39 protein-coding genes and 3 pseudogenes (1 of these 42 running past the window's edge) are annotated in these 57,671 nt (G+C 45.2%); 35 read left to right on the forward strand and 7 right to left on the reverse strand.

Annotated elements, in window-relative coordinates; translation table 11 throughout:
* The 15 genes and pseudogenes from C400_RS26145 to crcB (C400_RS0108945) form a co-directional block, all read left to right on the forward strand.
* The coding region (locus C400_RS26145) for an SDR family NAD(P)-dependent oxidoreductase (protein ID WP_128574130.1) at window positions 1–1,016 on the forward strand (1,016 nt) is incomplete at its 5' end.
* A complete protein-coding gene (locus C400_RS27575; protein ID WP_017426711.1) occupies window positions 1,004–1,165 on the forward strand; it encodes a hypothetical protein in 162 nt (53 codons plus the stop codon). The genes C400_RS26145 and C400_RS27575, both read left to right, overlap by 13 nt.
* Before the next feature lie 14 nt (window positions 1,166–1,179).
* Window positions 1,180–8,190 (forward strand): beta-ketoacyl synthase N-terminal-like domain-containing protein, encoded by a 7,011-nt coding sequence (locus C400_RS26150; protein ID WP_017426712.1) that lies wholly within the window; start codon window positions 1,180–1,182, stop codon window positions 8,188–8,190.
* Window positions 8,183–8,446 (forward strand): annotated as a pseudogene (locus tag C400_RS28690) (hypothetical protein); the annotation flags it as partial. The gene C400_RS26150 and the pseudogene C400_RS28690, both read left to right, overlap by 8 nt.
* Before the next feature lie 3 nt (window positions 8,447–8,449).
* Window positions 8,450–10,345: a phosphopantetheine-binding protein gene (locus C400_RS0108890; RefSeq protein WP_332829173.1), complete on the forward strand. Its 1,896-nt coding sequence runs from the start codon at window positions 8,450–8,452 to the stop codon at window positions 10,343–10,345.
* Window positions 10,308–13,148 (forward strand): SDR family NAD(P)-dependent oxidoreductase, encoded by a 2,841-nt coding sequence (locus C400_RS0108895; protein WP_232795332.1) that lies wholly within the window; start codon window positions 10,308–10,310, stop codon window positions 13,146–13,148. Before C400_RS0108890 ends, C400_RS0108895 begins: the two co-directional genes overlap by 38 nt.
* A 591-nt stretch (window positions 13,149–13,739) precedes the next feature.
* A complete protein-coding gene (gene hisS, locus C400_RS0108905; RefSeq protein WP_013372628.1) occupies window positions 13,740–14,984 on the forward strand; it encodes a histidine--tRNA ligase in 1,245 nt (414 codons plus the stop codon).
* Between the two features lie 85 nt (window positions 14,985–15,069).
* Window positions 15,070–16,849: pseudogene (gene aspS, locus C400_RS0108910) on the forward strand (aspartate--tRNA ligase).
* A gap of 158 nt (window positions 16,850–17,007) precedes the next feature.
* A pseudogene (locus tag C400_RS0108915) lies at window positions 17,008–17,758 on the forward strand (tRNA threonylcarbamoyladenosine dehydratase).
* Between the two features lie 172 nt (window positions 17,759–17,930).
* Complete coding sequence (locus tag C400_RS0108920; RefSeq protein WP_017426714.1) at window positions 17,931–19,229, forward strand: NCS2 family permease; 1,299 nt, start codon at window positions 17,931–17,933, stop codon at window positions 19,227–19,229.
* A 97-nt stretch (window positions 19,230–19,326) separates the two neighbouring features.
* The gene (locus C400_RS0108925) at window positions 19,327–21,144 is read left to right on the forward strand and encodes an ABC transporter ATP-binding protein (RefSeq protein WP_017426715.1); all 1,818 of its coding nucleotides are present in this window, start codon (window positions 19,327–19,329) and stop codon (window positions 21,142–21,144) included.
* Window positions 21,145–21,382: 238 nt separating this feature from the next.
* Window positions 21,383–23,524, forward strand: a complete 2,142-nt coding sequence (locus tag C400_RS0108930; RefSeq protein WP_017426716.1) for a HelD family protein — start codon at window positions 21,383–21,385, stop codon at window positions 23,522–23,524.
* A 279-nt stretch (window positions 23,525–23,803) separates the two neighbouring features.
* The gene (locus C400_RS0108935; RefSeq protein WP_017426717.1) at window positions 23,804–25,114 is read left to right on the forward strand and encodes a replication-associated recombination protein A; all 1,311 of its coding nucleotides are present in this window, start codon (window positions 23,804–23,806) and stop codon (window positions 25,112–25,114) included.
* 87 nt (window positions 25,115–25,201) lie between these two features.
* A complete protein-coding gene (gene crcB / locus C400_RS0108940) occupies window positions 25,202–25,603 on the forward strand; it encodes a fluoride efflux transporter CrcB (protein WP_017426718.1) in 402 nt (133 codons plus the stop codon).
* Window positions 25,600–25,965 carry a fluoride efflux transporter CrcB gene (gene crcB / locus C400_RS0108945; RefSeq protein ID WP_016819117.1) on the forward strand — a complete coding sequence of 122 codons (366 nt, stop codon included), beginning with the start codon at window positions 25,600–25,602 and terminating at the stop codon, window positions 25,963–25,965. The genes crcB (C400_RS0108940) and crcB (C400_RS0108945) overlap by 4 nt, the downstream gene beginning before the upstream one ends.
* A gap of 106 nt (window positions 25,966–26,071) precedes the next feature.
* Here crcB (C400_RS0108945) and C400_RS0108950 read toward each other — a convergent pair whose 3' ends face one another.
* Entirely contained in the window at window positions 26,072–26,902 is an 831-nt protein-coding gene (locus tag C400_RS0108950; RefSeq protein ID WP_016819116.1) for a PPK2 family polyphosphate kinase, read from the reverse strand.
* Window positions 26,903–27,320: 418 nt separating this feature from the next.
* On the opposite strand from C400_RS0108950, the gene C400_RS26155 reads away from it, so the two are divergent.
* Both C400_RS26155 and C400_RS0108960 read left to right on the forward strand, forming a co-directional pair.
* Window positions 27,321–28,469: a WXG100 family type VII secretion target gene (locus C400_RS26155; RefSeq protein ID WP_025365609.1), complete on the forward strand. Its 1,149-nt coding sequence runs from the start codon at window positions 27,321–27,323 to the stop codon at window positions 28,467–28,469.
* Window positions 28,466–29,122 (forward strand): DUF5984 family protein, encoded by a 657-nt coding sequence (locus C400_RS0108960; protein ID WP_017426720.1) that lies wholly within the window; start codon window positions 28,466–28,468, stop codon window positions 29,120–29,122. The genes C400_RS26155 and C400_RS0108960 overlap by 4 nt, the downstream gene beginning before the upstream one ends.
* Window positions 29,123–29,392: 270 nt before the next feature.
* On the opposite strand, the gene mnmA is transcribed toward C400_RS0108960, so the two are convergent.
* Entirely contained in the window at window positions 29,393–30,514 is a 1,122-nt protein-coding gene (mnmA, locus tag C400_RS0108965; RefSeq protein ID WP_025365607.1) for a tRNA 2-thiouridine(34) synthase MnmA, read from the reverse strand.
* A gap of 304 nt (window positions 30,515–30,818) precedes the next feature.
* Here mnmA and cymR point away from each other — a divergent pair, with 304 nt between their 5' ends.
* The 4 genes from cymR to C400_RS0108985 all read left to right on the forward strand — a co-directional run bounded on the left by cymR (window position 30,819) and on the right by C400_RS0108985 (window position 33,659).
* Entirely contained in the window at window positions 30,819–31,238 is a 420-nt protein-coding gene (gene cymR / locus C400_RS0108970; RefSeq protein WP_013372613.1) for a cysteine metabolism transcriptional regulator CymR, read from the forward strand.
* 389 nt (window positions 31,239–31,627) lie between these two features.
* Entirely contained in the window at window positions 31,628–32,779 is a 1,152-nt protein-coding gene (locus tag C400_RS0108975; RefSeq protein WP_017426722.1) for a cysteine desulfurase family protein, read from the forward strand.
* A gap of 135 nt (window positions 32,780–32,914) precedes the next feature.
* Window positions 32,915–33,436 carry a PRC-barrel domain-containing protein gene (locus C400_RS0108980; protein ID WP_017426723.1) on the forward strand — a complete coding sequence of 174 codons (522 nt, stop codon included), beginning with the start codon at window positions 32,915–32,917 and terminating at the stop codon, window positions 33,434–33,436.
* Window positions 33,437–33,446: 10 nt separating this feature from the next.
* A complete protein-coding gene (locus C400_RS0108985; RefSeq protein ID WP_013311529.1) occupies window positions 33,447–33,659 on the forward strand; it encodes a hypothetical protein in 213 nt (70 codons plus the stop codon).
* A 177-nt stretch (window positions 33,660–33,836) separates the two neighbouring features.
* On the opposite strand, the gene C400_RS0108990 is transcribed toward C400_RS0108985, so the two are convergent.
* Window positions 33,837–35,810 carry a methyl-accepting chemotaxis protein gene (locus C400_RS0108990; RefSeq protein WP_017426724.1) on the reverse strand — a complete coding sequence of 658 codons (1,974 nt, stop codon included), beginning with the start codon at window positions 35,808–35,810 and terminating at the stop codon, window positions 33,837–33,839.
* 211 nt (window positions 35,811–36,021) lie between these two features.
* On the opposite strand from C400_RS0108990, the gene C400_RS0108995 reads away from it, so the two are divergent.
* The 11 genes from C400_RS0108995 to C400_RS0109045 all read left to right on the forward strand — a co-directional run bounded on the left by C400_RS0108995 (window position 36,022) and on the right by C400_RS0109045 (window position 49,450).
* Window positions 36,022–37,089 (forward strand): AI-2E family transporter, encoded by a 1,068-nt coding sequence (locus C400_RS0108995; protein WP_016819086.1) that lies wholly within the window; start codon window positions 36,022–36,024, stop codon window positions 37,087–37,089.
* A gap of 350 nt (window positions 37,090–37,439) precedes the next feature.
* The gene (gene alaS / locus C400_RS0109000; RefSeq protein ID WP_017426725.1) at window positions 37,440–40,073 is read left to right on the forward strand and encodes an alanine--tRNA ligase; all 2,634 of its coding nucleotides are present in this window, start codon (window positions 37,440–37,442) and stop codon (window positions 40,071–40,073) included.
* A 136-nt stretch (window positions 40,074–40,209) separates the two neighbouring features.
* Window positions 40,210–40,470, forward strand: coding sequence for an IreB family regulatory phosphoprotein (locus C400_RS0109005; protein WP_007431624.1), 261 nt, complete (start codon window positions 40,210–40,212; stop codon window positions 40,468–40,470).
* 9 nt (window positions 40,471–40,479) lie between these two features.
* Window positions 40,480–40,896 carry a Holliday junction resolvase RuvX gene (ruvX, locus tag C400_RS0109010; RefSeq protein ID WP_016819084.1) on the forward strand — a complete coding sequence of 139 codons (417 nt, stop codon included), beginning with the start codon at window positions 40,480–40,482 and terminating at the stop codon, window positions 40,894–40,896.
* A gap of 13 nt (window positions 40,897–40,909) precedes the next feature.
* A complete protein-coding gene (locus C400_RS0109015) occupies window positions 40,910–41,212 on the forward strand; it encodes a DUF1292 domain-containing protein (RefSeq protein ID WP_013372606.1) in 303 nt (100 codons plus the stop codon).
* Window positions 41,209–41,514 carry a DUF1292 domain-containing protein gene (locus C400_RS0109020; RefSeq protein ID WP_017426726.1) on the forward strand — a complete coding sequence of 102 codons (306 nt, stop codon included), beginning with the start codon at window positions 41,209–41,211 and terminating at the stop codon, window positions 41,512–41,514. Before C400_RS0109015 ends, C400_RS0109020 begins: the two co-directional genes overlap by 4 nt.
* Before the next feature lie 94 nt (window positions 41,515–41,608).
* Entirely contained in the window at window positions 41,609–42,637 is a 1,029-nt protein-coding gene (gene mltG, locus C400_RS0109025) for an endolytic transglycosylase MltG (RefSeq protein WP_026065403.1), read from the forward strand.
* Window positions 42,638–42,648: 11 nt separating this feature from the next.
* On the forward strand, window positions 42,649–43,578 hold the full coding sequence (locus C400_RS0109030) for a peptidase U32 family protein (RefSeq protein WP_016819081.1): 930 nt from the start codon (window positions 42,649–42,651) through the stop codon (window positions 43,576–43,578).
* 32 nt (window positions 43,579–43,610) lie between these two features.
* Complete coding sequence (locus C400_RS0109035) at window positions 43,611–44,942, forward strand: peptidase U32 family protein (protein WP_013372602.1); 1,332 nt, start codon at window positions 43,611–43,613, stop codon at window positions 44,940–44,942.
* A 224-nt stretch (window positions 44,943–45,166) separates the two neighbouring features.
* Entirely contained in the window at window positions 45,167–47,416 is a 2,250-nt protein-coding gene (locus C400_RS0109040; protein WP_017426728.1) for a methyl-accepting chemotaxis protein, read from the forward strand.
* Between the two features lie 258 nt (window positions 47,417–47,674).
* Window positions 47,675–49,450: a peptidoglycan D,D-transpeptidase FtsI family protein gene (locus C400_RS0109045; RefSeq protein ID WP_017426729.1), complete on the forward strand. Its 1,776-nt coding sequence runs from the start codon at window positions 47,675–47,677 to the stop codon at window positions 49,448–49,450.
* Here the strand turns inward: C400_RS0109045 and C400_RS0109050 are convergent.
* Window positions 49,438–50,592 (reverse strand): AI-2E family transporter, encoded by a 1,155-nt coding sequence (locus C400_RS0109050; protein WP_016819077.1) that lies wholly within the window; start codon window positions 50,590–50,592, stop codon window positions 49,438–49,440. The genes C400_RS0109045 and C400_RS0109050 overlap by 13 nt on opposite strands.
* A gap of 178 nt (window positions 50,593–50,770) precedes the next feature.
* Here C400_RS0109050 and C400_RS0109055 point away from each other — a divergent pair, with 178 nt between their 5' ends.
* The gene (locus tag C400_RS0109055) at window positions 50,771–52,219 is read left to right on the forward strand and encodes a polysaccharide deacetylase family protein (protein WP_017426730.1); all 1,449 of its coding nucleotides are present in this window, start codon (window positions 50,771–50,773) and stop codon (window positions 52,217–52,219) included.
* Between the two features lie 84 nt (window positions 52,220–52,303).
* Here the strand turns inward: C400_RS0109055 and ilvD are convergent, their stop codons facing one another.
* The 3 genes from ilvD to C400_RS0109070 all read right to left on the reverse strand — a co-directional run bounded on the left by ilvD (window position 52,304) and on the right by C400_RS0109070 (window position 55,793).
* Window positions 52,304–53,992, reverse strand: a complete 1,689-nt coding sequence (ilvD, locus tag C400_RS0109060) for a dihydroxy-acid dehydratase (protein ID WP_016819075.1) — start codon at window positions 53,990–53,992, stop codon at window positions 52,304–52,306.
* A gap of 343 nt (window positions 53,993–54,335) precedes the next feature.
* Window positions 54,336–54,584, reverse strand: a complete 249-nt coding sequence (locus tag C400_RS0109065; protein ID WP_013372595.1) for a KGG domain-containing protein — start codon at window positions 54,582–54,584, stop codon at window positions 54,336–54,338.
* Between the two features lie 174 nt (window positions 54,585–54,758).
* Window positions 54,759–55,793, reverse strand: coding sequence for an acyltransferase family protein (locus C400_RS0109070; protein ID WP_017426731.1), 1,035 nt, complete (start codon window positions 55,791–55,793; stop codon window positions 54,759–54,761).
* Between the two features lie 314 nt (window positions 55,794–56,107).
* Between C400_RS0109070 and C400_RS0109075 the strand changes: the two genes are divergently transcribed.
* Together C400_RS0109075 and C400_RS0109080 are read left to right on the forward strand one after the other, a co-directional pair.
* On the forward strand, window positions 56,108–56,914 hold the full coding sequence (locus C400_RS0109075; RefSeq protein WP_017426732.1) for an alpha/beta fold hydrolase: 807 nt from the start codon (window positions 56,108–56,110) through the stop codon (window positions 56,912–56,914).
* Window positions 56,915–56,928: 14 nt separating this feature from the next.
* Window positions 56,929–57,671 carry the 5' portion of an HAD family hydrolase gene (locus C400_RS0109080; RefSeq protein ID WP_017426733.1) on the forward strand. Its footprint extends 28 nt past the window's final position, so the window shows 743 of its 771 coding nt (coding positions 1–743); its start codon is at window positions 56,929–56,931; its stop codon lies off the right edge, out of view.

Consider the following 57,671-nt stretch of genomic DNA (forward strand, 5'->3'; position numbering starts at 1 on the left):
TCTGGATCGGCCCGGAAGCGGAAATCTCAGCCATGGGAGAGAAGCGGATAATTGAGGGTCAAGAAGAGGGGGTAATCCAGTTATTCCGACTCGTCAAAAGTATGCTGCATCTGGGGTATGGACAGCGGACGCTGGAATGGACGGTCATTACGGTTCAAGCCCAACCAGTGAATAAGTACGACGAGGTGGATCCGACCCACGCGAGTGTACACGGATTTATCGGTTCGATGGCAAAAGAATATAGCCACTGGGGGGTACGGTTAGCGGATATGGAAGCGGGAGTGGAGTGGCCATGGTCTGAGCTGCTGTCCCTGCCGCCCAATGCAGAAGGAGACGGGCTTGTGTACCGGGAAGGAGAATGGTACCGCCAGGAACTTGTCCCTGTGACGATGGAAATGGGTTATCCGACGCGCTACCGTCATGGGGGTGTGTATGTAGTCATAGGGGGAGCGGGCGGATTGGGAACCGTCTGGAGTGAATATATGATCCGTACGTATCAGGCACAGATCGTTTGGATCGGGCGGCGAGCAGAGGATGAAGCCATACGAGGCAAGCGGGAACGGTTAGCGGAGATAGGAGCCGAGCCGATGTATATCGCAGCGGATGCGATGGACGAGACTGCCTTGGGAGAAGCGTGCCGAACAGTGCGTCAGGCGTATGGAGATATCCATGGTGTGGTACACTCGGCGATCGTACTGTCAGACCGGAGTTTGGGACAGATGGAGGAGGAGGAATTTTGTAAATCGCTGCAGGCCAAGGTAGATGTGAGTGTGCATCTGGCGAGAGCATTTCAAGGAGAAGCATTGGATTTTGTATTGTTCTTCTCTTCCTTTAACGCATTCACCAAGGCAGCGGGACAAAGCAACTATGTGTCAGGCTGTACCTTTAAGGATGCATTCGCGCACCAGCTATCTGTAGAGTGGTCGTGTGAGGTGAAGGTGGTGAACGTGGGGGTATTGGGGCCAGGTCGGGGTGGGTATCGGGGGAACGATACCGCAAGCAGATGGAGCGGCTAGGGATCCAATCCATACGGACGGAAGAGGGGATGCAAATATTGGAGCAACTGGTAGCGGGACAACTGCACCAACTGGGGATCATGCGAACGACAGATCCGTTGGAAATCAAGAAAGTGAGCTGGGAGAAGCAAATTGTATGCACTCATTAACAAGGAGGACAACCATGAAGAATGGTGAGCAATTTGACATATACCGAGAACAAATAAAAGCCGTAGATAGACTTTTAATTCAGATATTACAGGCTCAGCTGCATGCTGTGGGGCTGCTGAACGCAAATCCAGAAGATGATCGTTTGTGGGTAAGATACGGATTAAAGGATTTATATAGGTTATGGATTAAAGAAAGTTTGGATATCTTTACTCGTAATCCAGCCGTTGTCTCTACCGTATCCGATATTCAAGAAGTTTGGGAGAAATGGGAACAAAGCAAACAGCATTGGACTAAAGATGCTAATTTGAGAGCCCAAGTTCTACTGGTTGAAGCTACGTTAAAAGCACTGCCAGAGATCTTAACCGGAAAAGTTCCAGCAACTGACATTATGTTTCCCAAAGGTTCCATGCACCTTGTCGAAGGTATTTACAAGAATAACAAGGTTGCTGACTATTTTAATGAAGTGCTCTCGGATCAGGTAACTGCTTTCTTGCAACACAGACTAAAGCAAGATAGAGGAACAAAAATACGTATACTGGAAATTGGTGCAGGAACAGGAGGAACAACATCAATAGTTCTCGATAAACTAAAGCCATTCCAACAATATATTGAGGAATATTGTTATACAGACATATCTAAAGCTTTTCTAAAGCATGGGGAAGGAGTTTATGGAGAACAGAATCCTTTTCTGAAATTCGAGGTTTTAAATATTGAAGAAGCTGTAACCGAGCAAGGGATTGAGATAGGTAAATATGACATTGTCATTGCGGCTAACGTATTACATGCTACCCGGAATATCCGACGAACCCTGCGCAATGCTAAGAGCTTGATCTCTAATAACGGTCTGATTCTCTTAAATGAAATTTCAGACAAATCCATCTTTACTCATCTGACCTTCGGTTTATTGGACGGATGGTGGATGTATGAAGATTCTGCGGTACGTATTCAGGGATGTCCAGGCTTATACCCAGCTCAGTGGAAAAAGTTATTGGAAATTGAAGGGTATCACCATGTTAGCTTTTCGCCAGCGGAAGAAACCCAACTTGGACAGCAGATTATTAGTGCGCAAAGTGATGGCATAATCCAGGTCACACGAGGTATGAAGCAGGACAGGAGAAGAACGTTGATTTCAAGTCAAAGTCGACCATCATCTGGTGCCTCAATACAGACCAATCTTAAATCGAATGGAATGGATATCGAAGCATATGTGAAAGAATGCATTGTCCATACATTATCAGAATCCTTAAAGGTAATGACCCACCTAATTGACCATGATGATTCGTTCTCCGATTTCGGTGTTGATTCTATTACGGGAACTCAATTGGTTCAGAGCATTAATCGCATATTGCACATCGAACTTGAAAGCACTGATCTGTTTGATTACAGCTCGGTTAATCTGCTTGCGGCATACATCTTGTCACAGTATAAGGAAGTGTTTTCACCAGCAGTCCCTTCTCGGATATCGCCTTCATCAGGCCAGAATGTACAACACTTTGTAAAAGAAACCTTGCTTCAACATTTGTCCATTACTCTTAAAGTTGAAGTTAATATGATAGATCCTGAAGAGTCCTTTTCTGATTATGGTATTGACTCTATTACGGGAGCCCAATTTATTCAAGTAATTAACGATAAGCTTGGCATTGAATTGGAAACTACTGATTTATTTGATTATAGTTCCATTCGCCAATTGTCTTCCTATATTTTGTCACAGCATCAGGATGTAGTTGTGCGGACTTGGACCAACCGTTTTCAATCTGACGCTTTGTCTCTAAAAGGAATATCCGCTAACAAAAAGACAACAAAAGCAACTGACAATGCCCGTCCACTTTCCAGCGCTGACTCTATTTTAAATAAAAAGATTTCTGAAGGAATTCCAATACAAGATAAAAAAGATGATATCGCCATAATCGGTATGAGCGGGCGCTTTGCCCAGTCGGCATCGGTTGAGGAATTGTGGGATCACTTAGTTCATGGAAACGACTTGATTCAGAAGGTATCCCGGTGGAATTTATCTGATTATTACGATCAAGGTAAAGGGTATTGTGACTATGGCAGTTTTATAGAAGATATTGACCGATTTGATCCCAGATTTTTTAACATTACAGGACTGGAAGCTGCCTACATGGACCCGCAGCAACGTATTTTTCTCGAAGAATCTTGGAAATCCTTGGAGGATGCCGGATATGCGGGTTTGGGGGTACAGGGTAAAGACTGTGGCGTTTATGTAGGTTGTGGACCTTCCGATTATACAGAATGGATCGATGATAACCCTCCAGCCCAAGCCTTTTGGGGAAACGCCAGCTCTATTCTCCCTGCCAGAATCTCTTACTACTTAGATTTGCATGGACCAGCGATTGCAGTAGATACGGCTTGTTCCAGTTCACTGGTAGCGATTCATATGGCCTGTCAGGGGCTCTGGACGAGAGAAATAGATATGGCCTTGGCCGGCGGCATATTTGTTCAGACAACCCCCAATTTTTATGTGCATTCCAATCGTGCCAATATGTTATCCCCAACTGGACGGTGCCATGCTTTTGATGATAAAGCAGATGGATTTGTGCCAGGAGAAGGAGCGGGTGTAGTTGTTCTAAAGCGTTTAGAGGAGGCTATTGCCGATGGTGACCACATATACGGTGTCATTAAAGGTACTGCGGTCAATCAGGATGGTTTTACTAATGGGATTACAGCACCAAGCGCGAAATCTCAGGAACGTTTGGAACAAACTGTATTTGACCGTTTTGGGATCCATCCAGAAAATATACAAATGGTTGAAGCGCATGGGACAGGCACACAGTTAGGTGATCCTATAGAGTATAAGGCCTTGAGCCGGGCATTTTCCAGATACACCAATAAGAAGAGCTATTGTGCATTAGGTACCATTAAATCGAATCTTGGTCATACCCAATATGCTTCTGGTGTAGCTGGAGTGCTGAAAATATTACTTTCTTTGCAGCATCGGCAAATGGTTCCTTCCCTCCATTATCAACGTGGAAACATGAATATTAAAATGGACAATAGTCCTTTCTATTTGAATACAAGTTTCAAGGAGTGGACTGTTCCTTGGAATACAAAACGTTGCGCAGCCATAAGCTCTTTTGGATTTAGCGGTACTAATGCTCATATGGTGATTGAAGAAGCCCCTGAAACAAATCGTCATTATACACCTGCTTCCAGTTATTTAGTCGTTCTCTCTGCACGGACAGAAGAACAATTACAGCAGCAAGCCCAGCAGTTAAGTGGTTATTGCCAGAAGAAGGAAGAGCTGGATTTAGGTAATATGAGTTACACCTTGTTACTCGGTCGTAAGCACCTTGATCATCGGCTGGCATGCATTGTAAGTCATACGAATGAGCTTGCCAATATACTGGATAACTGGCTGGAAACGGGAAGAACTGCGAATATGTATATTTCCTCTCTGAATGGATCTGAGTACAGGGATGATCTAAAGATAAAACAGCATGGAAATGAATGTATTAAGAAATGCATAAATGAAAATGATAAAACTCTTTTCGTTAGAAATTTGTCTACTGTAGCTGATTTGTATGTGCAGGGATATGGGTTGAATTACCACCAATTATTTGCGAATGGAGGATATTCCAGAGTTTCATTGCCTACCTATCCTTTTGGTAAGGAAAAATTTTGGATACCCCAAAAGCAGGCTACCTCAGATGTATCCACCGTTGCTCCAAACTCGTGGAAAACTAGCGTAGATGATCATCACAGATCAAAAACTCGAAAATTATCATATACAACCAAGCAATGGGGAGCAAGTCCGCTTGTCGGAAAGAGTGATATCGTTGGTACAGTTGCAATCTTGTCCACTCATGATACAGGACAGCTTGCGGCCTGTCTGGCTTCTTATTTTTCAGATGTGCGAATATTAGGTAGAGATGAAATTAAAGATGACCTGCTAATGCAGGATCACATGTGGGATAAGTATACGGGCTGTATAGATCTGATTGGGTGTGGTTATGCTCAGGAGCCAGAAGTTGAATACATTTCCTGGTTGCAAAAGCTTATTGAGTATGGGAATAGAAACAATTTGATGTTACTTTGTGTCACAAAAGACTTGGAGTCTTATCGGAATGAAAAAATCAACTTATCAGGAGCTTTAAATGTTGGTTTGTATCGTATGCTGCAAAGCGAGTATAGCTACATCCGTTCACGTCATATGGATGGACAATCTGGAATGGCTGATAGATTGTTTGCAGATCAAATTGCATGTGAATTTATGGACAACAATGAGGATACAGAAGTTTCTTACCGCGATGGACAGAGATATTTTGCATTTTTGAATGAAGTTAATGTACAGCACGATCCTGTCCATGAACGAAAATTCCCCGAAGATCATGTTTTATGGGTAACAGGGGGGACGAAAGGTCTAGGCCTACTCTGTGCGCGTCACTTTGTACAGCATTATGGTGTGAAGAAGCTGATGTTATCGGGTAGGGAACAACTGCCTCCGAAGGAGCAATGGAATTCACTTGAGGATGTTGATAGTGCAACTGCTGCAAAGATACGAGCAATACAAAGTATCGAACGCCTTGGAGTAGAAGTATTTGTCCTGTCGGTTGAGTTATCAGACTCGGAAGCCATGCGAATTACTGTGGAAACCGTCAAGCGTTTTATGGGTCCTATTGGTGGTGTCATTCATTGTGCAGGTCTGGCTGATTTAGAAAATCTGGCGTTTATAAGAAAATCTCCACAGGTGATTAGAAAGGTATTGGATCCCAAAGTGCTGGGTCTAAATGTCATGTATCAAAGTTTCAGAAACGAGCCTCTGCGCTTCTTTGTGCTATTTTCTTCAGTATCTGCCATTATTCCAGCACTTGGCGCAGGAATCAGCGACTATGCAATGGCTAATGCATATATGGATTATTTTGCTGAGTCGGTTACAGGACCGTGTTCGATAATGAGTATCCAGTGGCCTAGTTGGAGGGAAGTGGGAATGGGAGAGGTCACTAGCAAACCATATAAACAAGCGGGTTTGCTAAGTATGTCCAACGAAGAAGGACTGAATATGTTGGACAGCCTTCTGGCAGATTCCCGTTATCGAGTCATTCTTCCTGCATGGGTAAATCCGGCTATATGGGATCCTACTCAGTTAATGAGCCGTAGACTTTCGGTAACAGAGTTCGTGAAAGAGGAGAAAGGACCAGTACAGGCTCCTGTACAAAATCTAGGAAGTGGATATCTGGATAAAATTCACCTTACTGAAAAGACACAATCATGGTTGGTTTCACTTTTTGCCAGAGAGTTGAGAATTGACAAAGCTGAATTCAAACCAGATACTCCATTTCAAGAATATGGAATGGACTCGATTTTGCTAGCTCAGCTCGTTACTAGAGTGGACTATGAATTAAAAGAAGTCTCACTTGATCCGTCCATAATTTTGGAGTATCCAACTATGAAAAGTTTGACAGCCTATCTTATTGAGAACCACCCAGATATACTTGAATCTTTTTTTAACATAGAAAGCCAAGTACAGGAAGCAACAAATATGGAATGTGAGCAGAATTCTATGTTTCCCTTATTAAAAGAAAATGTAGCGTTCTTAGATGAAGGAGGAAATGATTGGGATAAAAACGATAAAATAGCTGTAATAGGAATTGATTGTCAATTTCCAGATGCCCATAATAAATATGAATTTTGGCTTAATCTAAAGAATGGTATCGATAGTATACGTGAGGCTCCCATCTCACGGGTGGGACATATTAAACAAACGGTCGCCGGAAAGGCAATTGAAAGTGTAGGCGGATTTATGGATCACATTGAGGATTTTGATCCAGATTATTTTAACATCCATCCATCTCTCGCCATACAAATTGATCCGTTACAGCGTAAAATTCTAGAATGTGGCGCAGGTGCGATTGCAGACGCTGGGTATACAAAAGAAGCTTTATGGAATAAGCAAGTTGGTGTATTTGTGGGCGCGAGAACCAATAAATATTATCAAAAGTTGAGAGGAAATGATAAAGATACCATTATCGGTGTCGGTCAAAATTTTATTGCTGCCCATTTGGCCCATGTCTATAATCTGAAAGGCCCTAATATGATAGTAGATACAGCTTGTTCCAGTTCATTAACTGCAGTACATGTAGCGGCTAAAAGCGTATTGAACGGTGAGAGTGAGATTGCGCTAGCTGGAGGGGTAGACATTATCTTGGATGGAACCATATACCAACTTCTCGGAGCTGCTAATATCATATCCCCTGAAGGGCGTTGTAAGGCATTTAGTGCCGATGCTAATGGTATTGGTGTGGGCGAAGGGTGTGGAGTAGTCATTCTAAAACGCTTGCAACAAGCCATCAAGGATAACAATAAGATCTATGGAGTCATTGATGGATCAGCGCTCAATAACGATGGTAACACCATGGGTATCACTACTCCAAACCCTGAGGCTCAGAAGGAACTTATTGAAAAGGCGATTGCAGATGCCCATATTCATCCTGAGACTATTAGCTATGTGGAAGCCCATGGAACGGGTACTCTTATCGGTGATCCTATTGAACTAAGAGCATTGACAACTGTGTTCTCAAAGTTTACAGGGAACAAACAGTTTTGCGGAATTGGTAGTGTTAAAAGTAATATCGGACACCTGATTAGCGCAGCAGGTATAGCAAGTTTTATCAAGGTTCTACTGTCCATGAGCAGTGGGGAACTGCCCGCAACACTGCATTGCAACAATCCCAATCCTCGGTTTAATTTCGATGACTCTCCGTTTTATATTGTAAAGCGCCATTCGAAGTGGACAGATATAGCAGGAGTTTTACGTGCAGGTATCAGTTCGTTTGGGCTTGGAGGGAATAATGCTCATATCATCGTAAGTAATGAGGGTGTTCCACGTGCACTTCAGGCTGTATTGAGATCAGATGATGAAGGGATTCGCTTTAACCGCCGACGTTATTGGCCAGAGCCAGACATACCGAAATCTATAAAATCAGTCACGCGGAAAGCGGAAGTATGGAAGCATAATTTTTTTGAACCCATTGAGATTTATAGGGGGGGAAACTGCAATGAGTAAAGGAGCAACTCCCAAGACCTATGCACAGCGGCTAACATATAACAATTTAATTGTACGGGATCATCAAGTGCACGAAGTACGCACGTTGCCCGGGGTGGCTTTACTGGATATGATCTATAGATTGGCAGATTGCTATTTAGGAACTCAGGCTATCGAATTACATCATGTTCTGTTCATGCAGCCTATCATCACATCCGAGTATTTTGACCAACAGATTCTAGTTACTTTCACTCCGAAAGAACGATATTGGGAAGTGAAGGTGACCAGTACAAAAGTAAAGAATGAGGAAGCTGTAGACACATCTGAGGTTATAAATATGAATTGTTTGATGTATACAACAGAGGGTATCTCCATAAACCCTTGGCCCGATATTGCGGCCTTCACGGATGAAGCCACAGAACAATGGGACATGGAGGAGATGTATGAATTGGCCCGCCGATGTGAAATTCAGCATTTCACCTTTATGAAAACATTGGGGAACGTCTACCAACGGGGGAATCAGGAAGTAATGAAGCTCCATCTAAGTGAGCTAGCGAAAAATGATGCCGATTATTTTTATGCGCATGCCGCATTGTTGGATGGGGCATCGATGGCAGGTATGTCTTTTTCCAAAAGTGGAACGCAACATTGGGTGAACCAGGATGGTTCGCCCTATATGCCTATTTCAATTGAGCGATTTTGCATTTATCAAAGGCTTCCAAGCCCCATCTATACGTATACAGAGGAACGAGAAGTTGCAGGCGGTCTACTGATCAATCCAGATATCATAACCCGAGATATCACTGTATATAGTGAGACAGGAGAAGTGGCTGTTGAATTCCTCAATTTTTCAGTTAAACGTATACGAGACATACAACTGATTCAAAAACTGATGGAACCTGCAGTTTCTGTGGCTGAGGAGAAGCATAAAGGGCAATCTGATCAACAAAAAAAACTTGTTTCGAAAGATAAATATGTGGGAGTAGAAGAAAGCGAAATCTCTTCTTTAACTACTAAAATCGCGATTGAGAAATTCTTACGGCAAGAAATTGCCAAGGTACTCAAGGTAGATGCAGATACAATAGAAGTGTGTGAAGGATTTTACGAATTAGGATTAGATTCTATTGAACTGCTCCGATTGGTTAAAATATTGGAGGAAAGAGTGGATACGATAATGTATCCCACTTTGCTATTTGAGTTTTCCACAATCGACAGCCTGACCGGATATTTACTCGAAAATCATGCTCAAGCGTTCAATGAAAATAGGGAGGACGGGGACAAATCTGATACGCCCACAGTTCAGGATGAACGTTCTCTTAAAACCTCTATTGAACGTTATTTACAAGAGGAAATTTCGAGGGTTGTTCAGGTACCTGCCAGTGAGATTGGATTACAACAAGGCTTTTATGAGCTCGGACTGGATTCCATTGATTTGTTAAAGCTGGTGAAGGTTTTAGAGGAGAAAGTAAGCCAGGCATTATACCCTACACTTTTGTTCGAGTACTCTAATATTGCAGCATTAACTGAGTTTTTATTTGAACATAGTAGGACTGAGTTCATAGATAAGAAGGAGAAGATTACAGATCTTGGAATGAAAGTTGATGTTAATCTACAGGCTGGCTTACCTCAAACGTTGCTCTTTGAACGTGTCTGGAGCCGCGAATCAATACCTGCAGCCCAATTACAGCATCCTGAATATCTTCATATCACATTGATATATAACGGAAGTGAAAATCTGTTAACTCGGCTTGAGCGGCAATCTAATAAAAAATGGAAAATATTACCTTTAAATTCAATTGAAACACTACCCACCGATCAATTTGAGGATTGTTTTGAACAAGTTTTTCATCTTATTCAGACGCATATTAAGAAATCGGAAAGTTCTGAATTTCTGATTCAGATTGTTGCTGATGTGGATAAAGACCATAAAGCGGTATATGCTCTAGAGGGTTTGATGAAAACAGCTTCCTTAGAAAATCACAAAGTTCATGGTCAAATTATTATGATTAGAAGTATGGCTACAAGGAAAACAGCGGAAATTAGAGATATTTTAATACAGGAAGCCCGTCATCTAGAAGCTGGTACCCGGAGAGTTTTGTATCCAGCCGATTCTAATGAACGTTTTGTCAATAAACTATATGAAAAAAAAATTGCAGGAAGTGGCTTCTCCCTTTAAAGAGCAAGGTGTATATGTAATTACTGGTGGTCTTGGTGGATTAGGATTTCATGTTGCTAATCATTTAGCCAGATGTAAGGCCAAGATAGCATTGATTGGAAGATCAGGATTAACCGAGCCACAGAATAATCAGATAAGCTTATTAGTTCAATTAGGAGCAGAAGTACGATATTATCAGGCTGATGTTGGTGATTTGGGTGCTGTAGAAAAGATAATGTCAAATATTCGTGATCATTGGGGTTTTATAACGGGAGTGGTTCACGCTGCTGGTGTCGTAAAAGATCAGTTTATTATCAAAAAACAAATGCATGAAGCACAGAAGGTTTTTCGACCAAAAGTTAGTGGTATTTGGAATTTGGATCAGGCAACAAAGCACGATGTGCTGGAATGTTTCGTCATTTTTTCATCTGTTTCAGCCATTACTGGAAATTTGGGACAAGCTGATTATGCGAGTGCAAATGGATGGATGGATGCATTTGCATGGGAACGGCAAAGTCGAGTAGAACAGGGAAAGCGTTTCGGACAGACGATAACGGTGAATTGGCCACTGTGGTCCGAAGGTGGTATGCGGATCAGTGAAGATATGCAGGATCTGTTGTACAAATCCGGAGGAAGCCAAGCGTTGCCTACTTCCGATGGACTTCGTATACTGGATACTGTATTGGCAAGTGGAAACACTCATACAGTGGTACTCTATGGCGATGTCCAAGATATTAAAGAGCAGATGGAATCTATTATAACGATAGATCCAGGTATTACTGTTGGATCAACGGAAATGAACGCGGATTGGGAAGATGGAACTGGAACTGGATCAGTTGTTAAGAAAAAGTGGAGTCAGGATGACGACATCGCTATAGTGGGGTTATCTGGGAAATATCCAATGGCAGATAACATAGAACAATTATATTTTAATTTAAAAGAGGGGAGGGATTGTATCTCCGATATTCCTGCTGAGCGTTGGCGGAATAACAGATTGTCTTATGATGTTACAGAGATCTATAATTACGGTGGTTTCCTGGGTCGAATTGATGAGTTTGACCCGTTATTTTTCAATATTTCAGCTGCGCAAGCAGAAATGATGGATCCCCAGGCAAGAATGTTTTTGCAGACAGCTTGGGAAGCTTGTGAAGACGCAGGGTTCTCGCTTGATAAAAGTCATCATCAATATCCTTCCACCAGTGATCAGAGTGTGGGGGTATTTGCAGGGGTGTTTTGGAATAATTATGAACTGTTTAGTGCGGAGATGACGCAGCGTGGAACGCCGTTGGCATTTGGGATTGCCGCTTCATCGATAGCTAACATGGTTTCGTATTGTCTGAATTTTCATGGGCCGTCTATAGCTGTAGATTCGATGTGTTCTTCTTCTCTAACTGCTATTCACCTAGCGTGTGAGAGCATTAGACAGGGGGAATGTGACTTTGCTGTTGCGGGTGGTGTTAATCTGGTTACTCATCCGCACAAATATCTTTTTTTGAAGCAAGCTCAATTTCTTTCGACTGACGGCAGATGCCGAAGCTTCGGTGAGGGTGGAGACGGATACGTTCCTGGCGAAGGAGTTGGAGCAATTCTTTTAACTAGTCTTTCAAAGGCAGAAAAAGAGGGTTATCCCATTTATGGAATTATTAAAGGTTCTGCAGTGAACCATGTTGGGAAAACTTCGGGGGCTACGGTGCCGGACCCTGTAGCCCAATCGGAAGTTATTTCAAACGCTATTAAGAAATCAGGGGTTGATCCTCGAACTATAGGTTATGTGGAAGCTCATGGCACAGGGACTTCATTGGGAGATCCGATAGAAATACGTGGCCTTGAGATGGCTTTTAGAAAGTGCGGGCTTAACAAACAACAGTGTGCAATAGGGTCTATTAAATCGAATATCGGACATTTAGAAGCTGCTTCGGGCATTGCAGGATTAACTAAGATTTTGCTTCAATTTAAATATAAGGAGCTATTTCCTTCACTGCATGCCAAGGAAATCAACCCCTATATTGATTTTAAAAATTCATTTTTTCAAATTCAGCAACAATATGAACCATGGGTAGCGCCAGAAACCGAAATGAACGGAAAACATTCTTCTTTACCTAGGCGTGCTGGAATAAGCTCGTTCGGCGCAAGTGGAAGCAATGCTCATCTTATTCTTGAAGAATATGTACCATCGGAAACGAAGGAAACAAGCTTTCTTTCAGGCATGGAAACGTCTATTATTATTCCACTTTCAGCAAGGAAAGAGGAAAACCTTAAGCAGATCGTGTATAATCTGTTTCAATTTCTCAAAATTCACAGCTCATCGGAGCAGGGAGCAAGCTATGAAGGACTTAGGGATCTGGCCTACACACTACAAGTTGGGCGGGAATCCATGCCTGTGAGACTTTCATTTGTTGTTTCTTCTGTGGATGAGTTGTTTCATAAGATGGAGCAATTTATTCAGGGAGAAGAGACAATGCCAGAGAGAGCATGGACTCATGACTCAGACAAGTTAGATTTTATTTTGGAGACATACATCGGTTCAGGTAACATGGAAGGTATAGCCCAGTTGTGGACAGGAGGCTTACATGTTGATTGGAACAGGTTATATGGGGAGGATAAGCCGCATCGTCTTCATCTGCCGTCATATCCTTTCACCAAGGAACGTTACTGGGTTCCACATGAGACGCTTGATCCAGCAATTGAAGGACCTTTGTTCAATTTTGCTACAACTGCAGTTACACCATTACATCCTGTATTAAGAACTCGTTCTCTGACTGTAAAACGTGAAAATATACTGGAAAACTGCTGGAATTTCACAGATCAGATAGGAATATATTAGCTAATAAAATATAACAAAAGAAGCAGCCTAGACTTTGAAGCCAGGCTGCTTTTTTTGTGTTTCTTAGGAGTCTACCCATCTGGTGAACATTGGAGTTTTTTTGTTTCCTATTCTCATAGTATTGCAAAGTTACAGAGAAGCTTTAGAATGTCTTGACTTTGTCGAAGCAGTTCATTAAAATCATAAAATAATGAAAAATGATTTGATGACGGGACCAAGTACTCCGAACCCACAAGCGCAGAGAGGAATTTCCAGGCTGTAAAAATTCCCTTGATGAGCGGACGAATGACCTCCCCGAGAACAGGCGGCGAACAATGAGGAATCTCTGCTGAGTCATGCATGGCATATGCCAAACAGCGGACCATCCTGCATAATAGCCGTACTGCGCGTTACGGGCGTTATACGTATGAGCGGAGTCAGTGTAATGCTGACGGACACTGAGTCATTTATATGCTAGTGGTCTGGGTAAACTCCGGAATGTGGGTGGTACCACGGGTGATTTGTAAACGACAATCCCTCGTCCCTGTTAATGATAACAGGGCGAGGGATTTTTTGTTTTTATAAGAAATACAATGACGGGGGGATACGTAAATGGCCTTTCAAAAACCGACGGGAACACAGGACTTGCTGCCAGGCAGTGTAGAAAAATGGCAAGTGGTCGAGGAAAAAGCTCGTGAGATTAGCCGCCGCTTTAATTACCGAGAGATTCGTACACCAATGTTCGAACAAACGAATTTGTTCGTTCGGGGCGTGGGTGAAACGACCGATGTGGTGGAAAAGGAAATGTACACTTTTGAGGATAAAGGCAAACGGAGCATGACGCTGCGTCCGGAAGGAACGGCAGGGGTTGTCCGCTCTTATGTGGAGAACAAACTGTATGGTGAACCGGATGTAACTAAGCTGTACTATATCGGCCCAATGTTCCGGTATGAGCGTCCACAAGCTGGGCGTCAGCGCCAGTTTCACCAATTTGGCATTGAAGCATTCGGGGCGATGGACCCGGCGCTGGATGCAGAAGTTATTGCTTTCGGGTATCAGTTCTGTCGTGAGCTGGGCCTGAAAGGGGTACAGGTAGAAATCAACTCTGTTGGTAATGCTGCCAGTCGTGCTGCTTATCGGCAGCATTTGGTGGACTTCCTGATGCCCATTAAGGATACGTTGACCAAGGAGAGCCAAGCGCGCATCGAGCGTAATCCGCTGCGTGTGCTGGATAGCAAAGATGATCAGGACAAATTTGGCGGAGCACCTTCGATTTTGGATAGTTTGGACGAGGAATCCAGCACGCACTTTGAGAAAGTGAAGCAAAATTTGGATGCGATGGGCGTGGAATATACAGTGAACCCGCGTTTGGTACGAGGGCTGGATTATTATACGCTGACAGCATTCGAGTTCAAAGCCGAAGGCATTGGTGCTATTGACACGATTGGTGGAGGCGGTCGCTACAACGGATTGGTTGGAGATCTGGGCGGACCGGATCAGCCAGGGATTGGTTTTGGCATTGGGCTTGAGCGAATTCAGCTGATTTTGGAGCATCAGGGTGTCAAATTGAACGAAGCCAAGCCGCTGGATATCTATATGGTGGCTTTGGGTGAGGCGGCAGAAACGGAAGTGACCAAACAACTGTTCAAGCTGCGTCAAGCTGGATTTTCCGCAGAGCGAGATTATCTGGGGCGTAAAATGAAGGCTCAGATGAAATCGGCAGATCGCTTTAAAGCAAGATATACGGCGATTCTGGGTGATGATGAGCTGGTTAAAGGTGAAATTGCACTGAAAAACATGGAAACCGGTGAGCAACGTACCGTTAAGCTGGATCAGCTGGTGGAAGAATTAGGCTAAACAACATGATGTAACATCAGTCAGGGGGAGCTTCCCTCTGGCTGTCATATAGCATTAACTACTAAACCTAACAGGAGTGTGTATTATGAAAAGGAGTCATCAATGCGGCGCATTGACTCATGCGCATATCGGAGAAACAGTTACATTGAACGGTTGGGTACAGACCCGTCGTGACTTAGGGGGCGTACTTTTTATAGATTTGCGTGACCGTAGCGGAATTGTACAAATCGTGTTTAATCCGGCCTATTCCGGTGAAGCACTGCAAATTGCGGATCGTGTTCGCAGTGAATATGTGCTTGAGGTTACTGGTACTGTTGTCAAACGTGATGCAGAAACGATCAATACGAACCTGCCTACAGGTGAAATTGAAGTGCGTGTCACTGAAATCGAAGTATTGAATGCATCCAAAACACCTCCGTTCTTCATTGAAGACGGCGTAGAAGTAGACGAGTCGCTGCGTTTGAAATACCGTTATCTGGACCTGCGTCGTCCGGAAATGCATCAGACGTTGAAACTGCGTTCCAAAGCAGCAAAAGTATTCCGCGACTTCCTGGACGGTGAAGATTTCATTGAGGTAGAAACACCAATTTTAACGAAAAGCTCCCCAGAGGGTGCACGTGACTATCTGGTGCCTAGCCGAGTGCATGAAGGCGAATTTTTTGCCTTGCCGCAATCGCCACAATTGTACAAGCAATTGCTGATGGTAGGCGGCCTGGAGCGCTACTACCAAGTGGCACGTTGTTTCCGTGATGAAGATTTGCGTGCTGACCGCCAGCCTGAATTTACGCAGATCGACATTGAGACTTCCTTCATGCAACAGGATGACTTGCTGCCTATGATGGAGCGTCTTATGGTGAAATTGTTCAAAGAAACAGTTGGGGTAGAACTGGAAACCCCGTTCCAACGGATTACACATGCAGAGGCAATGGACAAGTATGGCTCTGACAAGCCTGACCTGCGTTTTGGTCTTGAGTTGATAAATGTCAATGATATCGTGGCAACCAGTGGTGTAAAAGTATTTGCTTCCGTAATTGAAAAGGGTGGCGAAGTTAAAGTCCTTAATGCCAAAGGATGTGGCACGTGGAGCCGTAAGGATATTGATGACCTGGGTCCTTTTGCAGCACGTTATGGAGCAAAGGGCTTGGCTTGGATTCAAGTGAAAGAAGGCGAATTCAAGGGGCCTATCGTTAAATTCTTCACACCGGAAGAAATCGAAGCCTTGAAAGAGCGTACGGGAGCCGAAGAAGGCGACCTGTTGCTGTTCTCTGCGGATAATAAAAAAAGTAGTTGCTGATGTTTTGGGCGCGCTTCGTCTGAAAATTGGCCGTCATTTGGGGCTCATCGACGATAACAAATTCAAATTTGCCTGGGTCGTAGACTTCCCGCTTCTGGGCTATGACGAAGAACAAAAACGTTATGTAGCGGAGCACCATCCGTTCACTCGTCCGAAGGAAGAAGATCTGGCCCTCTTGGACACAGATCCAGGTCAAGTTCGTGCTCAGGCCTACGACATCGTGCTGAATGGCTACGAAGTGGGTGGCGGCTCGATGCGTATTTTCAAACGTGAAGTTCAGGAGAAAATGTTCAAAGCGCTCAATCTGCCGCCTGAAGAAGTGAAGGATAAATTCGGTTACCTGCTGGATGCATTTGAATACGGTACGCCTCCACATGGTGGTATTGCCTTCGGTTTTGACCGTCTTGTTATGTTGCTTGCAGGTCGTACAAATTTGCGTGAAACCATTGCATTCCCGAAAACGGCCAGCGCGACAGACCTGCTTATGGATGCACCAGCCGAAGTGGATCAAGCTCAATTGGATCAGCTTCATATTCGTCTTGCTCCGAAGCCTGTTGCACCTAAAGCTTAAAACAAGCGTTGGATTTTGCAAGTGCAAGTTGCCATCTGTTGGCATGTAAATAGATTATAAAATGCCTTGAACCCGTTACCCTTTTATGGATAATGGGTTCGTGGTTTGTATGCTGGAGTTCAAGCATAGAGTTTAAACCAGTGAGGGAGGATTACCATATGCTGCATCAATTTTCACGCACGGAACTGGCCATCGGGACGGAAGGTCTGGAGGTTATGAAAAATAGCACGGTAGCTGTATTGGGTATCGGCGGTGTCGGTTCGATTGCAGTGGAAGCGCTGGCGCGGACGGGTGTTGGACGCATTATTTTGATTGATAAGGATGTCGTAGATATTACCAATATTAATCGCCAAATTCATGCGCTGACGACAACAGTAGGTCAAAAAAAAGGCTGATCTGATGGTAGAGCGTGTGAAGCTGATTAATCCTGAATGTGAAGCAATTGCACTGAACATGTTTTATACGGAAGAAACATATGAGGAGCTATTCAAGTACGATCTGGATTATGTGCTGGATGCTTCGGATACGATTATTTACAAAGTTCATTTGATTAAAGAATGCTTGAAACGGGGAATTCCGATGATCTCCAGTATGGGTGCTGCGAATAAAATGGACCCAAGCCGTTTTCAAGTTTCCGATATTTCCAAGACAAGAATGGACCCGATTGCCCGTGTCATCCGCACCAAGCTGCGCAAAGAAGGTATTACCAAAGGCGTCAAGGTTGTATTCTCTGATGAGGAGCCAATGAAGCCGCGTGAAGAAATTATCAAAAAAATTGTACCTGCCAACGCACCTGAAATCCGGAAAGCGAAGCAACCACCTGCAAGCAATGCTTTTGTACCTCCGGTAGCAGGATTGATTATGGTCAGCGTAGCTGTCAAGGATCTGTTAGAGCACGCTGGTGTATAAGCTTGAAATGTAGCATGACAGTACATTCGTTAGATTTACAGTAGTATGTTTCAACCTAAGACCTGTAGTTCTGTGCATCACTTCTTGGTGTCACAGTAGGCTACAGCTCTTTTTGTTTTGAAAAAAGCAGCTTACTGCAAACAGATTGAACAACTTGCTGGAGGGTTTTGGTATGAAGGATGGGCTATGGTCCAGAAGTCTCGGTTTCAAGCCCGAGCATCATTGGAAAAAGGAATTAGCCGCGGGTGCCATTTCTTATTTTTCCGTTGTATATATTATTATGGTTAATGCAACCATTTTGGCAGATGCCGGGATCCCTCTTCAAGGGGCAATGCTCGGGACGTTGCTGACCTCGATGATCGGCTGTCTGCTGATGGCTTTTGGCGGAAAGTCTCCCATGGTCGTTGTACCAGGGATGGGGATTAATGCCTTTTTCACTTACACACTCGTACATTCCATGAAGCTGAGCTGGCAGGAAGCGTTGATGGTGGTTGCCGTCACAGGAGTGATATTTGCCGTTGTGGCGTTTACATCATTGTACAAGCTGATCAGTCAGGCAATTCCCCATAATTTGCAGCATGGAATTACGGTAGGTATTGGTCTATTTTTGACCTTTATCGGCCTGCAAAAAAGTGGGATCGTAATTGCGCATCAAACGACTTTTGTGGCTATTGGTCATTTCAATGATCCCAAGGTGATTACGGCCTGTGTAACGTTGCTACTCGCGATTGTATTATTTGTACGTAACGTTCAGGGCGGTTTGCTTATCAGCATTTTGGCAGGAACTGGGCTTGCATACGTACTGGGAGCTGTAGAACCAACAAGCACGGTACGAACCTCTGAAACGGTGCGACAGTATGGGCAATTGTTTGGGGAGCTTTCCTTTTCAGGTATCGCTTCGGTAGCCTTCTGGATCGCTGTTTTTTTGCTGTTACTGATTGTGTTGTTTGAGAATGTTGGAATGATTACTGCACAGACCAACATGATTGGAAGACCGGATTCTTTTAAGAATAGCTTGCGTGTATTGGCTGTGACCAATATTTTTGCTGGTATTCTGGGCAGCAGTCCCGCGGTAGCCGCTGCGGAGTCGACGGCTGGTATTGCGGCAGGCGGACGTTCAGGAATGACCCCGCTGGTAACTGCAATTTTATTCGGAGCGACATTTTTCTTTATTCCACTATTGGCTTATATTCCTGACAGTGCCATTGCGCCTGTATTAATCATTATCGGAGGCCTAATGGTACAAAATGTGCGAGAGATGGATTTCAGTGATTTTACTGAATCCTTTCCTGCATTTCTGATCATGGTGATGATGCCCTTTACTTACAGTATTGTAGACGGGATGGCATTTGGTTTTATTGCATATCCCGTAGCCAAGCTGGCAGCAGGACGGGGCAAGGAAGTGCCTGTCGCATTATATATCATTTCTGTACTGTTTGTGGCTAACTTTGTGCTTCATTCTCTGGTGTAGTAAACTCGAAGATAGGTTGTACTGTTCATACCCGCGCAGAGCGCGGGTGTTGTTGTTTGAACAAGAATGGTCAGACAGGAAGCGAGGTTGATGGTTTATGGAAAAAGAACAACATGGGCGACAAGATGAGCAGGAAGATCGGATGAAGGAAAAGCCGGGTAAAAGGCCGGACAAGGCTGGTATGGGTCAGTTTATCAAACTGATTGCGAGTGCGCATCCGCCCAAGGCCATTCTGATCATCGCCCTGATACTGACCCTGGTTCAGACGATTGCTGGTTTAATCGTACCAATGATGACCAAAGGGTTGATCGATGGCTTAACCTTTTCTTCACTGAACCGTATGGTCATTATTGGTTTGCTTGGCGCTTTTGTGCTTCAAGCGGTAGCTTCGGCAGTTTCGATCTATATGTTGAACTACGCCGGGCACAAAATAGTGGCTAATTTGCGCAAGCGCTTATGGCATAAAATTTTATCTCTACCCATTCCATACTTTGACCGGAATCGGTCAGGAGATACGATGAGTCGTGTCACTAATGATACAAGCCTGATTATGAACTTAATTACCGAGTATCTCGTGAATCTGATCTCTAATGTGATTGCGATTATTGGTGGTATTGCATTGTTATTTTATCTGGATTGGGTGATGACGCTCATTATTCTGACCATTGTTCCGCTAACAGCCCTGATTTTATTTCCGGTAGGCAGAAAAATGTATCGTATCTCCAAAAAACAGCAGGATGAGATGGCAGATCTGACCTCAGTGCTGAGTCAGGTTATCGGCGAAATCAGGCTGGTGAAGGCCTACGGAACGGAAAGCAGAGAGGCACAGGCCGGGGAGGATCGCATTTACCGTATGTTCCGCTTCGGGTTGCAGGAGTCACGTATATTGGCCCTTGTAGGTCCCATTTCTACCTTTTTGCTGACTGCGGTGCTCGTTATTATATTGGGTGTTGGTGGTGTTCGCGTCGCATCAGGTGTACTAACCGCGGGTGATTTGGTGGCTTTTATTTTGCTACTGTTTCAGGTGATTACACCGATGGCCCAATTCACGACCTTATATTCACGTCTGCAAAAGGTAGTTGGTGCCACTGAACGAATTCAGACTATTTTAGACCATGAAGAGGAACCACTTGAATTGAAGCAGGAAGCGGCAAAAGAGAGCAGAGATATTGTATTTCGTGATGTCGCTTTTTCCTATACCGAAGGTGAAGAGGTTCTTCATCGTGCAAACCTGGTCATTCCGGCTAACCGAACGACAGCATTCGTGGGACCGAGCGGGAGTGGGAAATCCACCTTGTTTTCATTGTTGGAGCGCTTCTATGTGCCAGATACAGGGGAAATTCGTTATGGAGACGAATCGATATCGTCATATACACTGTCCTCCTGGCGCTCGAAGATTGGTTATGTATCACAGGAGAGCTCGATGATGACCGGAACGGTTAGAGATAATATTACGTATGGCTTGGGGCGCGAAGCTGATTTGGAAGAAGTCAGACGAGCTGCCATGATGGCGTATGCGGATACATTTATTATGGATCTACCTCAAGGCTACGATACGGAGGTAGGGGAACGGGGAATGAAGCTGTCCGGCGGGCAGCGACAACGGATCGCCATTGCGCGTGCGCTTCTTCGCAGTCCTGACATCCTCATGCTGGATGAGGCTACCTCTAGCCTGGACAGCTCATCCGAGCATGAGGTGCAGAAGGCCTTAGCGAACTTGATGGAAGGACGCACGACGATTGTCATTGCACACCGATTGTCCACAGTGGTCCACTCCGATCAAATTATCGTGTTGGACAAAGGCAATGTGACTGGTGCAGGAACCCATGCCGAGTTATTAGAAACCCATCAGGTGTACCGCGAGCTGGCTCAAAAGCAGTTTGTGGAGATGGGGGAGAGAAGTATGGAGTATTAAAGGTCGCTTCGCGTGTGATTTGATCCACCGATCACTCCGCTTCTTCGGATTCAAATCACCCGCTCCACTGGTGCCGCAAAGCTTCATACTTTTGTGAAAGAGTAGGGGATTGGGCGTATTAGGAAATAAGGTTGGATTTTTGTGTTCAAATGTGTTACGCTTACTTTCCTTTTTTTGTATCGGAGCAAGTGAATGAGATGCAGAAATCGAGACTTGATATTCTTAGGAGGTAACTGAAATGGAGAATAAGTTTCAAAGTGCCTATCAAGAAGAACAGCATAGGCTGTCGCTTGCTATGGAGGAAATTGATCGGAGATTGGAACGGCTTCGCAATACGCCAGTGTACACCGGGCATGACTTTACGGAGCAAGTACTGGAATCTGCACGGGAGGAAAAACGCCAGGCTTTGACCAAAAGCTCGCAGGAGCCTTATTTTGGGCGTATGGATTTTGACGAGCGCGGTAGAGGTCAGCGCAAGCCACTTTATATCGGTAAGATCGGGGTGGAGCGTGAAGAAACGTCAGCATATCCGCTGGTGATTGATTGGCGTGCACCGATTGCCAGTTTGTTTTATTCGTTTACAGGTGGTGAGGAAACGGCGTCCTACGAAGCTCCTGAGGGAACTGTCGAGGGCTTGGTGTATCTGAAACGCAACGTTGTCATTCGGAAAAGAATCCTGGAACGGGTAGCTGATACGTACAATCGTGAAAGTGACGAGCCTGCCGTTTCTGATGAGTTTCTCGTTTATCGTTTGGGAGAGAACAAGGATAACCGTTTACGGGATATCGTATCTACCATTCAAGCGGAGCAGGATCAGATCATCCGCGCGGCTAAAAATACAGCCCTCGTTATTCAAGGGGTAGCCGGTAGTGGCAAGACGACCGTAGCGCTCCATCGACTCGCATTTTTGCTGTATCAATACAAGAATCAGGTGTCGGCGGACAAAATGGTTATTTTCGCACCAAACCACATGTTTCTCGATTATATTTCAGATGTACTTCCAGAGCTGGGGGTTGGAAATATTCAGCAAAGTACATTTGCAGACTGGGCGTTAGGCTTGCTGGGGCTGGATTTACCTCTGGCAGATCCTACCGAAACGTTATCTTATTGGTTTGAAAGTGGCAGCTTGAGAACGGAATCTATGGATGAGGCGCCGGGTAGATTTAAGGGATCGGTTCATTTTATGAAGCTGCTTCAGGATTTTGTGGAACGACTGGAGCCTATCTCGGTGCCTGAGGGCGACTTTTCACCTTGGGATGGGGCGGTGCTGCCGCGAACTGAGATTTTGAATTGGTTCAATGAGGAATATAAGCCCTATCCGCTCGCGAAGCGGAAGGAGCGTGTGCTGGCAAGAGTCCATCGCTGGATTGAAATGGAACTGAAAAAGTCACCTTCGGCGGCTGCGCTCAAGGAAGGAAAGAAAAAAGCCGGATCTCGGGAAAAGGCGTATGCTAAAAAATGGCCACAATATGACGCACTGACGCTTTATAAGCAGCTTTTTCAGGCAACTAAAGGATTACCTGCAGAGACCGCTGCGGAAATGAAGGCTTCTTTGCCGGCTCCCATCTTTAAGGCCACACAGTCAGACCTGCGAAATCAGATCATCCGTGAAGAGGATCTGACTGCGTTGGTGTATCTTCACGTGCTGATTCATGAGGTAGAATCATCTCAACGTTTTGACCATGTGGTCATTGATGAAGCGCAGGATTTTTCACCTTTTCATATCGCTCTCCTGGATTTGTTCGTAAAAGGGCATTCCTTTACAATACTGGGCGATTTATCGCAGGGAATTCATGAATATCGTGGTGTACATGCATGGGAGGAAATGAGTTCACTATTTGTGCCTGAACAAACGGGGTATTTTGCACTTACACGGAGTTATAGATCAACTTTGGAAATTATAGAATTTGCAAATACAATTTTGGAGCAGGGAGTACGTGGCGGCATTACAGCGGTTCCGGTATTTCGTAGCGGTGATCCGGTGCGTACTGTGTCTTACGACTCGTCCATGCGTGAACAGAGTTTACTTACCGCTCTAAAAGAGCTTTCCTCCAAGGAGTATCGTACGGTTTCCGTACTGACACGTACCTTAAAAGAAGCTGTAGAGCTGCATGAGGTTTTCACCAGTGCGGGGTTGGATGTCCATTTGATTGATGGTGGTAAAAAGCAATATGAAGGCGGCTTGTCTGTACTGCCTGTATATCTGTCCAAAGGTCTGGAGTTTGATGCAGTTATTGTGGCCGATGCCGACCAGGATCATTATGGAGAACGGACTTGGGATGCCAAGCTGTTGTATGTGGGATGTACCCGTGCGCTGCATGAGCTGTGGCTATTGCATGACGGTCCACTTCCAAGTTACGTACCGGCGCAAACGGAGTAATTAGAACGCTGAAGGTCATGCCAACCAAAGAACAGCCACGAAATTCATTTTTCGTCCTAGGCTGTTCTTTCTTTTTAGTTGAATCACAGGTAAGGCTACAGTTATACCGTGACCAGGCTATCTGCAACTTGTTAACCGATATGGTAGAATAAGAGGCGGTTTATAATCGTTTTAATACAGTAGATCGATTGAATTTTCATGTCTTTTAGCTGTATGGGCGAACTTGTTTTCAATGAAAAAAGAAAGTGTTCGTTCATAAATGATAAGGAAGTGAATGAATTGGACTTATTTTCATATTCCCAGGAGTCAACGCCAAACAATCGGTTGCTTGCAGACCGCCTGCGTCCGACATCGCTGGATGAATATATTGGACAGGAGCATGTTGTGGGTCCAGGCAAGCTACTGCGGAGAGCTATAGAGGCCGATCAGGTTTCTTCTATATTGCTGTACGGGCCACCGGGATGCGGCAAAACGACACTGGCACATATCATTTCTCAACACACGCAAGGTGATTTCGTCCGTCTAAATGCAGTAGAAGCATCTGTAAAGGATGTAAGAGAAGTCATTGACCGTGCACAGACGAATAAATCGATGTATGGCAAAAAGACTATTCTGTTTCTTGACGAGGTCCATCGTTTTAACAGTTCGCGTCAGGATGCATTGCTGCCTGCGGTGGAAAAGGGAACGATCGTATTTATCGGCGCCACGACGGAAAACCCCTTTCACTACGTCAACGGCGCTTTAATGAGCCGTTCTACGTTATTTCAGCTTGAAGCGCTAACCCGGGAGCATTCGCTGGCTGCTATGCGCCGTGCCTTGAGCGATGCGGACAAGGGGCTCGGCTATATGCAGCTTCAGGTAGATGAAGCTGCACTGGACCACATCGCGTCCATGGCGAACGGCGATATCCGCCGTGCATTGAACGCACTGGAGCTAGCGGCGCTCACGACCCCTCCGCTGGCAGACGGCACGATTCATGTGACGCTGGAAGTGGCAGAGGAATCCATCCGCCGCCCGATTGTCAAGGCAGACGAGTCCACACAATATGACGTGCTGTCTGCCTTTCACAAAAGCATTCGCGGTTCCAGCGACGCGGCGCTGTTCTGGTTCCTGTATGCCGTAGAGAAGCTCGGCATGGACCCGATGACTTTTATTCGCCGCCTCATTGCAGCGAGCAGCGAGGACATTGGTCTGGCGAACCCGCAGGCGATGGTGCAAGCGGTGAGTGCGCTTGAGGCCTACCGCAATAACGGCTGGCCTGAGGCCAAACTGAACATTGCACAGGCCATTTTGTTCGCCGTGGAAAGTCCCAAGTCGAATGCCGTATACACGGCGATTTCACGGGCCATGTCGGCCATGGACGATATAAAATCGGCCGAGGTGCCGCTACATCTGCGCGATGCACATTACAAAGGCTCGGAAAAACTCGGCCATGTTGGCTATCAATATCCGCATAATTTTCCGAATCACTATGTGAGACAGCAATACTTGCCCGATTCGATAGCAGACCAGACCTTTTACCAGGCCACTGAGCAGGGAAATGAGTCTAAAATCAGGCAAAACCAACGTTGGCGGGATTCACAGTCTTAATATATGTGTGACTTTAATATACGAAGTGTGTACGACATTGTCAGGTTACACGATGATCTTGCAAGAGCGAAGAAGGGAATAAAAGAAATGAAAGACGTACTATTCGTCGCAGCAGGTGGAGCGCTCGGAACCTCTGCTCGCTACAGTATACAATTATTATTGCCTGCGGCTGGGGCAGACTTTCCATTTGGCGTCCTGTTAATGAATTGGCTTGGCTGCCTGTTTCTCGGCTGTTTTTTTACGGTGACCTTGCGATCATGGCGGATCAACCCCCGCTGGCGACTTGCCATCGGAACAGGCTTTACAGGGGGATTTACTACCTTTTCCACTTTTACAGTGGATGCTGTACGCCTCACGGTTCACGATCGTATGCTGACGGCTATATTGTACTTGCTGCTTAGCGTAGGCGGGGGCTTGTTTTTGACGTGGGCAGGTATCCGTTTAGGCACAAAAATGACACAGGTTGCCCCTAAGGAGGAGCATTTATGATTTGGTGGGCGGCAGCAGGTGGGATGGTAGGTACTTTAGCTAGATACGGGCTTGGCATGTGGGCCGGAAAAAGGTTGGGTACTGTATTCCCGTGGGGGACGTGGATCATTAATATTAGCGGTTCATTGCTGCTAGGCTGGCTGTATGGCGAGTTTGCGCAACACAATTTGTCTCCTGCACTCTGGATGCTACTGGGAACCGGTTTTTGTGGCGGCTACACCACCTTTTCCACATTCGGCTATGAATCTCTTCAACTGATGGAACACAAAAAATACCGACGTATGGCTATGTATGTATTATCTTCTGTAATAGTAGGAGTTATAGCTGCAGCAATCGGGTACAGGGTCAGTTATACCTTATAAATTTTCAAAATGACATGTGAGCACACCATAAAAGCTTCCAAACCCTCACTCAAGGCGTTATCAGCCATGAATAGGAGGGCGGAAGCTTAGTGCTGTGTTTATTTAACTATTTTTTATCTCGTTCTTTGTATAATTCAGGTAAAAGGGCTTTGAGTTCAGGTCGTGGATCAGGGTCAGACAGCTTCATTTCCTCTAGCGTTTGGACGGCAATCCGCAGTACAGTATAATCTCTGTACCAACGATTGTCTGAAGGAACAACATACCAAGGTGCTTGCTTGGTTGCACTTAGCTCTAGTACCTCCTCATAGTATTGGGTATATTGCTTCCAAAATTTCCGTTCCTGCAAATCACTCGGATCAAGCTTCCAGTTTTTGCGAGGCTTCTCAATCCGGTCAATCAGCTTTTCCAACTGGAATTGCTTTGAAATATGTAAAAAGATTTTAACCACCTTTACACCACTATCCAGCAACAACTGTTCAAAATGCTTGATATGCTTCATATTCTGCTTGGCCTGCTTATCGGATACCTGTCCGTGAACACGTGTAATCAGCACATCCTCGTAGTAAGAACGGTTGAACGCCGCAATATATCCGCGTCCTGGAGTTACGCTATGGGCGCGCCACAAGAAATCATGGCTTAATTCCTCAGTCGTAGGTGATTTGAAGCTGTGTACAGTCACCCCGGCAGGGTTAAGATTAGAAAATACCTGCTTGATCACGCCATCTTTTCCGCTGCAATCCATACCCTGGAATACAAACAAAACGGCTTGTTTTTTCTCTGTAAATAATTTACTTTGTAATTCGGCAAAGCGTTCCTTCAATTGATCTGTTTCCTGTCGGATTTCTTCTTTATTTTTAATATTCTTCGTATCCTTGGGGTCCCATTCTTTCAAAGAAACTTTCTTACCCGGTGTCAGCATTCCTAATGAATCAGACATAAAGGCACGCTCCTTTTCAATTGAAGTAATGATCTTGTCTACATCATATACCCAAATGGGGGCGTTATCAAAAATTTCTTAGTGTCGCAATCCGTTTAACAACCGATGAGCGCATGAATGAACCTCTTCACGTAAGTTGCCCACAATGAGCAAGTTGTCATTACTCACAGTCATGCAGAAAGACGATATCAACAGAAACGGTTACACTTCCACTCCTAGACGCAGCTTGAAATTTAACTCTACTTTGATCCATGTAACTCATAACAAGGGATTATAATACTTTTGACATAGTAATCTGTTTATTTCAGTCCATTGGTCACATAATATAAAAGGAAATATCAGGATAATAGATGGATGTCCCTAAACATCCCCTTCTGATAAGATTATTTCCATCAAAATTAAAGTGGGCGTGGTTAAAATGGGGAGAATATTAGTTCCACCTGACAAACTGATGGAAGTTGCTGATCAGTTTTTACAAGGAAAGCATGAATTGGAACGTATGCTGAATTTCTTGAATGGACGAATTGATTTTGTCCAACAAGGCTGGTATGGTGCCACCCAAGAGAGATTTTTTCAGGAATTTCAGGTTTCTCGACAATCCATGAGTGTAACAATTGACCGACTATCGACAGTAGCACAAGAACTTATTTTTATTTCAAAAAACTTTACACAGGTAGATGGAGAAAAAGTCGTATTGAATGTGCCCTGGCTTGGTGCCCCTGTTAAAACGGCATCCACAGGTGAAGGTTGGTTACATAAAATCTTTGAACAGATTGGACAAGCTGAGATTACCAAGGCTGAAGCTCAATTGGAAGCTAGCAAACTTCAAGGAGAAATCCTTTGGGATACTGCACAGGGAGCAAAAGGAGCTATTCAGGGAAATTTGACATTGGGGATGCTGCCAGATAAAGAACGAGATTATGATCATCCCATGGCAGCTAAAGTAGGAGAAATCCTCGGGAATGTAGCTACAACATTGCAGGGGGCTGGTGAGGTAGTAGCTGGATTGGGTGGAGAAGGATTATCAGTTGCTATATCATCTACAGGCGTAGGGAGTATAATCGGAGTGCCCGGATTAATTGGATCGGCAGCTTTGGCGGCGCATGGAGCTACAACTGCGGTTAAAAGTGCAAGTGGAGTAGGGGAAAGCTCAGCGGAATTGTGGCAGATGGCCAAAGGAGAAGGTAGAGGTTCGTCTAACTCCCCAGAAGTTAAGGTAGAAAAGGTACCTGATGGTTTTGAAGGAACGGGTGAAATTCAAAAGAGAACATATGAGCCTAGCCCTAAACATGATCCTCAAAGTGGGTGGGGGAGTCCTAACCCCATTCCAGACGCTGAGACAGGGCAAAAGTTATTGGATGCAGCCTATTCATCTTCAAAAAATAAGCAATTATATAATATTTATGAGGGGAAGCTTGTTAAATTTCAACCAGATGGTGAAACGGGTTGGCATCCATATGAGGTTACGAACCCTGCTAGGGAAGTACCTGCCGATGTATTGAGGCAGTTCCTAAGGGATGGTAAAATTACGAAAGTGGAGTACAATAAGCTATTAAGAAATAAGTGAGGTGCGTTATTCTGAGAACATTTGGAGATAAAAGTACTTTTGCTATCCAATATGAACTTGTAAATAATCCTTTTAATGAAAAGAGTTTAGCTGGTGAATCATGGGGAGAAATTGAAATTTTTGTTCGAGGAAGAAATATTTTTGAGTTCAAGAAAGAGAATGTTGTAACACCTTTTCAATGGAACTTAATTTATATTGTTGAATGGTTTAGTGAAAATCATATGCATATATTGAGTGATGAAGCATTTCCTCTTCCAGTTGAAGGACAAAACTCTCTTGAACTTATAGATAATTGTTTGTTGTTTGATTCCGACAATGACGCTGAATTTGATCAATGGTTCGATACAAAGCAAGAATGGGAGTTTAAACACTCATGGTTTTCAAATAGAGCAGGCTCATTTTTGCCTGATGTATTCTTCAGGAGAGTTAACGATAAAATAGAGATTGCATGGGATAATGAGTCTACGTACTCTTCGGAAGGGATCACTTTCATGAATCCAATTGGAGTTGAATATATTCCCATTGGTATATTTGATTCTACTGTAAGGAATTTTGTTGAAGATTTCTTGGATAATCTTCTATTGAATTCTAAGAACAAAAGTGACGCCGAAAAAATTTGTGAAAAAATAAAGGGCTTAATAGTCCAAGAATAGTTTTACTGCTTGATTAGCTTTGTGCCTCTAAGGTCTTTTTCGATGGGCTATCATTGTCCAATAAACTAATTATTAAACTCCTAATAGCCTGTATACTTTGGAAACCTTTTTACAGGAAATGTTTGTTCAGCATGATAGACATAATAAAGAGCAGATAACCAATTCCCTTCGACTTATGGCTAAAAACATGTAACAGAAAAAAAGTCGCTCCTCCCAAATCAGGAGAGACGACTTTTTTATTACGGCTATTCAATGTTAATTGTCATTCATTCAAACCGTTTCAGGCTGAAGTTTTTCAACCTTATCAATGGTTCCCCCACCCAGACAACGTTCCCCGTCATAAAATACAACTGCTTGTCCAGGGGTAATGGCCTTTTGATGTACATCAAATACGACATGCACGGTCCCATCCGCAAGCCATTGTAAAGTGACTTGCTGGTCAGGCTGACGGTAACGGAACTTGGCTGTGCAGCGGAATTCGCCGGATGGACGTGCATCTGCGCCTTCAATCCAGTTTACATCCGTGGCAATCAGGCTGGTAGAATACAGGCTGTGGTGACGATCACCTTGTACCACATACAGGATGTTCTTCTCCAGATCCTTATCTGCTACGAACCATGGTTCGCCTGAACCTGAACCGCCAATGCCCAAGCCTTGTCGTTGACCCAGTGTATAGTACATCAGACCATCGTGGCGTCCTTTGACTTCACCCGTAGCAATATCCACCATATCTCCACCTTTTGCAGGCAGATATCCACTCAGAAACTCCTTAAAATTGCGTTCGCCGATAAAGCATACGCCCGTGCTATCTTTTTTCTTGGCTGTATAAAGTCCCGCAGCTTCTGCGATTTTACGTACTTCTGGTTTCGGCAGATGACCGATCGGAAACATGGCTCGCGACAACTGTGTTTGGCTTAATGCATTCAGGAAATAAGTCTGATCCTTGTTGCTGTCCACACCTCGCAGCAAAGTAAAGCGGCCGTCTTCCTCCACAACCCGTGCATAATGTCCAGTAGCAACATAATCTGCTCCCAAATCCAGCGCTTTGTTCAGAAACTCGCCGAACTTAATTTCACGGTTGCACATGACATCTGGATTGGGTGTGCGTCCAGCTTTATATTCATCAAGAAAATAGGAGAATACTTTATCAAAGTATTCTTTTTCAAAATTGACTGTATAGTAAGGAATGTCGATCTGTTCACAGACGCGGCGTACATCCTCCGCATCCTCTTCAGCCGTACAACGGCCAAATTCATCCGTGTCATCCCAATTTTTCATGAAGATGCCGATTACGTCATAGCCCTGCTCCTTTAGCAGCAGCGCGGTAACGGATGAGTCGACGCCACCGGACATGCCGACGACGACACGGGTTTCATGATTGGCTTTAGCCATGGTCATCACCCAATTCTTTCAATATTGTTGTAGAACCCACCTATTGTAACATAAACGATAATAAGTTACGATGTTTGGATGAACAAACGACACGGCGAACGATGCAAGAAAGCTACATAAAACGGGCTAAATCTGTTGCTAATCGCTCGAAAGCAACTTTTTTTAAGATTGTTACCGTAATGTTTCCCTTTACCTGCCCTAATATGTTAACATAAGCTGAGGGTTAGGATCGGAATAGAGAGGTTTACAACTCCAAATATTCCGCGTGTTTAACGGAATTGTTAATATAAGCGAGGTGCCACAATTGAAAATATCAACGAAAGGCCGTTACGGCCTGACCATTATGATGGAGCTTGCGGCCAGGTTTGGCGAAGGTCCAACTTCTTTAAAAAGTATTGCCGAAAAAAATCAGCTATCAGAGCATTATCTGGAGCAGCTCATTGCGCCTTTGCGTAATGCAGGTTTGGTAAAAAGTATCCGTGGTGCTTATGGCGGTTATATTTTGGCGAATGAACCGTCAGGCGTAACAGCAGGAGACATCATTCGTGTGCTGGAAGGCCCGATTTCTCCAGTTGATTTTACGGAAGAAGACGATCCGGCAAAACGTCAGCTCTGGCTGCGAATTCGTGACAGCATTGCTGAAGTGCTGGATTCAACTACACTCAAGGACTTGATCACATACCAAGAACATGATGAATTGGATAACTACATGTTTTATATTTAATTTCCAATTGTGTATATAACAAGAGATATCTTGGCTCATCAAACGTTTTAGCCCCATTATATGGGGCTTTAATTCTATATAAAATACATTAAAATTGTCTATCCTGTAAATTACCAAGCTTGAGCATGTCTGAGAGTTATTTTTTACGGACCAATCCCTTTTTTGATTTCGTCATAAGCAGCTTGAGCTTTGGCCAAAGCTTTTTATAGTACAATCTCTTCGTGATATCTGTCTTCTTACACCGATAATCGGATCAAGGGGGCCTCCGTAAAAACTTGCAATGAAATGCTCTTACAAAAACTTTTAAAGTGCATTATATCAATAAAGAAGTATATAATGGAACTTCAGCAATACTAAAAACAAGATGTTCTATATTTGAGGTGGATAACATGAACAGAATTTATCTGGATCATGCCGCATCGACTCCTATGCATCCTGAGGTTGCGCAGACTATGATGGATATCATGACCGGCCAATTCGGCAACGCTTCGAGCGTTCATGCCTTTGGCCGCGATGCCAAGCGCACCGTCAGCGCAGCGCGGGATGCCGTTGCGGCCTCTTTGGGCTGCAAGCCTGAAGAAATTATATTTACGAGCGGAGGGACAGAGAGTGATAATCTGGCCCTGTTTGGGACGGCTACGGCAGATGGTCGTACTTCCGGCCATATTATTACAACCGCGATTGAACATCACGCCGTGCTTCATGCTTGCGATGAGCTGGAAAAAGCGGGATACCAGGTGACCTATGTCCCAGTCAATGGTTTTGGGCGTGTGAATCCTGCGGACATTGAGGCAGCTATTCGCCCGGATACTTTTTTGATCAGCATGATGTATGCCAACAATGAAGTGGGCGTCATTCAGCCGATCCAAGAAGTAGGACAGATTGCGAGAGAGCATGGAATTATATTTCATGTAGATGCAGTCCAAGCCTTCGGGCATATATCCATCGACTGCGGGAACCTCCCGATTGACTTACTTAGTGTGTCTGGCCATAAGATTAACGGACCGCAAGGAGTGGGTGCATTGTATATCCGTCAGGGTACACGCATTCAGCCGCTAATGCATGGGGGACTTCAGGAGAAGAAACGCCGTGCAGGAACAGAAAACATCGCCGGCATTGCTGGGCTTGCTAAAGCCGCAACTCTTGCCAATGCTTCCATTGAAGAGCGAGGAGCACACGATATGGCTCTTCGCCAAACGCTGCTAAAAGCGTTGGAAAGCTCTCTGGGCAGCGATGAGTTTATAATCAATGGCGATCCTGAACATTTTGTGCCTAATGTGCTAAATATTAGCTTTCCGGCCATTGGTACAGAGACCATGCTGATGAATCTCGATATGGAAGGAATCGCAGCTGCCAGCGGATCAGCCTGCACTTCGGGGTCTTTAGAGCTATCGCATGTGTTGCAGGCGATGGATCTTCCTGAAGATGTTTTGAATTCAGCGATTCGATTTAGCTTCGGTTTGGGTAATACTACGGAAGAAATGGAATACACGGCCAAGAAAATTGAAACTATATGGAAGCGGCTGCGTACTAGGTACTAGGGATTTCTCCGCATTTTAGTAAGAAGGGAGGAGCGGTTTCCATTTCATTGCATGAACGGAAGCAAGGTATTGACAGGCATGTAGGAAAAACACCGCACCTTCGTTCGGACTGCATAGTAAGGAGGGACCCTATATATGAGGCTTCAAGACATGATCGGACTTGCTGTTTTCGATGTCGAGGACGGGAAGCAGATTGGTAAAATACATGACTTTATGTTGACAGCTGATTGGCGAATTACAGGGATTGAGCTAGAAGGTAAAGGGCTTTTTTCATCTCATGTCAAAATGGTGGCCTGGGATGACATCGTTGCTTATGGTGAAGATGCGATCATGATTCGCAATCAGCAGGCCGTCCGTAAAACAGAGGCCCATGATATACAACATACGTACTTGCTTGGACCCGGTAAACTGAAGGATTTATCCGTGCTAACAGAGGAAGGGCTTATGCTCGGGCACATCTCGGATGTTTATTTTGACCAGGAAATGGGCAATAACATAATAGGCTTGGAAATCAGCGATGGTTTTGTATCGGATATTATTGAAGGGCGGAAATGGCTGCCCTGCACCGAAGATATGTCCATCGGGGAAAATGCTGTTATGGTTCCCCCGTTAAGCGAGCAGCGTCTGGAAAAAGCCGTATATTCTGTTAATGGATAGGGTGAGTTTATTGAGATGTCCGAATTGTAATTCCAAAGATATCGGAAAAATTGGCTCCCATCAATTTTATTGCTGGGGATGCTTTATCGAACTTCAAGTGAATGGTGAAAAAATGTCTGTCTACCAAGTGGAAGAGGATGGAACGCTCAGTTCGCTGGACGACTTATTCTTTGGAGATGAGATGGCACAACAGGACTTGCCGCAAATTCACGCTTCTTCCTAAGTTTGACTCGGGAAGTGGACAGGCTGTTTACGAAGAGGTGTGATCTTCCCCCTATGGCTTAACATATAGCTAAGTGGGTTGGATCATGCTTAATAAAAAATGAAGAGGGTGTCCCGAACGGCTATTGGCCTGGGGGCACCCTCTTTTGTATATCCTTTCTTGTGAAGATGGCTAGTTTTACAATTTAAAGCGTTTGACCTCTTCCAATAGAAGATCTGCATGAGAATCAAGTTTGGCAGAAAGGTCGGCAATATTGTTCATAGCATGACCTTGTTCTTGTACTGAGGAAGCTACTTCCTCGGTAGATGCTGCACTTTGCTCAGAAACAGCGACAACGCTGGAGATGACATCAGAAATATGTCCGGCATTTACACGCAGATGATCTGCTGCAGCAGAAACATCTTCAATTTGGGCAAGCATGTGCTGAGAAGCGCCACGTATGGATTCAAACGCCTGTCTCGTTGCAATGGCAGCATGCTCCTGCTCTACAGTTACAGCAAGAGCCTTCTTCATTTCTTCCGCGCTTTGTACTCCCGCAATTTTAATTTCTTCCAGCTTACTCATGATACTGTCACTGGAGCTACCTGCTTGTTCGGCCAGCTTTCTCACTTCTCCCGCGACGACGGCAAAACCTCGTCCGTGTTCCCCGGCCCGTGCCGCTTCAATGGATGCATTGAGGGCCAGTAGGTTTGTTTGTGCGGCGATATCGTGGATGGCCCCGGCCAGCCGCCCAATATCCTGGGTTTTCAGCGTGAGTGAATCTACCGCTTCTCCTGCCGCAGTGGTTGTTTGTCTGGACTCGGCTGCCAGTTTCGCTTGACGCTCTGCTGTTTCATAGCCGGCCAGCACAGCAGAATCAGTTTCGAATACAGCAGTTTGGGTCCGTTTGACACTTTCGCCAATCTGGTTGATGGAGCCTGTCATGTGTGTCAGCTTCTCAGAACCGGAATATACCGCCTCGGCTTGGTCGCTGGCTCCTTGCGCTAGCTCCTGAACTGCACTGGAGATTTGTGATGCAATGGTTCCTGTATCTTTGGCGTGTTGGTGCATATCATGGGAAGCGGAACTGACATCGCTAGCTGTATCTGATACCTTGCGCAACAGGTGAGAGAGATTGTCTGACATGAGGTTAAAATCTGTCCCCAGACTGGCAATTTCATCTTTACCCTTAATATCCACACGAGCGGTCATATCGCCTTCAGCTATCCGTTTGACATTTGTTTGGAGTCTGCGAATCGGCTTGATAAAGTTGTTTGCCGCCCAAATCGCCAGCAGCATAGCAACGACTAAAATGATAGCAACAGTAATAATCAACTGATTACGAGTAGAGTAATATTCCTGAAAAGCAATATCTTTAGAAATAGACAGGCCTACAATCCAGCCTGTGCTAGGCATTCTTTTAAAATAAAGCTGACGGTCACTGCCGTTGTAGCTATAGTCTGTTTTTCCCGAAGCTGTGCTGAGCAGGGTCGCGGTCGATGATCCTAACTCGGGGGTTTCCTTGAGGTTTTTGCCAGCCAGCTTGTTGTCTGGATGCGCGATTACGACTCCCTTTTGGTCAATCAGAAATGCGTAGCCCAATCCGTTCAAGTCTATGCCTTTAATCATTTTTGTCATATCGTTGAGCATAATATCCTCGCTGACTACCCCGGTGATCGAGCCGTTGGCATCCTTGAGAGGTTTAGCAATGGAAATGGTGAAGTCATTGCTGCCTGCATCAGTATAAGGTGAGGAATAGTACATTTCTCCCTTGGTTTTGGCGTCCTTGTACCACGGACGAGCGCGAGGATCGTAACCCTCTTCAAACCAGCCAGATCCATCCCAGTAAGATCCATCTTCATACCCTGCATAAATGTTGGAAATATTTTGATCCTTATAGTTTTGGAAAGCTGCTTTCAGAGATGCTATTTTGGCATCTGATGAAATATCGCTGGATTCCAGACTCGCAGCTAATGATTCAATAATTTCAGCTTTGCCGCCTGTCCATCCGTCGAGCTGATTGACGGTTTCGGAAGCTTTGCTGTTCATAAGCTCTTGGATATCATGATTGGCCTGATTTTTAACACTTGTCATGCTAATGACGGACAAAGGCCCAGCTGCAACGATTACAATGCAAGTGAAAAGGAGAATAAGCTTCATTTTTAAGTTCATGTAACGACCCCCGATGTTTCAGAAATGTGAAAGCTTAGGATAGTGCTTTGTACTTATATCGTCAGATCGAATGACTTTGTTTATTGTTTTCATCCATTTTCATCAATTTTTCGCAATGGTTATTAATGGGACATCTCAGACTGGCGGGAAGGATTAAAGTACAGGTACAGGCATATACTTAAAGGAGGCTAGTCCGGTAAGGGGGCACAAAATGGACCAATTAACGAAAAGTAGACTGTTCCGGTACGGCATATGGACGCTGCTGGGACTCGTCATTCTATATTTTATCTGGCTGCTGAGACCTTTGTTTTTTCATTTGTATGAATTTCTGAAAACAATCATTGCTCCGTTTGCGGTAGCGATGATCATCTCCTATGTACTTAATCCTGTAGTGAGTATGCTGGGCGGTCGAAAGGTGCCTCGTAGTGTAGCTGTACTGCTTATTTACGCTGTGTTTTTGGCCAGTCTTATTGTGATCCTGATGAATCTGATTCCGATGTTCATTGAACAACTGGATGAGCTGAATGAGCATCTGCCAGAGCTGACCATGCATGCGCAGGGACTAATGACGAATATGGACAGCGGTATTTTACCCCAAGGGGTGCGTACGGGGATGAATCAATGGTTTTTCCAACTGGAGAATCGGATGGCTACTGGGATTTCTACCTTTATGGACAACATCGGTGGGATGATCAACATGTTGTTTAATGTGTTCATCGTACCTTTTCTCATTTTTTATATTTTAAAGGATTTTGACGTGTTTGAACGGACGATTGTTTCTTATCTCCCGCGTTCTCGTCGTAAGGCGATTGTATCGGTGCTTAAGGAAATTGATCAGGCGCTTGGCAACTATGTCAGGGGCCAATTGCTGGTGTGCGTCATTATTGGCGTAATGGCGTATATTGGATATATGCTGATTGGCATGCCTTATGCGCTATTGCTGGCCGGAGTTGTGGCTCTTTTTAATATTGTTCCATATCTGGGCCCCTTTTTGGGCGCTGCACCGGCAGTAATTATGGCTTCTACGGTTTCCTTAAAAATGGTGCTTTTAGTGGTAGTCGTTAATTCCTGTATTCAAGTTCTTGAAAGTAATGTAATATCCCCTCAGGTGGTAGGGCGAACGCTGCACCTGCATCCGTTAGCCATTATTTTCGCTCTGCTAGTGGGTGGGGAAATTGCGGGAATTGCTGGCTTGATCTTGGCAGTTCCAGTGATGGCTGTTTTGAAGGTAGGGCTTCAGCATTTTTTTGCATATTACGTCAAGCGAAAAACAATCTAATTTCGTCTATATCCCAGATGCATGCTGTCTGAAATCGCGTTGACACGGCTAAATGACACGGATATACTGAATTGAGTATGTTTAAATGTGTTTATCCAGTAGGGAAAGCTCATTTCGGAGTGCGGGCTGAACCCGCCGGGATGCTCCCGTTACCAGTGAAAACAAGGCGATCGATCGTCCGTTAAGCAGATGTTGGTGTGCGCTTGCACATGTGGCATTTCGTACAGAGGGGACGGCGATAACCAGGGTGGTACCGCGATACAATCGTCCCTGATCCGTTCAGGGGCGTTTTTCTATTTTTTATGGCCTGTGCCAGAAACCAGTGACACCATAATTAGGAGGCTACTTATATGAAAGCTAGTGAAATCCGCTCCAAATGGCTGGAGTTTTTTGAAAGTAAGGGACATGTGATTGAACCAAGCGCACCGCTTGTTCCACACAAAGATCCTTCCCTGCTATGGATCAATGCGGGTATGGCGCCGCTTAAGCCTTATTTTGACGGACGCGTAAAACCAGAAAATCCACGTATCGCCAATTCGCAAAAATGTATTCGGACGAACGACATTGAAAATGTCGGTAAAACGCGTCGTCATCATACGTTTTTCGAAATGCTTGGGAACTTTTCTATTGGCGACTATTTCAAGGAAGAAGTCATCACATGGGCGTGGGAGTTTCTGACAGACCCGAAATGGATCGGCTTTGATCCAGAACGTCTGGCTGTAACGGTATATCCTGAGGATGAAGAAGCGTACAAGCTGTGGAATGAAAAAGTTGGACTTCCGGCTGAACGTATCATCAAACTGGAAGACAATTTCTGGGATATCGGTGAAGGCCCTTGCGGACCTTGTACGGAAATTTTTTATGATCGTGGCGAAGCCTACGGCAGCGACATGACAGACCCTGAAATGTATCCAGGGGGAGAAAATGAGCGTTATCTGGAAGTGTGGAACCTCGTATTCTCACAATTCAACCATAACAAAGATGGCAGCTACACGCCGCTTCCCAATAAAAATATAGATACAGGAGCTGGTTTGGAACGTTTTGCATCCATTTTGCAAAATGTCGATTCCAATTTTGATACGGATATCTTCCAGCCACTAATCCAGAAAACGGCTGCCATGGCAGGAGTTAAATATAACGACAATGTGGACAGTGATGTGGCTCTCAAGGTCATTGCTGACCATGTTCGTACCGTGACTTTCGCGATTGGTGACGGTGTACTTCCTTCCAACGAAGGACGGGGTTACGTCATTCGCCGTTTGCTGCGCCGGGCTGTTCGCTATGGAAAGATGTTGGGCATGAACCGTCCATTTATGTTTGAACTGGTGGAAACCGTTGGGGACATCATGGGCGTGTACTACCCTGAAGTCGTGGACAAGCGTGATTTCATCATCAAGGTGATTAAAACAGAAGAAGAGCGTTTCCATGAAACATTGACAGACGGACTAGCTATTTTGGCTGATATCAGTGCTCAGGCAAAGGCCGAAGGCCGCAATGTCATTAGCGGAGCAGATGCTTTCAAGCTGTATGATACGTATGGGTTCCCATTTGATCTCACAGAGGATTATGCGGACGAGCAGGGCTTGAAAGTTGATCGTGAAGGTTTTGATGAAGCGATGCAGGAACAGCGTCAACGTGCGCGTGATGCTCATCAAGACAATGCCAGCATGAAGATTCAGGGCGGAGCTTTGTCCGATCTGGCGGTTAAAAGTGAATTTGTTGGATATAATGACCTCATAACTGAGTCCAAAATTGTGGCAATTGTATATAATGATATGCTGGTGGAGAGTGTTAGTGAAGGGCAGTCCTGTCAAGTCGTGCTGGATGTGACTCCTTTCTATGCTGAAAGCGGCGGGCAAGTCAGTGACCATGGCTTACTGCGTGGTGGAACGGTAACCGCGAAGGTTGAAGGGCTGTTCAAGGCGCCGCAAGGTCAGCATGTGCATCAGGTCGTTGTAGAAGCCGGTGAGCTAAACGTAGGCGACACGGTAAAAGCTGAAGTAGATCAGGCTTCACGTGGAGAAATTGAGAAGAATCATACGGCTACGCATTTGCTTCACAAAGCGCTTAAAGAAGTACTGGGTGACCATGTCAATCAGGCGGGTTCCTTGGTAGAACCTGGGCGTCTGCGTTTTGACTTCTCCCATTTTGGTAGCATTACCCCAGAAGAGCTGGCAGATATTGAACTGCGGGTTAACCGTGCCATCTGGAGCCAACTGGATGTGACTATTGAACTGAAACCGATTGACGAAGCCAAGGCGCTTGGAGCGATGGCGTTGTTTGGTGAGAAATATGGTGATATTGTACGGGTCGTTAAGGTTGGCGATTACAGCATCGAGCTGTGCGGAGGGTGTCATGTCAGCAATACTTCGCAAATTGGCTTGTTCAAGCTTGTTAGCGAGAGCGGCATCGGATCAGGTGTACGTCGTATTGAAGCAGTGACCGGACGTTTTGGTTTTGAGTACATGGAAGGTCAATTAGAGCTGTTGAAGGTGTCGGCTGGGCTGGTTAAATCCAAGCTGTCCGAGGTGCCAAAACGCATCGAATCTTTGCAGCAACAGATCAAAGACCTCAGTCGTGAAAATGAATCACTGCAAAGCAAGCTGAGCGCTATTGAGGCGGGTCAACTGACTGATCAGGTTGTGCAAGCTGGCGGAGTGCAGTTGTTGGCTGCACGCGTGCAGGCCTCCAGCATGGATGCGCTGCGTGCGATTGCTGATGAGCTGAAAAGTAAGCTTCCTGCAGCTGTGCTGGTGCTAGGCGCTGCAATGGACGACAAAGTTAATTTTGTCGTTGCTGTCCCAGCTGAGCATACCAAGGCAGGACTTCATGCAGGTAAGCTCGTGAAAGAAATTGCGGCCGTATGCGGCGGCGGTGGCGGCGGACGACCTGACATGGCGCAAGCCGGGGGTAAGGATGCGAGCAAGCTGGACGAAGCACTTCAACGTGCACATGAATTGGTGTCAGCAGCCTCACAAGGATAAAGTTCGATAATTTTTGCGGATTTTTGGAAAAAAACGGACTTAGACATTTCCTTGAAGGGCTTTGCTTATGGTATGATATAAAAGAATAAGCTGGCATAAACATGTACACATGTTTTGTGGAAGCGAGGTGTCAACAATGGATTCCATGGACAAAACGGTCAAATTTAATGTCAAGGCGGATGAGAAGGAAGCTTCTGCTCAGGAGATTTTGTTGACCGTATATGATGCGTTGGTAGAAAAAGAATACAATCCGATCAATCAAATCGTCGGGTATTTGCTATCCGGTGATCCGGCTTATGTGCCACGGCATAATAATGCTAGAAGCCTGGTGCGTAAAAAAGAACGCGATGAATTGATTGAAGAGCTGGTTCGTTTCTATCTCGCTAAGCATCGTTAGGAGACAGGCATGAAAGTAATGGGATTGGATTACGGGGATCGCCGAATTGGGGTCGCCGTAAGTGATGCCTTCGGCTGGACCGCCCAAGGATTGGAAGTCATAGAACGACGCGGTGACGACAGCGAGTTCGGTAAAATTGCAAATTTGGTTCGTGAACATGAAATTGGTGAGGTTGTTGTAGGCTTGCCGAAAAATATGAACGGAACCGTGGGTCCACGCGGTGAGATTTGCATTGAGTTTGCGAACCGGCTCAAGGAGTTACTGGGTTTACCCGTTCACCTTTGGGATGAACGGCTGACGACGCGTTCGGCAGAGCGTGCGCTTCTGGAGGCCGACGTCAGCCGCAAAAAACGCAAGCAGGTGGTAGATAAACTGGCCGCAAGCCTGATCTTGCAAAATTATTTGGACGCACACAGTACAAGGTGAGGGGGATTTCGTAATGGCTGAAAATCAATTGGGTATGGAAGAAGAGCCGGAAATTATTTATATTGCCGATGACGAGGGCAACGAGGAAGAGTTCGAGGTCATTATGAAGTTTGAGGTAGATGGTTCCGAAGCGAAGTACATGATGGTTGCGCCAGTGGACCCTGAAGCTGATGAGTCCGATGTGTACGCCTTCCGTTACGAGGAAGAAGGCGATGATATTAAATTGTTTGTGATCCAAGACGATGCCGAATGGGAAATCGTCGAAGAGACCTTTAATACATTTGTAGAGGAAGAAGAAGAGGAAGACGGGAAATGACGAGCTATTCACGTGAAGACCTGAGCTGGACCTCTGATTTGAAAGAAGCTTTTGATGGTGACGTAGAGTTGCAGGATGAACAGGGTCATGCGTTACGCATGGAGTTGGAAGCAGAGTTCAAGGTAGGTGAGCAACGGTACGCCGTATTGCGTAGACCTGGCGCTGCTGCTGGCGAACATGAATTATATCATGTAAGCTCATCCACAGACGGCGAAATCTCCATCACCACCATTGAAGATGATGATGAGTGGGAAGATATTTCTGAGCTGTACGACGAATGTACGTTGCCGGAAGAGCTGTAAGTCTGGATAACGAGGAGATCAAACCTGAAAGGGCGGACCAGTCCGCCCTTTTTGGCTGTGAAGGAGTTGGGTGGATGTGAAGCGAAGGACAAGGATGCTTACGTTGCTTCTCCTGCTTGTTTGCATAGCAGGAGGTGCACTCCTCTATATATGGAATGCCATGCAGCCTGTTCAGCCGAAAACACAACCCGTTGCTTTTACGGTGGTAAGAGGTACGGGAACATCGGCTATTGCAGATACGCTGGAGCAAAAGGGACTTATACGTAATGCGCTCGTGTTTAAGGCTTATGTAAAATTCAAACAGCAAGGAAACGCATTTCAGGCTGGAAAATATGAAGCGCAGCCTGGCGCAACCTTTGATCAGTTGATTGCCAAGCTATCGGCTGGGGATGTAGTCAAAGAGGAAATGATTCGTTTTACAATCCCGGAGGGTTTTACGATTAGACAGATGGCAGATAAACTGCAAAAGGAAGGACTGGCGGACCGGCAGCAATTTTTGCAGCTGGCCAACGATCCGTCCGCTTTTGACGTCGCGCTGGTGCGGGACATACCAAAGCAGATGGGGCTTCGCTATGCGCTGGAAGGTTATCTTTTCCCGGAAACCTATGAACTGAAAAAAGGAAGCACAACCAAGGATATCATTCAGACGATGCTGGAGCAGACGCAAAAACGTCTGGATACCATTTCTGACTTGGATGCCGGGTTGCAGCAACGGGGTGAAACACTGCATCAGCTGCTGACAGTTGCTTCTCTGGTAGAGCGCGAGGTAGTTGTAGACGATGAGCGGCCTATCGTAGCTGGCGTTATTTATAACCGTCTTCAACAGGATAAAAAGCTGGAAATTGATGCTACAGTTCAATATATGCTGGACAAGCAAAAGGAACGACTGTATTACAAGGATTTGGCTGTAGAAAGTCCTTATAATACGTATATGCATCAGGGACTTCCGCCAGGACCGATTGCAAGTCCTAGTCTGAAATCAGTAGTGGCGGCTCTACAGCCAAAATCTACAGATTATTTATTTTATGTGACCAAAAAAGATGGGACACATAAACATTTATTTGCCAAAACGTATAAAGAACATTTGCATAACATTCAGATAAGTAACCGTAAGACAAATTAGGAGGTGAGCCTATGGCTTACAAACCCGAACTGCTGGCAACTGCCAGCTCTCCGGAGGATGCCCGCCATATGCTGGAGGCTGGAGCAACTGCATTGCTGATTGGAGATGACCGCTTTGGCATGCGACTGCCAGGACATTTTACCCCGGACCAAATCCGTGAGGTTGTGGAAGAGGCACGGAAGCATGCGGCGCAGGTATATGTATCTATGACGAATTTGATGACGAATGAGCTATTGCCACTTCTTCCCGAATATGTGCAGACCATAGCTGGATGCGGCGTAGACGCCATTGAGTTTAATGATCCAGCAGTGCTCATGGCTGTGAAGGAATATGCCCCTCATCTGAAACTCTTCTGGAACGGAGAGATGATTTCTACCAACTTCGCAACCGCCAACTACTGGGGTGAAAAAGGGGCATCACGTGTCATCTTGGCTCGTGAGCTCAGTATGGATGAGATTACGGAAATGATTCCAAAGTTGAACATAGAAGCACAGGTTCAGGTACATGGAATGACCAATATTTATCACTCCAAGCGTAAGCTTGTTCAAAGCTATATGCTGCACCAAGGTCGCACGGTAGAAGGTGATCTCGGCAGAGGGCGTGGCTTGTTTCTGATTGAAGCAGAGCGGAAGGAAGAGAAGTTCCCCATTTACGAAGATATCAACGGGACACATATTATGAGTTCGGATGATTTTTGTATCATGGAGGATCTGCATATTCTGATGGAGGCGGGCGTGCACAGCTTTAAGATCGAGGGCTTGTTGAAACCCACAGCTTACAATGAGGCAGTTGTCCGTGCTTACCGTAAAGCTATAGACAGTTATACAGCCGACCCGGATGCTTATGTTTATGATGAAAGCTGGCTGGATGAGGTTCGCCGCCTTCAAGACCCTGAACGGGAACTTTCCTTCGGATTTTTCTACAAAGAGCAGGTTTATTAATTACAAAATGAATTTACAGAGGGGGGAACGTCATGGGAACGATCACCAAAACGAGAAAATATACAGGTAAACGAAATCGTTTGGATAAGCCGGAGTTGTTGGCTCCTGCCGGAAATCTAGAAAAGCTGAAGTTTGCCGTTCACTATGGCGCGGATGCTGTATATATAGGTGGGCAAAAATACGGTCTGCGTTCTAACGCCGATAATTTCAGTTTTGAAGAAATGCGTGAAGGTGTGGAATTCGCCAACAAGTACGGCGCTAAGGTGCTTGTGGCGACTAATATCTATGCTCACAATGAAGATATTGCCGGAATTGAGGAATACTTGCGCAATCTGTATGAAGTAGGAATTCATGCTGTTATCGTCGCTGATCCGGCTATTGTATCCGTGGCATTGCGGGCAGTTCCCGGATTGGAAGTGCATTTGAGCACACAGCAGTCCACGCTGAATTGGCAAGCGGTAAAGTTCTGGAAAGACGAGGGACTGCCGCGTGTGGTACTTGGACGTGAAACCAGCTTGGAGGAAATCGAAGAAATTAAAAAGCATGTGGACATCGAAATCGAAGCTTTTGTCCACGGTGCAATGTGCTCTTCATTTTCCGGTCGCTGTGTGTTATCCAATCATTTTACAGACCGAGATTCTAATCGTGGAGGATGTTGTCAGTCTTGCCGCTGGAAATATGATTTGTTTGAGGATGCCCGACCAGGTGAGGTTTGGATATCTGAGGAAGAGGCACAGGACAACAATGTACTAAAACAGTTCCAGCTTGGCGTTAACCAGCTTCCATTGTTTGAAGAGAGCGATAATGCTTTTTCTATGGGTTCCAAGGATCTGTGTATGATTGAAAATATTCCTGATCTGATTGATGTGGGTGTAGACAGCTTTAAAGTGGAGGGACGTATGAAGTCCATCCACTATGTGGCTACGGTCGTGAATGTCTACCGTCAAGCGATTGATTCCTATATGGCTGATCCGGAAAATTATGTACTCAAACCAGAATGGATTGAAGAAATTAACAAGGCAGCCAATCGTCCGTTAAATACTGGATTCTTCTATGATACACCGGATCATGAGGATCATATTTATGAGCCGGAAGAAAAAGCGGTCCCTTATGATTTTGCCGGACTGGTCATGGACTACGATGCTGCAAGTGGCATCGCAACGATTCAACAACGCAACCATTTTAAACCAGGTCATGAAATTGAATTTTTCGGTCCGAACGGAACATTTTTCAAGCAAACGGTCGGAACGATCTGGGATGAGGAAGGCAACGAATTAGATGCTGCACGTCATCCGCTTCAACGAATCAAAATGAAGGTAGATCAGCCTGTATCATATTTTGATATGATGCGTAAAAAGAAGTAAATAAGTCTTAAGTCACAAGTTAAAAGATTCAAAAGCCTCTCCTATCGGTTGGAGAGGCTTTTTTTTGAATAGTTTTCTAGGAAAAAAGTTTCACAAAATTTAGTGGGTACTCAAAGGAAAGCTACATTCCTTGTCGAATAGTTCCGATAGAGACTATATAGATAATAGATACATAATGGATGACGTGGAACAAGAAACTAATTATATAGTGGTAGGTGAGAGGAATGGGTTTTCGGAAAAAAGAGGGGAATACAGCAAAAAGGCAACCCAAGAAAAAGGATCAAATGAAAGGTTTAAAAGGAAGTAAAGTAACAACGGATAAAGGGGAGGAGACGGTTGTGATGTCTTCGAAGGGTACTCCCTGGGTAGCTGAGGTCTTACGTAAATGCACAAACAATTTAAAGCGTTTACTTAAGCCTGAAAGATACAGTAAGGATTTTATGCATTTAGTCAAAAACTATAATCCGATCCGTTCGGTTGGGATGAAGTTGTTTCTGATCTTTTTTGCGGCCATTATGTTATTTGTGGTCAGCTTGGGAATGCTCTCGTACTACAGAGCTAAAAGCACGATTGAGCAAAATGCAGCTACAGCGTATCAGCAAACGGTTCAGCAAACTTCGGAAAAGCTTGATATTATTTTAGAGCGCTTTCAAGACACATCGACACAGGTATTTTTCGATACTGAATTAAGTGATCAGTTGCAAAAGGCTGTAAAGCAAGATAAAAATCCCTTTGCATCTTTTGTTGCTATGGGAGAAGTAAACAAGAAATTAACCAATATTGCTTTTACAAATAAAGCGATTGATTCATTGTATTTGTACCCGGAAGAAACCAGTTTAGCTGCAATGGGTACCGGAACACAAAAGGATGTACGGCAGGAAGCATGGTTTAACGATATTTTGAAAAACAAGGGAATGGTTTGGCTACCTACGCAGGTGAATGACAATGGCAGCAAGACCTTTCGTCTGGCACGATCCATGAACAGCATGTCCGGGTTGGGAGGGACTTATGTTCTGGTTATGGATTTAAAGGCCAGTGCGGTGGAGGACGAGTTGAAAGGTGTTAATTTGGGCTCAGGCAGTATGATTAGCCTTGTGACAGACAAGGGGGAGTTTGTAGGTTCTAACAATGAGAGCTTGGCCGGGGGTAAGACAAAGCTGGATTACGTTTCCAAGCTTGAAGGGATCGAAGGAAATCAAATTATGGAGCAGGTAGCAGATGGCAAAGAGCAAAGTGTGCTTACGGTTCATAATACACTGGGAACTTCCAAATGGATTCTCGTGGGTGTAGTACCTGTATCCGAGCTGGTGAGAGACGCTAAGGGGATTCTAACTACGACCTGGGTATTTGCTGCGGTGGCTGCACTCATTGCATTGTTCATCGGCCTGTGGATCGTGCGCCTCGTGGCTCGTCCACTGACACACCTGAAGGATTTAATGATTGAAGGCGCCAAAGGCAACTTGCAAATCCGAACGAACTATAAGGCTCAGGATGAAATTGGGCAGTTGTCCGCTAGCTTTGATACAATGATGGAGCAAATTACACTGCTGGTAGAACAGACGAATGCATCAGCACAGGAGGTACTGAATACAGCGACGGAACTGAGTGATGCCTCGAAGAAGACAGCCGTTTCAGCCAAAGAAATTGCAGCTGCGACGGAAGAGATTGCTCATGGTGCCACCAGTTTAGCAACAGAGGCGGAACGTGGTAGCGGATTAACGGGGAATATATCCCAGCAAATGGATACGGTTATGACTTCTAATTATGAAATGAGTCTGGTCGCACAAGAAGTTGAACAGTCCAGTGAAAAAGGGACAATTCAGCTGAAAAATCTATTGAGCAAGACTAAGGTTACGGAAGAAACTACGCATGCTTTGGTAGGCAAAGTAGATGAACTGAAGAAGACAACTTCCGATGTCTTTAAGGTGCTGGACGTATTGCAGGATATTGCTAAACAAACGAACATTCTATCCCTGAATGCGACGATAGAAGCGGCACGAGCAGGGACAGCCGGGCGTGGTTTTATGGTGGTTGCAAATGAGGTCCGTCAGTTGGCAGAACAATCACGTCAAGCCATTCGTACAGCTACAGGTATTACGAATAATATCGTCAATGAGATGAATGAAACGGTACAGGCGTTATCTGAAGTGTACCCGCTGTTCCGAGAGCAGATGGGAGCCGTACGAGAAACGACGGACATTTTCCAATCGGTGCAGCAGCAAATGGGCGAGTTCGCGCTTCGGTTGGGAACAGTCACCGCCTCCATTCATCATCTGAGTGAATCGCAGACTACTTTGTCTGAGGCAATGACCAATGTTAGTGCGGTGGCCGAGCAATCCTCTGCTACTTCGCAGGAAGTCGCTTCTCTCAGTAATGAGCAGGCCAATATCGGTAATCAGCTGGTAGGCTTGTCTGATAAGCTGGAAGGAGTTTCAGTGAATTTGAAAGAACAGCTTTCAAGGTTTACAGTGTAGGTGTTGTAAAATCAAGGTTATCAGGGAAATCTCTTGAGAAGGAAAGCAGATTATGAATAGAAACACAAAGTGGGCCTGGGTGGTTCTAGCCATTACTATTTTTATAACGGTATATTATTCGTTAGATGAAATTTTAGGTTGTAGCCCATATTCATCACTAGATATCCAATAAATTCGGTAACCCATTCAACATTACATGTTGAGTGGGTTTTCTTTTTCCATCACCGGACATACTACTGGAAAAATGATGAAAGGAGGATGGATGTGTCTAGGCGTCATAGCAGTTTCATTCGTCAACGTCGAATTGCATATATAGCCCTGGGGATCATGGTATCGCTACTGATTTTATGTTTCCGACTGGCTTGGATTCAGGGAACAGCAGGCATTCATTTGTCATTTTATGGGGGGCATTCGCTTAAAGAAATGTCAGTACGTCAGCGACAGGAAGGAATCGCTATTGATACTGGGCGTGGACAGTTTACGGACCGACACGGGCAGCCCTTGACTGGAGGAGTCGTATGGACGCCAGTGCTTTTTCCCGATGTAGATGGCCGAGCAGCTTCGCATGGACAGGAGCTGGCCAAGTTATTGCATACGAGTAAAGGGCAACTGTTGACGCAATGGAAGGGACTGCAATCTCCGCTCATATGGAGGGATGGACGTGGAGAGCCTGTACAAATCCATCCGAATGAAGCGGGCAGACTGCTGAAGTTAGCCCCTTCGCTCATAGAGCTTGTACCGTATGCGCAACGTTATAGGGACTTGCCCAATGGCAGACAATGGCTTGGTTTTATGTATGAACGTGGTGAACGAGCAAGTGAACTGCCGATGGGGGCAGCTGGCCTGGAAAGAACGCTAGAGCCGCTGCTAAGCGGCGTTGGTGAGACATTCGTCTCTCGGTTTGTAGATGCCCAACGTCGTCCATTGACTCATGTCCCGCTTCGTGTCAGTGCTCCATCCAATAGTCACTATCCATTACAGGTGCAGACTACAATTGATCTCCCGTTGCAGGAACAGATTGAGAAGCTGACAGAATCTAACCACTTGGCAGAAGGAGCAGTCGTTGTGCTTGATGCAGGTAACGCGGATGTGATGGCGATGGTGTCTCGTCCTTTCTATAATCCCGCTCATGTTGATCCGCAGCAGAAAACAGACTGGTCTAATCGTGCTCTCAAAGCAGTAACGCCTGGTTCAATTTTTAAGTTGGTTACGGCTGCGGCTGCACTTGAATCAGGTGTGGTTCAACCGCAGGAGCAATTTCATTGTCATGGAGCCTATGGCAAGTACGGCTTGTCATGCTGGAAAAAAGAAGGACACGGAACCCTGAACCTGGAGGAAGGGCTTGCCGTATCCTGTAATAGTGTGTTCGCCCATCTCGGCGAACGGCTTAACGCCGAGCAAATTCAGGCCGCAGCCTCTGCACTAGGATTGAGTCGAACCGTGGGCTGGCAGGACCGGGATCTGGCAGGGCTAGCTCAATTCAGACCGATGGATCACGAAGAAAAGGGAGCCGTATTCGGCTCCCATACAAATGCATCTGATCCAGGCGTACGTGTGCAGACAGCTATCGGCCAGCGTGATGTGCTGGTGACGCCTCTCCAAGCAGCTAACCTCATCGTCACCTTGCTGCACGATGGTCAAGTACATGCACCGCGCATCGTAAAACGCGTCAGCTACGCAGACGGAAGCACCTTGCTGGAGCTACCTGCTCACGCTGCTCCTTTACCCCAAGGCAGCCGCTCGATTCGCACATCCACGGCTCATACGCTTCGTGAAGCAATGGAACAAGTTGTGACACACGGTACAGGTGCCTCCTTGTGTAACAAAACCTGGAAGCTGGCCGGTAAATCGGGTACGGCCCAAGCTTTAAAAAACGGTCGCCCCATAAATCACCAGTGGTTTATTGGTTACGGTCCGATAGAGCGGCCACGTTATGCGGTTGCCGTTCTTGTGCAAAATGCTTCAACGCATGCTGCAAATCAGGCCACAGCACTGTTCGGCCAAGTCATGGATCTGCTAGCTCAATCCTCTTGAGTCCTGCGAGTAGCTTCACGCTCTTCCTCCTGAATTTTGACGATAAAAGGAGGCTCGTCAAATTCCTCAGTCGGAAACCGAATCCATTGCTGCAAATAACCTTGCTGCCACAATTCCTTGAGCAAAATGATCAGAATGGGGGATAGGATTAATCCGGCCAATCCGAAGATGGATAACGATATAATGGCAAAGGAAAGCATTAGATAGGCAGATGAGACGCCGATGGAATTACCAGTAATTTTGGGCTCCGCCAACTGGCGCACAATCACGGTGACAGCCATGACAATAAGCAAGCCTACAGCCAAGCCGGTATTCCCCGTGATGAACAAATACACTGCCCACGGAATAAAGATAACAGGCACACCCAACAACGGCAGAATATCAAACAAAGCTGCTACGAGCGCCAACGATAGGGCATTATCTACTTGCAAAATGAGTAAACCTATAAATACGAGCACAAAGGTAATTCCTACCAGTAAGGCTTGAGCCTTGAGAAAGGCGGAAATGGCTTTAAGTACATGATTTTTTAGAAAAAGGTACGCCGTTTTTAGTGTCTTCGGTGTTTTACTGCGGGCAATTCCTTTCCAGAGATTAATTTCCATACTCAAAAAGAACGCTAAAATGATGGCAACCGCAAAGTTGCCCATAAAAACAGTGAAGGAGCTGAGAAATTGAATGAAAAAAGATAACCCTAGCTGTGCCCATTTCGTAGCAATGGTGGTAGCAGTCGCAAAATAATCATTTACACGTTCGGTAACACCCGGAGGCAAGGCAGCAATTTTATCTTGAGAAAGATGAAGAATCCGCGTGAATTCCGTTTGGATAATCTGGGTATAATGTGGGAGGTTTTGCGCGACTTTTGTAAATTGAGTAACCAGGATCAGGCCCAATCCGAAAAAAATAGCCATTAATAAGATGATAAACAGCAATACGGAGAGTGCGGAGGCAAAAGGCTTTTTCATGCCTTTGCGATGAAAATAACGGGCAGCAGGTTCAATGCACCAAAACACGACGAATGAAAGGAACACAGGTGCGGCTAGCTGATACAGTTTGCTGGATACGAACATAATTAAATACACGGTTAATACGATCAGACCGATATCAAAAACAGTACGCCAATATTTTTTGTACAATGGAAGCATATGTATACAACGACTCCTTTAAGATTTTTATTTATTGTACACTAAATTGAATCTCAATGCTGACCAGTAGCAATGGCAAAATCTCGGCATGCTTACATCATTGTGATAACATATAAGTAAGTGAGTTTTCCTCAGGAGGCCTGCTTGGAAGTTCAGAATAGAAAAGTGGGGATAAAACGTGCAGACTTTGCTGTTATGGATGTTTTACATTTCAACTTTTTATGCTTTTATTCCGGCGCTGGTGAGTCGTATATTTGGTTTCCGGGTGTTTAGGCGTGGAAAAAGTGACCAAGAATATGCACTAACCTTTGATGATGGTCCTGATCCAGTCTATACACCACAGTTGCTCGATTTACTCAAGCGTTTTGATGCCAAGGCTACTTTTTTTGTTGTAGGGTTGAATGCCGAAAAACACCCTGAGCTTCTGAAGCGCATGCATGATGAAGGTCATCTAATCGGTATTCACAATTATGTGCACAAATCGAATTGGCTTATGCGGCCTGTTACTGTTAGAAGACAAATTGCCCAGACAGAGTCAGTCATTCGTCGAGTAACTGGCGAAGGAACGACCTTTTATCGTCCACCTTGGGGGATTGTGAACTTTTTTGATATTTCCAAAAACAATGGTCGTCGAATCGTATTATGGTCCTCTATGTTTGGTGACTGGAAGGCCAGCATTGGAGCGAAACAATTAGCAGAAAGAATGCTCAAAAAGCTGAGGGGTGGCGAGGTGATGCTGCTCCATGACTGTGGTACGACATTGGGGGCAGACGCAGAAGCGCCACAGAATATGCTCATTGCGCTAGAGAAGCTATTGAGGGTCGCCCAGGAACGGCAATTACGCAGTGTCCGCGTGGATACATTGTTTTGCCGTCAATCTGGCTATCATTCCACTGTCTCCTGCTTGTCCAGTACAGATTGGATGAAAAAAACGATGGTATTCGGATGGCTACAATACGAGCGCCTTTTTCACGCCTTGTTCCGCCTTCGTCCTGTTAGCAAGAATAACACGATCTTTTATTATCGTCGCCGTATCTATCATGGACCCAATATTAACATGGAGAACGGTAGGTGGCTGGAAAAGGGGGACCCCATAATTGAGCTTCATTTTGACAATAAAATGTTGTTTCAATTGGGAGCGACGGCAAAGTCCTTGGTACATCTAGCGATTCAATTGATTCGGGTTGTGAAAAGACAACTGCCTGATCTTACCCAACGGGTTGTACATGATTCTGGTATGAAGGGTGTAAAGGCGATCTATGCAGTAAGTATGATTCATCGAGGGCCTGAAAAATTAGGCTTTCAAATTCAGGAGCTTCCCCAAGGACTGTTTAAGCATGCATCTACTGTATATTTAAAGCTGTTATTTCGTGTCATCCATCCTTCGGGTTCAGAACAATTGAGTGAAAAAAAAGAGGTCATGGTACCGAAACTAATCGTGATGCCCATTGATACCTTGTTTGAACGTTTTCAACCGGGGGATTCGCACCGGGCAGACCAGGCTTTTGATCCAACTGATCAAAGGGATGTGGTTCATACACTCAACAGTGAAATGACCGAAGAAGGGGAGCCTATGCATACTTCGATCAGGGCTTCACAAACAGCGGATACAGGATCAAGCAGTTGACCTAATAAAAAAAGCCTCTCGATCCTTTGTAGGAGTCGAGAGGCTTTTTAGTGGTTCATACAATAATCTATCTTGGCAAAGCACTTAGATTTTCATAATTCCGCCGTTACTTGCGTTCGTCACCAGCTTGGAATAACGCGCCAGGTAGCCTGTCTTCACTTTCGGCTCGAAGCCTTTCCAGTTGGCACGACGACGGTCGAATTCTTCGTCCGTAATGTGAAGCTCAATCTTACGATTGTTCAGGTCCAGCTCAATGATATCGCCGTCCTCAACAAAAGCGATAGGTCCGCCTTCTGCTGCTTCGGGGGAAATATGACCGATGGAGATACCACGGGAAGCACCTGAGAATCGTCCGTCTGTAATCAGACCAACCTTGGCACCAAGCCCCATGCCCACGATTTGTGAAGTCGGAGCGAGCATTTCAGGCATACCAGGTCCGCCCTTAGGACCTTCATAACGAATAACAACAACATGTCCTTCGGCAATTTTACCGTTAGCGATGCCAGCCAGTGCATCTTCCTGTGAATCAAAGCAGATGGCAGGGCCTTTGTGATAACCGCCAACAGAAGGATCAACCGCACCGACTTTAATAATGGAGCCTTGTGGTGCCAAATTGCCGAATAATACAGCTAGACCGCCGCGCTCGGAATAAGGGTTGTCCAATTTGTGGATGACGTTAGTGTCCAAAATTTCCTGACCCTCTACGTTTTCACGAAGGGTTTTCCCAGTTACAGTAATACAGTCACCATGCAATGCGCCCGGTTTCTTCAATAGCTCATTCAGCACTGCGCTTACGCCACCTGCATTATGAACATCCTCAATGTGATAGTCGGAAGCAGGTGCCAATTTGGACAAATGAGGTACACGGTTCGCGACTTCATTGATGCGTTCGATAGGGTAGTCAACCTCAGCTTCATGGGCAAGTGCCAATGTATGCAATACGGTATTCGTAGAACCACCCATTGCCATATCCAGTGCAAATGCATTATCAATGGCTTCTTTAGTCACGATATCACGTGGTTTGAGATCAAGCTTAATCAATTCCATCAATTGGCGTGCAGATTGTTTGACGAATTCTTTGCGTTCTTCTGCTACGGCGAGAATGGTACCGTTACCTGGCATAGCGAGTCCCATCGCTTCTGCGAGACAGTTCATAGAATTCGCTGTGAACATTCCTGAACAGGAGCCGCAGGTTGGACAGCCATATTGTTCTAGCTCAAGCAAACTTTGATCATCGATTTTGCCAGCCTGGAATGCACCTACACCTTCGAAGACGGAAGTCAGGGAAATAGAGCGTCCGTTCTTATCTTTACCAGCTTTCATAGGACCGCCGCTGACGAAAATAGTCGGAATGTTAACACGCAATGCCCCCATCATCATACCAGGGGTAATTTTATCGCAGTTAGGAATACATACCATGCCGTCAAACCAGTGAGCGGAAACGACAGTTTCCAAAGAGTCTGCAATAATTTCACGACTTGGCAGAGAATAACGCATACCGATGTGTCCCATGGCAATGCCGTCATCTACACCAATAGTGTTAAATTCGAAAGGTACACCGCCTGCTTCACGAATGGCCTGCTTGACAATTTTGCCAAATTCCTGCAAATGGACGTGGCCCGGTACGATGTCAATATACGAGTTGCATACCGCAATAAACGGTTTGTCAAAATCTTCTTCTTTGACACCCGCTGCGCGCAGCAAGCTGCGGTGAGGAGCGCGGTCAAAGCCTTTTTTAATCATATCGGAACGCATTTTCGTCTTAGCTGTCATGATGCTGGTTTCCCCCCAAAGTATAAAAATGGTATGGCATTCAATTGAACGCCGTAATAGCGCAGATGTTTTCTAAAGAGTCTATCATAGTTGTGCGCATATTTCTACATATATGAGGATTTTGAAAAAAGTATAGAAGTGTTCTGTAAGCAACAATATATAGATAGGAACAGTTTTATTTATCTATATATTGCATCTGTAAGGATTTGAATTGGATTCTTCAAAACTCTGATATCCTGATATATTAGCCTATCGGATAAATAGGAAAAGCCCATTCCGCTATAAAACGGATGGGCTCAGGCTTGTTTTTATGTTAAAGGAGGGTGGAATATGAAACTATATTTTAATTTCTGCCACCTTTACGACCGATGTCTCTGTAGAAATTTTTGTCATGCGACTCAGCTGTAGCATCGCCGCCCTTTTTGCCGATTTCCTGATAAAACTCTTTATCATGTGAGTTTGCGGTTGCTTGTCCGCCTTTCTTGCCAATCTCCTGATAAAATTCCTTATTGTGCTTCTTGGAGGTAGCTTCCCCACCCATACGGCCTGCTTCTTCGCGACTCATTTTACCCTGATTTTGATTACGTGCCATTACAAATCACTCCTTATTAAAAAGTTGTTTTTTGTTGCGCGTATCATTTACTTACCACATCTTGCCTGTATGAAACAGGCACTATGCGCGAAGTAAAGAGGGGGAGACCCACTTCCATTCTCGTCTGTAAGTGGGTTGTCGCGTCCTGATTGTGAAATATCAATGGATAAAAAGTTACGCAGACCGTCTAAAAAGATAAGGAGCGGGCTTCAACATCCACTCTACCTGTGGCTCAATCAGAGGCCGTGTTGCAGTTCGAACCCAAGGCATGGTCAACAGACAGCACAGACCTGTGGCGCACACTAGAATCAACATGACTTCCACAGGAGTATCTATATACTCGTAGACCCCCTTTGCAACAACGGAACGGACGATTAAGCCATGCAGCAAAAAGACATATAATGTACGTCGTCCCATCTCGGTTATACGTCCTGTGACGGCTGGAACAAAGCTTAGAAACGCCATAGATGCTATCCATTGAACTCCATAAATGCCGATACGGTAAATCCCTGCGTACCATTCGGTATGGCCCAGTTCACCATAAGTCATGTTGCCATATAGCCAGCCTGCCGGGATACCAAAATACGACGTTCCCGCCAGTACCATAAGTAAAAGAGATACAATACCAGCGATGATACGGACAGGTGTTGTGAAGAAGCGTCGAACGTCGGCATAATTCAAATGATAACCTGCTACAAAGTAAGGCAAATAAACAAAGGTTCTGCATACGCTTAGCCATATACCGTCTACGGGGAGATATCCGACAAGGATACCCAGTAGCACGGATATGCCCAGTTGGAAGACTGGTGGTATTTTCTGAAAAGATAGCATCAGCAGTCTCCAGCAGATGTGGCTGGCAAGGAACCAAAGCAGCAGATAAGGAGCAAAAAAAGAATGATGGATATGGGGAACGTGAAAGATTACGATATCCAAAATTGAATAAAGGGATTGGAAAATCAGATATTGCATACCGATCTGAAGCAGAACCTTTTGTCCTGCGAGACCCGTCAAAGTGGTTTTGGCAAAGTAGCCTGTAACGAGTACAAACAACGGCATATGAAACATGAATATCCAGCTGAACCATTGTTGGGCAAGATGAAGTGAACCGACTAATGGCTCCAGGGCGTTTCCTGCAAATACGCATATAATCAACAGAAATCGCAAATTGAGAAAAAAGCTTTCCCCTTGTACATCATGGCTTGTCGTCATGTGTTTCCCTCCGAACGGCTTCTGCCGACTAAACTATTTAAAAAATAATTCTTTACATGGAACAAGGTACGATACTCTGGATTGTAACATTGTGATTTTATTCACAATAGTAAGCGTTATCATGTCCTTTTTATGTGGCGAAAGCTTGAACACGGAATAAAGATGGGCTTATGTCTGGAAACGTGTGCTAATTTGACCCTGTACAGGCAACGATGTTACCCTAACAAGGTTATAGTTATGCTAACAAATACAGCGACACCATTTAGATTCAAGTTGCGAATCACGAGGTACGAAAGGCGAAAGGAACTTATACGATGAGAAGAAGAACAAGAAGATCATACAACTCCTATGGAACACGCGGATCTCGGAAAATATGGAAAATTCTTTTAGGCATCCTAATTGTCATTGTGCTAATCGTGGGTTGGGGAGCATGGAAGGTATTTACGCCTTATCAGCCTGACGAGACGGCTGCTGCTGCATTAGCCGAAATAGCGGATACTGTGAAAGTAAATGAGCAAGAGCATTGGTTAAGTTTTGAGCCTGCCAAAAGAAGTGGATCAGGAGTCATTTTGTACCCAGGAGCGTTGGTTAAACCCGAAAGCTATGCGCCCTTGGCACGCCGTCTGGCAGAAAAGGGTCATCATGTGATTATTGTAAAAATGCCACTGAACCTTGCATTGATCTCACCGGATTTGGCGAATGAAGTGCTAAAGGCGTACCCGAAGGAAGTCTTTGTTATTGGCGGACATTCGTTAGGTGGTGTGATGGCGGCCCGATATGCAGCTGCACATCCTGATCAGGTTAAAGGTGTATTTTTCCTTGCTTCCTACCCGGATAACAAGGGTAATTTAAAGGATAAAAATCTGCCAGTGATTTCTCTACTAGGAAGTGATGATGGAGTCATCCAGATGAAAAATGTCCAAAGTGGGAGAACTTATTTACCTGCCAACACGCTGTATTTTACAGTCGAAGGGGGGAACCATGCCCAATTTGGCAGTTACGGTGCCCAGAAAGGGGATAATCCTGCGAAAATTAGCGCCGTTGAGCAATGGAATCAGACGGTAACGGCTTTACAGGACTGGATGAAAGAGAGTGTAGATTCAGCTTCTAAGAACCCGTAAAGGAGGTGTGATGCATGTCTGAGCTGATCGTGCAGGGGAAGCGATATTCATGCCGTGGCATCTTATTCGATAAAGATGGCACACTACTGGATTTTATTCAGTTGTGGGGCCCTTGGGCTCGTTCTATACTGGATATGATGGAGCAGCATCTTGTCGTGGCGGGAGCTGGTTTTACGATGGAAAAAGGCAACATTCTAGGCACTGTTCACGATCAGGAGGGACGTGTGATCGGTTACGATCCTTCTGGTCCGCTGGCAATGGGGACGGTGGATGAAAGTACAGGTGTGCTGGCTTGGCAGCTTTATACTGCCGGTGTCCCGTGGAATGAAGCTGTGCGGCTTGTCCGCGAATTTAATAAAACAGCGATGGCTGACGTCCGCCGACATCGGGCAGCGAAGGTGTTTCCGGGGTTGCGGACCTTATTGGAGCAGAGTCGCCGTGCCGGATTGAAGCTGGCGGTTGTGACCTCTGACAGTACAGAGGCTGCACAAGAGCATCTGGAGTGGATGGGGCTGACATCCTATTTTGACGAGATCATCGGACATGATAGGGTTACATACGGTAAGCCTGACCCGGAAATGGCTGAAAAAGCTTGCGCGTTACTAGGACTGTCGCCAGCGGACGTGGTAGTGATCGGAGACAGTAATGGGGATATGCAGATGGGCAAGCGTGCCGGAGTACGGCTAGCCATTGGATTTGCTCCGGAACCGGAGCGTTCCGGTCATTTGCTGGATGCGGATAAGGTGGTTCGTGGATA

It is taken from the genome of Paenibacillus sp. ICGEB2008, from assembly GCF_000307675.1.
In the GTDB taxonomy this organism is placed as follows: domain Bacteria; phylum Bacillota; class Bacilli; order Paenibacillales; family Paenibacillaceae; genus Paenibacillus; species Paenibacillus polymyxa.

Excerpts from the sequence above, each read along its gene's own strand:
- alaS (WP_017426725.1), top strand. The coding sequence starts at position 37,440 with ATGAAAGCTAGTGAAATCCGCTCCAAATGGCTGGAGTTTTTTGAAAGT.
- C400_RS0108895 (WP_232795332.1), top strand. The coding sequence starts at position 10,308 with ATGAAAAAAAAATTGCAGGAAGTGGCTTCTCCCTTTAAAGAGCAAGGT.
- crcB (WP_016819117.1), top strand. The coding sequence starts at position 25,600 with ATGATTTGGTGGGCGGCAGCAGGTGGGATGGTAGGTACTTTAGCTAGA.
- C400_RS0108975 (WP_017426722.1), top strand. The coding sequence starts at position 31,628 with ATGAACAGAATTTATCTGGATCATGCCGCATCGACTCCTATGCATCCT.
- C400_RS0109020 (WP_017426726.1), top strand. The coding sequence starts at position 41,209 with ATGACGAGCTATTCACGTGAAGACCTGAGCTGGACCTCTGATTTGAAA.
- C400_RS0108925 (WP_017426715.1), top strand. The coding sequence starts at position 19,327 with ATGGAAAAAGAACAACATGGGCGACAAGATGAGCAGGAAGATCGGATG.
- C400_RS0109005 (WP_007431624.1), top strand. The coding sequence starts at position 40,210 with ATGGATTCCATGGACAAAACGGTCAAATTTAATGTCAAGGCGGATGAG.
- mnmA (WP_025365607.1), bottom strand. The coding sequence starts at position 30,514 with ATGGCTAAAGCCAATCATGAAACCCGTGTCGTCGTCGGCATGTCCGGT.
- ruvX (WP_016819084.1), top strand. The coding sequence starts at position 40,480 with ATGAAAGTAATGGGATTGGATTACGGGGATCGCCGAATTGGGGTCGCC.
- C400_RS0108950 (WP_016819116.1), bottom strand. The coding sequence starts at position 26,902 with ATGTCTGATTCATTAGGAATGCTGACACCGGGTAAGAAAGTTTCTTTG.
- C400_RS0108995 (WP_016819086.1), top strand. The coding sequence starts at position 36,022 with ATGGACCAATTAACGAAAAGTAGACTGTTCCGGTACGGCATATGGACG.
- C400_RS0108990 (WP_017426724.1), bottom strand. The coding sequence starts at position 35,810 with ATGAACTTAAAAATGAAGCTTATTCTCCTTTTCACTTGCATTGTAATC.
- mltG (WP_026065403.1), top strand. The coding sequence starts at position 41,609 with ATGCTTACGTTGCTTCTCCTGCTTGTTTGCATAGCAGGAGGTGCACTC.
- crcB (WP_017426718.1), top strand. The coding sequence starts at position 25,202 with ATGAAAGACGTACTATTCGTCGCAGCAGGTGGAGCGCTCGGAACCTCT.
- C400_RS0109065 (WP_013372595.1), bottom strand. The coding sequence starts at position 54,584 with ATGGCACGTAATCAAAATCAGGGTAAAATGAGTCGCGAAGAAGCAGGC.
- C400_RS0109070 (WP_017426731.1), bottom strand. The coding sequence starts at position 55,793 with ATGACGACAAGCCATGATGTACAAGGGGAAAGCTTTTTTCTCAATTTG.
- C400_RS26150 (WP_017426712.1), top strand. The coding sequence starts at position 1,180 with ATGAAGAATGGTGAGCAATTTGACATATACCGAGAACAAATAAAAGCC.
- C400_RS0109040 (WP_017426728.1), top strand. The coding sequence starts at position 45,167 with ATGGGTTTTCGGAAAAAAGAGGGGAATACAGCAAAAAGGCAACCCAAG.
- C400_RS0109015 (WP_013372606.1), top strand. The coding sequence starts at position 40,910 with ATGGCTGAAAATCAATTGGGTATGGAAGAAGAGCCGGAAATTATTTAT.
- C400_RS0109050 (WP_016819077.1), bottom strand. The coding sequence starts at position 50,592 with ATGCTTCCATTGTACAAAAAATATTGGCGTACTGTTTTTGATATCGGT.
- C400_RS0108980 (WP_017426723.1), top strand. The coding sequence starts at position 32,915 with ATGAGGCTTCAAGACATGATCGGACTTGCTGTTTTCGATGTCGAGGAC.
- C400_RS0108930 (WP_017426716.1), top strand. The coding sequence starts at position 21,383 with ATGGAGAATAAGTTTCAAAGTGCCTATCAAGAAGAACAGCATAGGCTG.
- C400_RS0109035 (WP_013372602.1), top strand. The coding sequence starts at position 43,611 with ATGGGAACGATCACCAAAACGAGAAAATATACAGGTAAACGAAATCGT.
- C400_RS0109045 (WP_017426729.1), top strand. The coding sequence starts at position 47,675 with ATGGATGTGTCTAGGCGTCATAGCAGTTTCATTCGTCAACGTCGAATT.
- C400_RS0108920 (WP_017426714.1), top strand. The coding sequence starts at position 17,931 with ATGAAGGATGGGCTATGGTCCAGAAGTCTCGGTTTCAAGCCCGAGCAT.
- C400_RS0109030 (WP_016819081.1), top strand. The coding sequence starts at position 42,649 with ATGGCTTACAAACCCGAACTGCTGGCAACTGCCAGCTCTCCGGAGGAT.
- C400_RS27575 (WP_017426711.1), top strand. The coding sequence starts at position 1,004 with ATGGAGCGGCTAGGGATCCAATCCATACGGACGGAAGAGGGGATGCAA.
- C400_RS26155 (WP_025365609.1), top strand. The coding sequence starts at position 27,321 with ATGGGGAGAATATTAGTTCCACCTGACAAACTGATGGAAGTTGCTGAT.
- ilvD (WP_016819075.1), bottom strand. The coding sequence starts at position 53,992 with ATGACAGCTAAGACGAAAATGCGTTCCGATATGATTAAAAAAGGCTTT.
- C400_RS0109075 (WP_017426732.1), top strand. The coding sequence starts at position 56,108 with ATGAGAAGAAGAACAAGAAGATCATACAACTCCTATGGAACACGCGGA.
- hisS (WP_013372628.1), top strand. The coding sequence starts at position 13,740 with ATGGCCTTTCAAAAACCGACGGGAACACAGGACTTGCTGCCAGGCAGT.